The organism is Novosphingobium sp. HNCC26BN242, from assembly GCF_057180525.1.
Genome location: NZ_JBXUGM010000003.1, coordinates 168,056 through 225,726, shown reverse-complemented (window position 1 = coordinate 225,726; position 57,671 = coordinate 168,056). Strand labels below are relative to the sequence as shown.

The 57,671-nt window shown below is 59.6% G+C and carries 46 protein-coding genes (2 of these 46 running past the window's edge); 31 read left to right on the top strand and 15 right to left on the bottom strand.

The genetic code is table 11. The features are described 5' to 3' along the window. Positions 1 to 987, top strand: partial view of a photosynthetic reaction center cytochrome PufC gene (gene pufC, locus AC2A1F_RS13150; RefSeq protein ID WP_484209226.1) — the 3' portion only. It extends 102 nt beyond the left edge of the window; 987 of the gene's 1,089 nt are visible here — the last part of the coding sequence; its start codon lies off the left edge, out of view; the stop codon is at positions 985 to 987. 186 nt (positions 988 to 1,173) lie between these two features. Here the strand turns inward: pufC and AC2A1F_RS13145 are convergent, their stop codons facing one another. From AC2A1F_RS13145 to AC2A1F_RS13115, 7 genes are all read right to left on the bottom strand, one after another. Further along, positions 1,174 to 1,425, bottom strand: a complete 252-nt coding sequence (locus AC2A1F_RS13145) for a hypothetical protein (RefSeq protein WP_484209225.1) — start codon at positions 1,423 to 1,425, stop codon at positions 1,174 to 1,176. 12 nt (positions 1,426 to 1,437) lie between these two features. Beyond that, positions 1,438 to 1,920 carry a TspO/MBR family protein gene (locus AC2A1F_RS13140; protein ID WP_484209224.1) on the bottom strand — a complete coding sequence of 161 codons (483 nt, stop codon included), beginning with the start codon at positions 1,918 to 1,920 and terminating at the stop codon, positions 1,438 to 1,440. Continuing rightward, positions 1,917 to 3,110, bottom strand: coding sequence for a geranylgeranyl diphosphate reductase (locus AC2A1F_RS13135; RefSeq protein WP_484209223.1), 1,194 nt, complete (start codon positions 3,108 to 3,110; stop codon positions 1,917 to 1,919). Before AC2A1F_RS13135 ends, AC2A1F_RS13140 begins: the two co-directional genes overlap by 4 nt. A 2-nt stretch (positions 3,111 to 3,112) precedes the next feature. Further along, positions 3,113 to 4,426, bottom strand: a complete 1,314-nt coding sequence (locus AC2A1F_RS13130) for a BCD family MFS transporter (RefSeq protein WP_484209222.1) — start codon at positions 4,424 to 4,426, stop codon at positions 3,113 to 3,115. Then, positions 4,426 to 5,328: a chlorophyll synthase ChlG gene (chlG, locus tag AC2A1F_RS13125; protein WP_484209221.1), complete on the bottom strand. Its 903-nt coding sequence runs from the start codon at positions 5,326 to 5,328 to the stop codon at positions 4,426 to 4,428. The genes AC2A1F_RS13130 and chlG overlap by 1 nt, the downstream gene beginning before the upstream one ends. Before the next feature lie 49 nt (positions 5,329 to 5,377). Continuing rightward, positions 5,378 to 6,700, bottom strand: coding sequence for a transcriptional regulator PpsR (gene ppsR / locus AC2A1F_RS13120; RefSeq protein WP_484209220.1), 1,323 nt, complete (start codon positions 6,698 to 6,700; stop codon positions 5,378 to 5,380). Between the two features lie 110 nt (positions 6,701 to 6,810). Next, the gene (locus tag AC2A1F_RS13115; protein WP_484209219.1) at positions 6,811 to 7,728 is read right to left on the bottom strand and encodes a cobalamin B12-binding domain-containing protein; all 918 of its coding nucleotides are present in this window, start codon (positions 7,726 to 7,728) and stop codon (positions 6,811 to 6,813) included. A 252-nt stretch (positions 7,729 to 7,980) separates the two neighbouring features. Here AC2A1F_RS13115 and bchF point away from each other — a divergent pair, with 252 nt between their 5' ends. The 14 genes from bchF (at position 7,981) to hemA (ending at position 23,445) form a co-directional block, all read left to right on the top strand. After that, entirely contained in the window at positions 7,981 to 8,469 is a 489-nt protein-coding gene (gene bchF / locus AC2A1F_RS13110) for a 2-vinyl bacteriochlorophyllide hydratase (RefSeq protein WP_484209218.1), read from the top strand. Continuing rightward, positions 8,466 to 9,776, top strand: coding sequence for a ferredoxin:protochlorophyllide reductase (ATP-dependent) subunit N (locus tag AC2A1F_RS13105; RefSeq protein WP_484209217.1), 1,311 nt, complete (start codon positions 8,466 to 8,468; stop codon positions 9,774 to 9,776). Before bchF ends, AC2A1F_RS13105 begins: the two co-directional genes overlap by 4 nt. Positions 9,777 to 9,780: 4 nt before the next feature. Further along, the gene (gene bchB, locus AC2A1F_RS13100) at positions 9,781 to 11,379 is read left to right on the top strand and encodes a ferredoxin:protochlorophyllide reductase (ATP-dependent) subunit B (protein WP_484209216.1); all 1,599 of its coding nucleotides are present in this window, start codon (positions 9,781 to 9,783) and stop codon (positions 11,377 to 11,379) included. Then, complete coding sequence (locus AC2A1F_RS13095; protein ID WP_484209215.1) at positions 11,369 to 14,986, top strand: magnesium chelatase subunit H; 3,618 nt, start codon at positions 11,369 to 11,371, stop codon at positions 14,984 to 14,986. The genes bchB and AC2A1F_RS13095 overlap by 11 nt, the downstream gene beginning before the upstream one ends. A gap of 9 nt (positions 14,987 to 14,995) precedes the next feature. After that, positions 14,996 to 15,892, top strand: a complete 897-nt coding sequence (gene bchL / locus AC2A1F_RS13090) for a ferredoxin:protochlorophyllide reductase (ATP-dependent) iron-sulfur ATP-binding protein (RefSeq protein ID WP_484209214.1) — start codon at positions 14,996 to 14,998, stop codon at positions 15,890 to 15,892. Then, positions 15,892 to 16,611, top strand: coding sequence for a magnesium protoporphyrin IX methyltransferase (gene bchM / locus AC2A1F_RS13085; protein ID WP_484209213.1), 720 nt, complete (start codon positions 15,892 to 15,894; stop codon positions 16,609 to 16,611). Before bchL ends, bchM begins: the two co-directional genes overlap by 1 nt. 38 nt (positions 16,612 to 16,649) lie before the next feature. Further along, a complete protein-coding gene (locus AC2A1F_RS13080; RefSeq protein ID WP_484209212.1) occupies positions 16,650 to 18,050 on the top strand; it encodes a BCD family MFS transporter in 1,401 nt (466 codons plus the stop codon). Between the two features lie 49 nt (positions 18,051 to 18,099). Beyond that, a complete protein-coding gene (gene puhA, locus AC2A1F_RS13075; RefSeq protein ID WP_484209211.1) occupies positions 18,100 to 18,864 on the top strand; it encodes a photosynthetic reaction center subunit H in 765 nt (254 codons plus the stop codon). After that, positions 18,861 to 19,502: a photosynthetic complex putative assembly protein PuhB gene (gene puhB, locus AC2A1F_RS13070; RefSeq protein WP_484209210.1), complete on the top strand. Its 642-nt coding sequence runs from the start codon at positions 18,861 to 18,863 to the stop codon at positions 19,500 to 19,502. The genes puhA and puhB overlap by 4 nt, the downstream gene beginning before the upstream one ends. Next, the gene (gene puhC / locus AC2A1F_RS13065) at positions 19,499 to 20,011 is read left to right on the top strand and encodes a photosynthetic complex assembly protein PuhC (protein ID WP_484209209.1); all 513 of its coding nucleotides are present in this window, start codon (positions 19,499 to 19,501) and stop codon (positions 20,009 to 20,011) included. The genes puhB and puhC overlap by 4 nt, the downstream gene beginning before the upstream one ends. Continuing rightward, positions 20,008 to 20,298, top strand: coding sequence for a hypothetical protein (locus AC2A1F_RS13060; RefSeq protein ID WP_484209208.1), 291 nt, complete (start codon positions 20,008 to 20,010; stop codon positions 20,296 to 20,298). Before puhC ends, AC2A1F_RS13060 begins: the two co-directional genes overlap by 4 nt. Further along, entirely contained in the window at positions 20,295 to 21,389 is a 1,095-nt protein-coding gene (acsF, locus tag AC2A1F_RS13055) for a magnesium-protoporphyrin IX monomethyl ester (oxidative) cyclase (protein ID WP_484209207.1), read from the top strand. Before AC2A1F_RS13060 ends, acsF begins: the two co-directional genes overlap by 4 nt. Continuing rightward, on the top strand, positions 21,383 to 22,162 hold the full coding sequence (gene puhE, locus AC2A1F_RS13050) for a putative photosynthetic complex assembly protein PuhE (protein ID WP_484209206.1): 780 nt from the start codon (positions 21,383 to 21,385) through the stop codon (positions 22,160 to 22,162). The genes acsF and puhE overlap by 7 nt, the downstream gene beginning before the upstream one ends. A gap of 62 nt (positions 22,163 to 22,224) precedes the next feature. After that, positions 22,225 to 23,445, top strand: a complete 1,221-nt coding sequence (hemA, locus tag AC2A1F_RS13045) for a 5-aminolevulinate synthase (RefSeq protein ID WP_484209205.1) — start codon at positions 22,225 to 22,227, stop codon at positions 23,443 to 23,445. Positions 23,446 to 23,531: 86 nt separating this feature from the next. Here the strand turns inward: hemA and AC2A1F_RS13040 are convergent, their stop codons facing one another. Both AC2A1F_RS13040 and AC2A1F_RS13035 read right to left on the bottom strand, forming a co-directional pair. After that, positions 23,532 to 24,020, bottom strand: a complete 489-nt coding sequence (locus AC2A1F_RS13040; RefSeq protein WP_484209204.1) for a c-type cytochrome — start codon at positions 24,018 to 24,020, stop codon at positions 23,532 to 23,534. A gap of 303 nt (positions 24,021 to 24,323) precedes the next feature. Next, on the bottom strand, positions 24,324 to 25,250 hold the full coding sequence (locus tag AC2A1F_RS13035) for a sterol desaturase family protein (RefSeq protein ID WP_484209203.1): 927 nt from the start codon (positions 25,248 to 25,250) through the stop codon (positions 24,324 to 24,326). A 259-nt stretch (positions 25,251 to 25,509) separates the two neighbouring features. Between AC2A1F_RS13035 and AC2A1F_RS13030 the strand changes: the two genes are divergently transcribed. The 11 genes from AC2A1F_RS13030 to AC2A1F_RS12980 all read left to right on the top strand — a co-directional run bounded on the left by AC2A1F_RS13030 (position 25,510) and on the right by AC2A1F_RS12980 (position 40,116). Further along, positions 25,510 to 26,592 (top strand): putative urea ABC transporter substrate-binding protein, encoded by a 1,083-nt coding sequence (locus tag AC2A1F_RS13030; protein WP_484209202.1) that lies wholly within the window; start codon positions 25,510 to 25,512, stop codon positions 26,590 to 26,592. A gap of 52 nt (positions 26,593 to 26,644) precedes the next feature. Continuing rightward, positions 26,645 to 27,460 (top strand): ABC transporter permease, encoded by an 816-nt coding sequence (locus tag AC2A1F_RS13025; protein WP_298291568.1) that lies wholly within the window; start codon positions 26,645 to 26,647, stop codon positions 27,458 to 27,460. After that, entirely contained in the window at positions 27,457 to 28,227 is a 771-nt protein-coding gene (locus tag AC2A1F_RS13020) for an ABC transporter ATP-binding protein (RefSeq protein ID WP_484209201.1), read from the top strand. The genes AC2A1F_RS13025 and AC2A1F_RS13020 overlap by 4 nt, the downstream gene beginning before the upstream one ends. Next, positions 28,224 to 28,703: a CopG family ribbon-helix-helix protein gene (locus AC2A1F_RS13015; protein ID WP_484209200.1), complete on the top strand. Its 480-nt coding sequence runs from the start codon at positions 28,224 to 28,226 to the stop codon at positions 28,701 to 28,703. The genes AC2A1F_RS13020 and AC2A1F_RS13015 overlap by 4 nt, the downstream gene beginning before the upstream one ends. Next, positions 28,700 to 29,524: an urea amidolyase associated protein UAAP1 gene (locus AC2A1F_RS13010; RefSeq protein WP_484209199.1), complete on the top strand. Its 825-nt coding sequence runs from the start codon at positions 28,700 to 28,702 to the stop codon at positions 29,522 to 29,524. The genes AC2A1F_RS13015 and AC2A1F_RS13010 overlap by 4 nt, the downstream gene beginning before the upstream one ends. 13 nt (positions 29,525 to 29,537) lie before the next feature. Then, positions 29,538 to 30,173, top strand: coding sequence for an urea amidolyase associated protein UAAP2 (locus AC2A1F_RS13005; protein ID WP_484209592.1), 636 nt, complete (start codon positions 29,538 to 29,540; stop codon positions 30,171 to 30,173). Between the two features lie 11 nt (positions 30,174 to 30,184). Further along, on the top strand, positions 30,185 to 33,781 hold the full coding sequence (gene uca, locus AC2A1F_RS13000; protein ID WP_484209591.1) for an urea carboxylase: 3,597 nt from the start codon (positions 30,185 to 30,187) through the stop codon (positions 33,779 to 33,781). After that, a complete protein-coding gene (gene atzF, locus AC2A1F_RS12995; protein ID WP_484209198.1) occupies positions 33,778 to 35,550 on the top strand; it encodes an allophanate hydrolase in 1,773 nt (590 codons plus the stop codon). The genes uca and atzF overlap by 4 nt, the downstream gene beginning before the upstream one ends. A gap of 35 nt (positions 35,551 to 35,585) precedes the next feature. Then, complete coding sequence (locus AC2A1F_RS12990) at positions 35,586 to 36,521, top strand: NHL repeat-containing protein (protein WP_484209197.1); 936 nt, start codon at positions 35,586 to 35,588, stop codon at positions 36,519 to 36,521. Between the two features lie 949 nt (positions 36,522 to 37,470). Beyond that, a complete protein-coding gene (locus AC2A1F_RS12985) occupies positions 37,471 to 38,271 on the top strand; it encodes a sugar transferase (protein ID WP_484209196.1) in 801 nt (266 codons plus the stop codon). A 651-nt stretch (positions 38,272 to 38,922) separates the two neighbouring features. Next, the gene (locus tag AC2A1F_RS12980) at positions 38,923 to 40,116 is read left to right on the top strand and encodes a cell wall hydrolase (protein ID WP_484209195.1); all 1,194 of its coding nucleotides are present in this window, start codon (positions 38,923 to 38,925) and stop codon (positions 40,114 to 40,116) included. On the opposite strand, the gene AC2A1F_RS12975 is transcribed toward AC2A1F_RS12980, so the two are convergent. The 3 genes from AC2A1F_RS12975 to AC2A1F_RS12965 form a co-directional block, all read right to left on the bottom strand. After that, entirely contained in the window at positions 40,057 to 41,364 is a 1,308-nt protein-coding gene (locus tag AC2A1F_RS12975) for an O-antigen ligase family protein (RefSeq protein ID WP_484209194.1), read from the bottom strand. The two genes, AC2A1F_RS12980 and AC2A1F_RS12975, sit on opposite strands and share 60 nt — an antisense overlap. Positions 41,365 to 41,385: 21 nt before the next feature. Then, positions 41,386 to 41,952, bottom strand: a complete 567-nt coding sequence (locus AC2A1F_RS12970; protein ID WP_484209193.1) for a polysaccharide biosynthesis/export family protein — start codon at positions 41,950 to 41,952, stop codon at positions 41,386 to 41,388. Between the two features lie 104 nt (positions 41,953 to 42,056). After that, the gene (locus tag AC2A1F_RS12965) at positions 42,057 to 42,896 is read right to left on the bottom strand and encodes a metallophosphoesterase family protein (protein WP_484209192.1); all 840 of its coding nucleotides are present in this window, start codon (positions 42,894 to 42,896) and stop codon (positions 42,057 to 42,059) included. A 42-nt stretch (positions 42,897 to 42,938) separates the two neighbouring features. On the opposite strand from AC2A1F_RS12965, the gene AC2A1F_RS12960 reads away from it, so the two are divergent. Next, positions 42,939 to 45,209, top strand: a complete 2,271-nt coding sequence (locus AC2A1F_RS12960; RefSeq protein WP_484209191.1) for a glycosyltransferase — start codon at positions 42,939 to 42,941, stop codon at positions 45,207 to 45,209. Here the strand turns inward: AC2A1F_RS12960 and AC2A1F_RS12955 are convergent. The 3 genes from AC2A1F_RS12955 to AC2A1F_RS12945 are packed head-to-tail and all read right to left on the bottom strand — an operon-like array spanning position 45,206 to position 48,248. Further along, a complete protein-coding gene (locus AC2A1F_RS12955; protein WP_484209190.1) occupies positions 45,206 to 46,090 on the bottom strand; it encodes a glycoside hydrolase family 16 protein in 885 nt (294 codons plus the stop codon). The two genes, AC2A1F_RS12960 and AC2A1F_RS12955, sit on opposite strands and share 4 nt — an antisense overlap. Before the next feature lie 29 nt (positions 46,091 to 46,119). Next, positions 46,120 to 47,130 (bottom strand): glycosyltransferase family 2 protein, encoded by a 1,011-nt coding sequence (locus AC2A1F_RS12950; protein ID WP_484209189.1) that lies wholly within the window; start codon positions 47,128 to 47,130, stop codon positions 46,120 to 46,122. Between the two features lie 2 nt (positions 47,131 to 47,132). Beyond that, on the bottom strand, positions 47,133 to 48,248 hold the full coding sequence (locus AC2A1F_RS12945; protein WP_484209188.1) for a glycosyltransferase family protein: 1,116 nt from the start codon (positions 48,246 to 48,248) through the stop codon (positions 47,133 to 47,135). Between the two features lie 233 nt (positions 48,249 to 48,481). Here AC2A1F_RS12945 and AC2A1F_RS12940 point away from each other — a divergent pair, with 233 nt between their 5' ends. The 4 genes from AC2A1F_RS12940 to AC2A1F_RS12925 all read left to right on the top strand — a co-directional run. After that, positions 48,482 to 51,562, top strand: a complete 3,081-nt coding sequence (locus AC2A1F_RS12940; RefSeq protein ID WP_484209187.1) for a trifunctional glycosyltransferase/class I SAM-dependent methyltransferase/polysaccharide deacetylase — start codon at positions 48,482 to 48,484, stop codon at positions 51,560 to 51,562. Beyond that, positions 51,559 to 53,376 (top strand): ABC transporter ATP-binding protein, encoded by a 1,818-nt coding sequence (locus AC2A1F_RS12935; protein WP_484209186.1) that lies wholly within the window; start codon positions 51,559 to 51,561, stop codon positions 53,374 to 53,376. The genes AC2A1F_RS12940 and AC2A1F_RS12935 overlap by 4 nt, the downstream gene beginning before the upstream one ends. A 193-nt stretch (positions 53,377 to 53,569) precedes the next feature. Next, complete coding sequence (locus AC2A1F_RS12930; RefSeq protein WP_484209185.1) at positions 53,570 to 56,545, top strand: glycosyltransferase; 2,976 nt, start codon at positions 53,570 to 53,572, stop codon at positions 56,543 to 56,545. 140 nt (positions 56,546 to 56,685) lie between these two features. Further along, positions 56,686 to 57,671, top strand: partial view of a lipopolysaccharide biosynthesis protein gene (locus AC2A1F_RS12925; protein WP_484209184.1) — the 5' portion only. 517 nt of this gene lie beyond the right edge of the window; 986 of the gene's 1,503 nt are visible here — the first part of the coding sequence; its start codon is at positions 56,686 to 56,688; its stop codon lies beyond the right edge, outside the window.

Sequence of the window (57,671 nt, the reverse complement as noted above, 5' to 3'; positions counted from 1 at the left end):
ACGGGCATGGATCAGATCGTCCTGAAAAAAGTCGCCCTGGCCAAGGACGACGTGCCCGCCCCGCCCTACGATCCGCCTTCAACCGAAGGTCCGCGCGCAGGCGCAGCCTACAAAAATGTTCAGGTGCTGGGTGATGTCTCGGAAGAGCAGTTCACCTACACCATGGCCGCGATTACCGCTTGGATCGCGCCTGAACAAGGCTGCAACTACTGCCACAACCCTGAAAACATGGCTTCTGACGAGGTCTACACCAAGGTTGTTGCACGCAAGATGTTGCAGATGACGCGCAACATCAACCAGAACTGGAACAAGCATGTTGGCGCCACCGGCGTCACCTGCTGGACCTGCCACCGTGGCAATGCCGTTCCTGTAAACTACTGGGCTTTGCCTGAGCCGGGCAAAAAGGGTATCACCGGCAACCTGCACGGCCAGAACGACCCCGTCTCCGCCACCGCCTATGCATCGCTGCCAAATGCTTCGCTGGCGATGTATCTGACCGGCGATCCCAAGACCGACAAGAGCATTCGCGTCGTGTCTGAAGGCATGCATCCGACGCCTGCCAACAAGCTGACGACGATGGAAACAGAATCGCAGTATGCGCTGATGATGCACTTGTCGCAGTCGCTTGGTGTGAATTGCACCTACTGCCACAACGCCCAAGCCTTCAAGCCATGGAACATCAGCACGCCCCAACGCGCCACCGCGTGGTATGGTTTGCGCATGGTCCGCAACATCAATGGTGAATACATCAGCCCCCTCAAGGATGCCTTCCCGGCACACCGCAAGGGTCCGATGGGCGATCCATTCAAGGTCAGCTGCGCCACCTGTCACCAAGGCAAGAACAAGCCGATGGGCGGATACAAGATGGCCAAGGATTACCCCGCATTGTGGGGCCCGCCGACCTCCATCCCAGCGGCAGTGCCTGCAATTGCTCCGGCTGAGCCAGCTGCTCCGGTTGCTGCAGCAGTGAGCACCGCAACGCACTGATCCCCCGCAGACATGTGGGTCCTTCAAGGGTTCGCCAGGGCTTGTCCCCGGCGGACCCTTTTTTTGACTGCCCTGCGCCGATTCGTGATCAACACGACGCTGCCCTGCCTGCGCTCCAGCAGAACATGGTCGGCCTCTCCATGTGGCAAGCCAACATCGATAGTGCAGAAGTAAAGTGTTGGGGCGTCAGCGCTTGCGTGAGCGAGCTACGACATCAGCCAGATGCACGGGGAATGACATGGCGATCGGCAGTGATATCCAAGGCCATGCTGCGCCGACAAGTGCCGCCCGCAGGCCCAGCACGATCAATGCTGCCGGCAGCAGCATCAGCAGGAGGGTTCTCAACGGCCAGCCTCGCCAGAACAGCCACAGGCCTTCGGCAATCAGAGCGGCGAGCACGACATCGGCCGCATGGCCGCTGGAGAATAGAGTTTCCATGCGCGGCTGCCTTCAGCCGAAGGGCGCGTTGAGCTTGACGATTTCCCAGTTAAGCACGCCTGCCGCAGTCACCCAGATGATATAAGGCACGAGCAGCGCTGCGGCGAGCCGGGAAAGCCGCGCGCAATAAACGATCAACAACGCGATCGAAAGCCACAGGACAACCAATTCCGCCATAGCCCAATCGGGACGCTGCACGCGGAAAAACAGCAGGCTCCACAAAAGGTTCAAAAACCCGTTGAAGGCGAAAAGGCCAATGATCGTGTCTGAAGTTCGGGCGTCTCTCGATGCGCGCCATGCTGTTACACCAGCCACGGCGGTAAGCCCGAATATGGTGGTCCAGGCAATCGGAAATACCGGGCGCGGCGGATTGAACGATGGTTTGGCGAGCGAATCATACCACGGACCAAGATCAGTGATCGTTCCGCCCACCAGCGCCACGCCAATGGCGGCCAAGGAGGCAACGCCGATCGGTACGAAGGCTGCCCGGCTCATCGCACCGCCGGCTTGAGGCCAAGCAGATGCGCGCAGTCCTTCAAGAAGATGCGCACGTGCGCCATCGGATCAGCCCGAACCAGCTTCTTGTTCATGTACGCCTGCCAAGTCAGCCGCTGCACATCGGTATCTGCACACATATCAACAAAGCGTTCGCGCCGCTTATCGCTGGAATACCAGAAGTATTGCATGATCCCGAGAATCCAGAACACGCGGCCGTGCTCTTTCAGAAAAGCTTTGCGCGCACGCTTTAGCACTGCTGGATTGCCTGTTTTGAGGAATGCCTCTGCCGTTTGCGCAGCAATTCGGCCGCATGCCATGGCATAATAGATGCCTTCGCCCGATGCTGGAGCAACCACGCCCGCAGCATCACCGGCGACGATGACATCGCGCCCATTGTCCCAGCGCTTCAGAGGTTTTAGCGGAATTGGCGCGCCTTCGCGGCGCAGCGTTTCGCACCCATCAAGGCCCAGATCATCGCGCAGGTTCTTTACCGAACCGCGCAGCGAAAAGCCCTTGTTTGCGCTGCCAACGCCGATGCTGGCGGTATCGCCATGCGGGAAGACCCAAGCGTAAAAATCAGGCGACAGACGCCCCTGATACATCACGTCACAGCGCGATCCGTCAAATCCCTCGGGCGTCGATGCGGGCGAACGCACAATTTCGTGATAAGCAAAGACGCAAGGGTTTCGCTCTGCGCCCTTGATATTTTCGCGCGCAACGCCCGAGCGTGCACCGTCGGCACCAATCACCAGCTTGGCACGAACCTTCGTGACATCGCCACCACGACTTTCAGTATAACAAACAATCGCGCCGTCTTCGCCATCACGTTCGATATGTTCGTACGTTCCGGTGCGACGTTCTGCACCCGCAGTGCCAGCCCGTGCCCGCAACCATTCATCAAAGACATCACGGTCCACCATGCCGACATAGCCGATTTCGCCCACGGGCATGTCAACTGCGCGGTTCGACGGTGCGACCATGCGAGCCGAGCGCGCCTTGGCCACCAGCAACGACTGTGGAATGTCGAATTCTTCGAGCATACGTGGTGGAACGGCTCCGCCGCAAGGTTTGATCCGCCCTGCCCGATCAAGCAGGAGCACGCTACGCCCCGCGCGCGCCAGATCCCATGCCGCGATGGCTCCCGATGGACCGCCGCCAATGACAACGACATCGTATTTGCTGATCATGCTCATATGCCTGCAACCTTCAGTTCGGTGCGTGCAACAAGGCGCGACGATACGCGCATTGCCAGCGCTGCCGAGAACAGGAACAGTCCAGCCTCGACCGCAAAAATCAATTGGAAAGCGGTGCCTGCCTGGGCAGTAAAGCCGCGCACCAGATCAACGCCGAGAGCGCCTGACAGCCCACCAAGGCCAAAGGCAATAGCTTGTGCCGTGCCCCAAACGCCCATGCGCACCCCTTCACGCGTTCGCTTACCTTTTCCGGCAAGGCCCATCATCGAGCCAATGGCCGAAACGGCGAACGCCCCGTTGAAGAAACCAAGGGCTGCGACATTGGCGGCAACCGGCCAACCCGGCCCATATCCTGCCGCCATGGCCAAACCGGTCAGCGCTAGCGCGGATCCCAGACAACCCAGCATCGTCCACACGCGCAGTTCCACCGGCATACGTCCGGCAAAGGCGCTGCCGCCAATCCCGGTCACGATCATGCCAATCAGAACGCCGCCGTGTTGCAACCCCGAAAGGCTGGTGGACTGCCCTGGTGTCATACCGAAGACCAGTCCGGCAAACGGCTCAAGTATCAAATCCTGCATGCTGTAGGCCAGCATCGAAACGAAAATGAACAGCGTGAACCGGCGCGCCTCGGGTTCTTGAAAGATTTCCCGCAAGGCATCGCCGAAGTTCGCCGGTGGCTCTGCTGCGTCGTTTCGTTTGGCAAGGCCAACCTTGTTTTCCAGGCCCAACATCGCAACGCAAGTGACCAGCACGGCAACCCCGACAACGCCAGTTGCAACGTTGAACAATCGGGCCTCGGTATATGGATCAAGCAATGCGCCCGCAGTTCCAGCTGAAATGACGATACCCATGACCATCATGATCCACGTCGTTGCAGCAGCGGCTGCCCTTCGTTCAGGTGCCACGCCGGAAGCCAGAATAGCCAGCATCGATGTGCCCGCCGCGCCAACGCCGGCGCCTATGAAAGTGAACGCCAGCACAGCAAGTGCTATTCCGGCACTGCGCGCATCATCGAGCATAGTGGTAGACTTCACCGCCATCAGTGCGCCAAGGCCAAGCATCGCCATGCCGCCAAGCACCCATGGGGTGCGGCGGCGACCCATGTCTGAGCCGTGCCCCCAGATCGGACGCGAGAGTTGCACCACATAATGCCAGGCCACAAGGCCTGCTGGCACGCCGGCGGCAAGGCCATATTCGAGCACCATCAGGCGATTCAGCAGCGACGTGGCAATCATCACCATCGCCCCGATCGAGGCTTGTACTGCGCCGAGCCGGACGATCGACCACCATCCGAAACTGCTTTGCATCACACATAACCTCCAAGGCCGAGTGCCGCCGCCATCATGCCGAAGACATAAAGCGAGACACCGGTCGCATTGTACCAGGGGGCATTTTTGGCCGGGGCTGAAACCAGCTTGGGCATCAGACACAATTGCACTGCCAGCATGATGGAAATGGCGATGGCAGAAATCGAATGCCCCCAAGCCACCATCAACGCGATCACAATTGCTTGCGGTATCGCCATGACCGCACTGGCCAGCAATGCGGCAGGGCGTTCACCCAGAACGACCGGCAACGACCGCAATCCGGTCGCACGGTCACCCTCCACCGCTTTGAAATCGTTAAGAGTCATGATGCCATGGGCACCAAGGCTATAGAGCAGCAGCACAATCAGGATATGAGGTGATGGCAGCGCGCCTGCCATCACAGCAGCGCCCGTAAACCAGCTCAAACCTTCATACGTCAGAGCAACGACCGCAGGACCGATCCAACCGCTGGTCTTGAATCGAAAAGGCGGTGCGCTGTAGCCCCATGCGCAGATCAGCCCGAACACGGTTGCAATCAGCACCCATTTGCCGGTCAACGCAGCAATGCCGAGCGACACCATCGTCCAGATGATCGCTATGGCAAGGCCCCAGCGCCCGCCAATGCGCCCGGAAGGGATCGGCCGGTTCGGCTCGTTGATGGCATCGACATGGCGATCAAACCAGTCATTCACCGCCTGGCTGGTGCCGCAAACCAGGGGGCCTGTCAGCGCTATTCCAGCAAGGATAAAAGTCCATCGCGAAGCAGGTGCAACGCCTGATGACACAATGCCGCAGAGCAGCGCCCACATCGGCGGAAACCAAGTGATTGGCTTGAGCAGTTCAAGGACATCACGTGCCGCCGGAGGCGGCGTTATCCCGGTTGAGATTGCGGATCGCACCATACCAAGACCCTATGCCCCGGGCCGAATAGTGTCAAATCAAATTGACAGTTCAAGTGTCAATGCTGTCGACCAAATTGCCCAAACCATAGCGATGCAGCTTGGAATAAAGGCTCTGGCGGCTCAGCCCCAGAATTTCGGCGGCCGATGCACGGTTGTTCGAAGTATATTCTAGCGCCGCCTCTATGCACAGACGCTCGATCAAGTCGGTTGATTCGCGCACGATATCGCGCAGGGACATGCGGCCCACCAGCTCTGTGAGTTGCTCCACAGACCGTGGTGCATCACTCGATACCGGAAGATCACGCAAGCGCCGGCCGATCGGACGAATAACAAAACCGTAATGAGGATGTTCTCCCGACGTCTTTACAGCAGAAAGCTCTATCGGCTCACCGTCATAGCCATCCCGTGCGCCAACGACGGTCGCCACATTCCGTGCAATGTCATGCTTTGTCAGTTGACCGTCGATCAGATCGAGGTCCACCCCTGGGCGGCCGAGAAAATCACCGAGTGGGCGGTCTCGAATCTGCTCGACGCTGGCCGCCGAAACGAGTTCGACAAAGGCTGCGTTGGCTGCGATGATCTGCATCCGATCATCGGTCAGCACGAAAGCATCGGGCATGGACTCGATAACCTGCAGGGTTGCATTCGAAGATTGTTCAGGCGCGCCGGTGGCAGCAAGCAGGCGGATCAGCAAATACTGTCCACCTCTTTCGCGAAATCCGCTGGCAGACAGCATGACACCAGCACCGCCGTCAGAAGGCTCAACCGGCAACGGTTGCAAAGAATTGCTAACGAGAGCTGACCCGAGGTAGGCAATCAGACTTTCACGCGCAGGCTTTGCAAACATGGATGTGAGCTTGCCGCCTTGCAGCGTGCCAAAACGCGCCCGGAACAGCACATGCGCTGCGTGGTTCGCCTCGCGGATTCTAAATGTATCAGCATCGACGATGAACACCGGCTGCTCAGTTTGCTCAAACAGCATGCGATAGCGTGCTTCGAGTTGCCGCAAACGCAGATAATCACGTTCAAGCGACTGCTGAGCCTGCAAGACACGCTGCTGCAGCGCTGCAGCATCGCGCATATCGCGCCCGAATGCGATGCTGCAGGCACCGGGGCCGATGTTGACGACAACGAAACGCACCGGCACTTCGCTATCCGCCGTGATCTGGTTTACTTGCCGCCAGTGCTGAGTCACGCCTTTGCGGGCATTAGCCAGCATTTCCATGACCTTGGGCTTGCTCTCGATCGTGACCGTATCCAGCCAATCATGACCCAGCCACTGGGTAGCATCGGGAAACTCTTCGGGATCAGCGGCAAGATCGATGATCTTTCCAGCCTCGTCGATAACAAGTGCGATGTCACCGGCAATCATGGCCAGCTTCGCTGCAGCGCCCGGGGCAAGCGCATCGAAGTGGCGTTCGGGACTTCCGAAGGGAATTTTCCCCTGTAAACTGTGTTTGCGAGCTGACATCTTGTGGCCGGCTACGCGTTCGGCAGACAGAGGCGTGCCGATCTTTTCACCAGCCTGTCAGCCAGTGAGAGAAAGGAATTGGCATCCACGGCAGTGCCGTCAGCCCCCACTTCTTCAACCATGCCGAGATTGGCATTCACCATTTGACCACCGATCAATATCTGAACTTTCGGCGCGCGGGAAATGCTGCGGATAGCTGAAATTAGGTCAGCTACAGCGCCCGTAGGACAATCACATGAGATGGTCAACCCGACAAGATCAAACTGCCGCTCTGCAATAATCTGCAGCAATTCCCGTCGCTTAGGGTTAATCAAAACTTCTGTTTGCCACCCCGCCCGCGCGAACACTTCTTCCACCATCAAGGTTCCGAGCGAATGCTCATCCCCAGGAAGAGGAGAAAACAGAGCCGAGCGCCCACGCGGGTCGACCGGCACTTCAGGCGGGTGGCACAGCGCGACCTGCCGCATGACTTCCTGAAGGCGCCACAACCCCATGGTCACGTCCAGAAAATCGCACTCGTCCCCTTCCCAATGCTGGCCCAGCCTTCGCGCCGACGCCGCCAACAGATCGATAAACACCGATTCTACCGACACGCCCTTCGCAATATAACCTTCTGCCAGCTCAAGAAGCTCGTCTGCTTCGAGGCTTAGCGGCAATGACACAAACTTTGCCGCATCTTCAGGAGCAACCGAAAGGATGCCGGGCGCCGTTGTGCGAGCCATGCCAACCGTGTGCGCCTGCAGCAGACGTGGAATGATCTGTTCCTGAATGAGATTGTTGACCGAAGTCGGCGATAGACGAACGACGTCCCGGCCACCGTCTCTTGCCGCGTCTCGCCCGGCTGGGGTGGCCCGCGTCGCATGGACACGCGCCACTCGTCCACCTCGCTGGGTTCGTTTGGTAGATCCCGCACCGTAGACAGTAGCCATAGCAGACCCCTCCGGCCTGGTTTTGGATGCAGAATACATCCGCCCGGACTGCCGCATCGATAATTCGACTCTGTTCGGGACCAAAAGCCTACCCTGAAAAGATTCACCTGACAAACCAAAAGTGTCATAGTTATTTGTCGTCAAGATAGATTGACACTTGTCTGCGGTGAGGCGTATTCTCCAAACTTCAACGGCAAGGACAGTTGGCCGAGTATGAGAGGTAAAGCACTCCAGTTTGATGCTCCTGATCAGATGATCGGCAAGCAAAAAGCGTCCAGTGCGCTTTACACTCCCGAGGAACGGGTCCGCCGCGACTCGACCCGGTGGACCCTGATCCAAGGCCTACTCGCTCCCTTTCAGTTCGTTGTTTTCCTTATCAGCATCGGCCTTGTCCTGCGCAGCCTTACCACTGGCGAGGGCATGTTTGCAGCCGACGTATCGGTGCTGGTAAAGACTCTGACGCTCTACACGATCATGGTGACCGGCTCGATCTGGGAAAAGGTCGTCTTCGGCAAGTGGCTCTTTGCCCCCGCATTCTTCTGGGAAGATGTGGTCTCGATGCTCGTGCTGGCTTTGCACACGGCATACCTCGTCATGCTGTTCGGCAACTACGGCAGCTTTGAACAGCGCATGTATGTCGCGCTGGCAGGGTACGTCGCCTACGTCGTCAATGCCGCGCAGTTCCTGCTAAAACTGCGCGCCGCCCGTCTCCAAGCTGAACATGAAAGGCTTGCCGCATGATCGGCGACACCACCCTGACCGCGCCAGAAACCGGCTGCGCCCCCGCCCGTCAGCCCGAAGTTTTGCGGGCCGGTATCATCAGAGAGCGGGGCCAGCGCGAAGTATTCTGCGGCCTCACTGGCATAATCTGGCTGCACCGCAAGATGCAGGACGCCTTCTTCCTTGTGGTCGGCTCGCGAACGTGCGCTCACCTGCTGCAATCGGCGGCGGGCGTTATGATCTTTGCCGAACCCCGCTTTGCCACCGCGATCATCGAAGAGCGTGATCTTGCTGGCATGGCCGATTGCCAGGACGAGCTGGACCGCATCGTTGACCGCTTGCTGACGCGCCGCCCGGAAATCCGTACACTATTTCTGGTCGGCTCCTGCCCGTCCGAAGTGATCAAACTCGATCTGTCCAAAGCAGCTCAACGTCTTGACGTGAAGTTCTCACCCTCAACCCGCATCCTCAACTATTCGGGCAGCGGGATCGAGACGACCTTTACCGAGGGCGAAGACGCCTGCCTCACCGCAATCGTCCCCGAGATGCCCGCTGCTACCGCCACCGATGCCGCAAACCTGCTGATCGTGGGTGCGCTTCCTGATATCGTAGAAGACCAGTTCGGCCGCCTGTTTGCCGAACTTGGCATCACCAATGTCGGATACCTGCCCGCCCGCCGCATGGCCGATCTGCCGCCAATCGGCCCGAACACCCGCTTCCTGCTGGCCCAGCCTTTCCTCACCGAAACTGCAGGCGCGCTGCAACGGCGCGGCGGCACACGACTCGATGCCCTGTTCCCGTTCGGAGCCGAAGGAACGACAGACTGGTTGCGCGCCGCTGCCGATGCGTTTGCCGTTGATCCGGCGCATTTCAACCGCGTCGTCGCCCCCGGGCGCGAACGGGCGAAGAAGGCCATCGCCCATTGTCGTGAACGTCTTGAAGGCAAGACCATCACGTTCCTGCCCGATTCGCAGTTGGAACTGCCACTGGCGCGGTTCCTCGCGACCGAACTTGGCATGGTCCCGGTCGAAGTGGGCACGCCCTACCTCAACCGTGAACTCAATGCGCGTGAGCTGGCACTCCTTCCCGCAGGCACGCGCCTGAGCGAAGGTCAGGATGTTGATCTTCAGCTTGATCGTGTCCGGCTTGATCGTCCCGATCTTACGGTATGCGGCCTTGGCCTTGCCAATCCGCTCGAAGCCGAAGGGCTTTCCACCAAATGGGCCATCGAACTGGTGTTCTCGCCCATTCATGGTTTCGAACAGGCGGGTGATCTCGCTGAACTTTTTGCTCGCCCGCTGCGTCGGCGCGATGTGTTGAGGGTATAGAGCAATGCAGCTCGCGGTCTGGACATACGAAGGTCCCCCCCATGTCGGCGCGATGCGCGTAGCGACGGCCATGAACGGGGTTCACTACGTTCTCCATGCACCGCAGGGCGATACGTATGCCGACCTGCTGTTCACGATGATCGAACGGCGCGGCAAGCGTCCGCCGGTCACTTACACCACGTTTCAGGCGCGCGATCTCGGCACTGATACCGCCAGCATCTTCCAGAACGCCGTGCGCGATGCCTACGAACGGTTCCAGCCCAAGGCGCTGCTGGTTGGCGCATCGTGCACTGCCGAATTGATCCAGGATGATCCGGCAGGGCTTGCCGAAGCACTTAACCTGCCCTGCCCGGTGATTGAGCTTGAACTGCCCAGTTACCAGCGCAAGGAAAACTGGGGCGCAGCTGAAACCTTCTATCGCATGGCGCGCAAGCTGGTGGACACGACCGTACGTCCCGCCCCGCGTGAAGGCCGCCGCCCGCTGGTTAACCTGCTCGGACCTTGCGCACTTGGCTTTCGCCATCGTGACGATGTTCTCGAAATCCGCCGCCTGCTTGATACACTTGGCATCGATGTAAACTGCGTTGCTCCACTCGGGGCTTCACCTGACGATATCCGCACGCTGGGCCGTGCTGATTTCAATATCGTGCTCTATCCTGAAATCGGCGCCGAAGCTGCGCGCTGGCTGCAGCAGGCACTGGGCCAGGCTTCGGTTTGCACTGTGCCGATCGGCGTTGGCGCAACGCAGGAATTTATCGAGGAAGTCTCGGCGCTGGCCGGTGTCGATCCCTCGCCCGCGTTGGAAGACGCCAACTCTCGCATGCCGTGGTGGAGCCGATCGGTCGATTCGACCTACCTCACGGGCAAGCGCGTTTTCATCTTCGGCGATGCCACCCATGCCATTGCTGCAGCGCGCATCGCGCACGAGGAACTCGGCTTCGAAATCTGCGGTCTCGGTTGCTACAACCGTGAATTCGCACGCGAAATGCGCACCGCGGCCAAGATATACAATATCGAACCGCTGATCACCGACGATCATCTGCTGGTCGAAGACGCAATCCTCAGCGCAGCGCCTGAACTGGTGCTAGGCACGCAAATGGAACGCCACATTGCCAAGCGGTTTGGCATTCCTTGCGCAGTCATCTCCTCGCCGGTCCACGTGCAGGATTTCCCCGCTCGCCACAGCCCGCAGATGGGTTTCGAAGGCGCAAACGTGATCTTCGACACCTGGATTCATCCGCTGGTGATGGGTCTGGAAGAGCATCTGCTCACGATGTTCCGCGATGACTTCGAATTCTCGGACTCTGCTGGCCCCTCGCACCTCCATTCCAAGGCTCATGCCGCACCAACCGAAGCCGCCGCAAAACCAGAGCATCACGTCGATCTGCAGCCCGACCTGAACGTCGGAAATCTCGCTCTGGCCGAACCCCTTGCAGACGTTGCGCTCAGTTGGTCCGCCGAAGCTGAGCGAGAATTGCGGAAAATCCCGTTTTTCGTCCGTGGCAAGGCCCGGCGGAATACCGAAGCGTATGCGACCGCCCAGGGCCGTACCGTGATCGATCTTGTCACTCTATACGACGCAAAGGCGCATTATGCCCGGTAGTCATCCCCAAGTGCGCGTGGCCATCGTCACGCTCGACAATCACCTCAAAGGTGCGGTTGAGCGTGCGAATGCGCAACTTGCGCAAGACAACATCGCGCTGACGCTGCACGCAGCCACCGATTGGGAACGTGCCGGAGGTTCGCTGGAGCGCACGAAATCGGCAATTGCCAACGCCGACATCGTGATCGTCACAATGCTGTTCCTTGATGATCACATCCGCGCCATGCTGCCCACACTCGAAGCGCGACGCGAAAGCTGCGACGCCATGGTCTGCATGATGTCGGCAGGCGAAGTGGTAAAGCTGACTCGCATGGGCGGCTACCGCATGGATGCGCCCGCCAAAGGCCCGCTGGCCATGCTCAAGAAGCTGCGCGGATCGGGCAAGCCCGGCGCCAGCACTGGCGCAGGCCAGATGCGGATGCTGCGCCGCCTGCCCAAGATTCTGCGCTTCATTCCCGGCACCGCACAAGATGTGCGCGCCTATTTCCTGACGCTGCAGTACTGGCTCTCGGGGTCGGACGACAATGTCGTGTCGATGGTTCGCTCGCTGATCGATCGTTACGCTGCAGGCGATCGGCTGACACGCCGCGGCATGACCGCAGCCGCCGCGCCGCGCGAATATCCTGAACTTGGCGTCTATCATCCGCGCACCGAACAGAAGCTTTCGGAAAGCATCCGCCTCCTGCCAACCAAGCCCGGTGCCAAGGGCACGGTCGGCCTGTTGTTGCTGCGCTCGTACCTGATCAGCAAGGATGCAGGCCATTACGATGGCATGATCGCATCGCTCGAAGCGGCCGGTCTGCGGGTCATTCCCGGCTTTGCCAACGGGCTGGACTCGCGCCCGGTGATCGAAAAGTTCTTCGTCAAGGACGGACTGCCGACGGTCGATGCTGTGATTTCGCTGACCGGCTTCTCGCTGGTTGGTGGCCCGGCGTATAATGACGCGCAGGCTGCTGAAGAGGTTCTGGCAGGCCTCAACGTGCCTTACATCGCCGCTCACCCGCTTGAATTCCAGACGCTCGAACAGTGGGGTGCTGGGCGCCAGGGCCTGATGCCGATCGAATCGACGATCATGGTCTCGATCCCGGAACTCGATGGTTCAATCCTGCCAACCGTGTTTGGTGGACGGTCAGATGGCTTGGGCGTGGCCTGCACTGGCTGCACTCGTGCCTGCGTTTTCGGTGATGAAGGTCCAGTCAACGCGATGCGCGCCTGCCCTGAACGCGCTGATGCACTTGCTGCAAAGGTCGCCGCGCTGATCGTGATGGCCCGCTCGGAACGCGCTAACCGCAAGCTGGCGATCACCATCTTCAACTTCCCGCCCAACGCCGGGGCCACCGGCTCTGCGGCATTCCTGGCGGTGTTCGAATCGCTGCACGCCACGCTCACCCGCCTGTCTGCCGAAGGCTACAGCGTGAACGTGCCGGAAAGCGTGGATGCGCTGCGCGAAACAATCCTCAAAGGCAACGCCGAACGCTTTGGCTCGGATGCTAATGTCGCCGCCCGCGTATCTTGCGACGAGCATGTTCGGCGCGAGCCTTATCTGGCCGAGATTGAAGCACAGTGGGGCCCGGCTCCCGGCAAGATCCAGTCTGATGGCTCGCACATTCAGGTCCTCGGTGCTGAATTCGGCAATGTGTTCATCGGCGTCCAGCCTACGTTCGGTTACGAAGGCGATCCGATGCGCCTGCTGTTCGATGGCGATTTTGCCCCGACGCACGCATTCTCAGCCTATTATCGCTGGATTCGTGAGGACTTTGGTGCGCACGCAGTGCTGCACTTCGGCACACACGGCGCGCTGGAATACATGCCAGGCAAACAGGTTGGCCTGACCGGCAAGTGCTGGCCAGAACGCCTTTTGGGCGATCTGCCCAACTTCTATCTCTTCGCATCAAACAACCCTTCGGAAGGCATTCTGGCCAAGCGGCGTTCAGGCGCCACGATGCTCAGCTACCTTACGCCGCCATTGTCGAAAGCCGGTCTCTATCGCGGCTTTGCCGATCTGAAGACGAGCGTGGAACGCTGGCGCTCTTCAACCGATGAGGGCGAACAGGCCCAGCTTGAAGCGATCATCCGCGAAGATTGTGCCAAGCTTGATATCGCGGTGAAAGACATCGCCACGCTTGGTGCCGATCTTTATGAACTGGAACGCACCCTGATCCCGCACGGCCTGCACGTGCTTGGCGCAAGGCTCGAAGGGGCAGAACGCGCCGACATGATCGAGGCGCTGGCCATTGCCGATCCACAAGCGGCGACGGCTTCGCTCGAGGCGGCGCTTGATTCCTGCGATGAACTGGGCGCTGTAATCCGCGCGCTGGATGGCACCTACATCCGCCCTGCCCCGGGTGGTGACGTGATTGCCAACCCGCAGGTCCTGCCTACAGGCCGCAATATCCACGGCTTCGATCCGTTCCGCCTGCCCAGCCGTTTCGCGTGCGAACAGGGCCACGATCAGGCCGAACGCCTGCTCGCCCGCCATGCTGAAACCGGACAGCCCTGCCCCGAAAGCCTCGCGATGGTGCTGTGGGGCACCGACAACATGAAGAGCGAAGGCTCGCAGATTGCGCAAGTCCTCACCCTGCTCGGCGCGCGTCCCCGCATGGACAGCTATGGCCGTCTGGCCGGTGCCGAACTGATCCCGCTGGCTGACCTCGGCCGTCCGCGCATTGATGTGGTGGTCACGCTTTCGGGCATCTTCCGCGATCTGCTGCCGCTGCAAACGCGGATGCTGGCCGAGGCCGCGTTGCTCGCGGCCACGGCGGACGAACCGCTCGAAATGAACTTCGTGCGCAAGCACAGCCTCGCTCATCAGGCAGAGCACCAGTGTGACATGGAAACCGCCGCCCTGCGCGTGTTCTCCAACGCCGAAGGCGCCTATGGCGCAAACGTCAATCAGCTGATCGACGGCGGCGTCTGGGCCGATACCGATGAACTGGCCAACGCCTTCGAAACGCGCAAGGGTTATGCCTATGGCGTGCGCGGCGTGCCGGTGGCGCAGCGCGATTTGCTGCGCAGCGCCCTGCGCAGCGTGGATTTGGTTTACCAGAACCTTGAAAGCGTCGAAACCGGCATCACCGACCTTGACCAATACGTGGACAGCCTTGGCGGCATCAGCCGCTCCATCGCCCGCGCAAAGGGTGCCGAAGCCCCGGTCTACATCGTCGATGCGACGCAAGGGTCGGCCAAAGTCCGCACGCTGGAAGAACAGATCAACCTCGAAACCCGCACCCGCACGCTGAACCCCAAATGGTTCGAAGGCATGCTCAAGCACGGCTTCGAAGGCGTCCGCAATATCGAACAGCACGTAACCAACACCGTGGGCTGGTCTGCCACCACCGGCCAGGTCGCGCCGTGGGTCTACCAACAGATCAGCGAAACCTTCGTGCTCGATCCCGCGATGCGCGAGCGCCTGTCTAAACTGAACCCCACCAGCTCGGCCCGCGTTGCTGGCCGCCTGCTCGAAGCTTGCGAACGCAAGCTGTGGGAGCCTGATGAAGAAACACTCGCCGCCCTGCGCATGGCCAATGACGAACTCGAAGACCGCCTCGAAGGTGTCTTCGTTGGTGCCAGCCAGACCAGTTTACCCGTCGCGATCCCGGCGGAATAGGAGAATACCATGAACCTGCTCGATCCTAGAGCCACCTTCAGCAAACCCGACGGCGATGGTTCCGTACAGGTCCAGCTCGACCCGCAGGACCAGATCAAAGGCGCAAAGGTCTTTGCGGTTTATGGCAAAGGCGGCATCGGCAAGTCGACCACTTCGTCGAACCTCTCCGCCGCCTTCTCCAAGCTCGGCCACCGCGTACTGCAGATCGGCTGCGACCCGAAGCACGACTCCACCTTCACGCTCACCAAGAAGCTGATCCCCACCGTGATCGACGTCCTCGAAGGCGTTGAATTCCACGCCGAGGAACTGCGGCCCGAAGACTACATGTTCGAAGGCTACAACGGCGTGATGTGTGTCGAAGCAGGCGGCCCGCCCGCTGGCACTGGCTGCGGCGGCTATGTCGTTGGCCAGACGGTGAAACTGCTCAAGCAGCACCACCTGCTCGAAGACACCGACGTCGTGATCTTTGACGTGCTGGGCGATGTGGTGTGCGGCGGCTTTGCAGCCCCGCTGCAGCATGCCGAACGCGCCGTCGTCGTTGCCGCAAACGACTTCGACTCGATCTTCGCGATGAACCGCATCGTTGCCGCCATCGGTGCCAAGGCAAAGAACTACAACGTGCGCCTCGCCGGTGTCATCGCCAACCGTTCGCGTGAAACTGACGAGATCGACCGTTTCAGCGCCGCCATCGGCATGAAGCGCCTCGCCCATTTCCAGGATCTCGATGCCATTCGCCGCAGCCGCCTGAAGAAGTGCACGCTGTTCGAAATGGAGCCCTCGCCCGAAGTGATCGGCGCGCAGCTTGAGTACCTCCGCCTTGCGCAACTGCTGTGGGACGGCGTCGATCCGGTCGAAGCCAAACCCATGAAGGACCGCGATATCTTCGACTTTCTGGGGTTCGAATGATGGCCACGCAATACTCTTCAGATCAGGCAGCACCACGTCGTTACGACGACCAGCGCGAGAAGCTGACCGAGTATTTCGACAGCACCGCACGCAAGGCGTGGATCGATCTGACGTCAGATGCCAAAGTCAGCGGCATTCGCGCTACGGTCCGCGCCGGGCGCGATGCCATGCGCGAACAGCTGCTGGGCTGGCTGCCCGAAGACTTGCGCCGCAACAACCTGCTCGATGCTGGTTGCGGCACTGGCAGCCTCAGTGTTGAAGCCGCGCGCCGCGGCGCAGTGGTGACAGCCATCGACGTGGCGCAGGGCTTGGTTGATATCGCCCGCGAACGCGCACCATCGTTCCTTGGCCATGGCCGCATCGATTGGCGCACAGGCGATATGCTCGATCCGGCATTGGGCACGTTCGACCATGTCGTCGCGATGGATTCGCTCATCCACTACACCCTGCCCGATATGGTCTGGGCGCTGGCAGCACTCACGCGCCGCTGCACCGGCTCGATCGTGTTTACGTTTGCACCGTACACCCCGCTGCTGGGCGCCATGAACAACGTCGGCAAACTGTTTCCGCGTTCGGATCGCTCGCCAGCCATCGTGCCCATCGCTGAGGATGCGCTGCGCGCCGAACTCGCCGGTTTTGATGGCTGGGAAGTCCGCCGCAGCGGCCGCATCTCAAGCGGTTTCTACAAATCGCACGGTATGGAACTGGTAAAGCGCTGATGCAGCAAAGGCGGGCCTTTTACGCAAACTGGAGCCGGGTGGCAGTCACCTGGCTGCCCTTTGCCGATGCTGCTACGGCTCAGGTTCCCCTTTCGCGTCTGCTGCGCCTGTCGCTGTTTCAGGTCAGTGTCGGCATGGCCATGGTGCTTCTCAACGGCACACTAAACCGCGTCATGATCGTCGAGCTGGGCATTCCAGCGTGGCTGGTCTCGCTAATGATCGCCATTCCGCTGCTGGCTGCTCCATTTCGCGCGCTGATCGGCCACCGGTCGGATGTGCATCGGTCGGTGTTGGGGTGGAAGCGCGTACCGTTCATCTGGTTCGGCACGCTGATGCAATTTGGTGGCCTGGCTATCATGCCCTTCGCACTGCTGCTGATGAGCGACCCTGCCTTGTTCGGCGTGGGGGTTGCCACCAGTGCGCTTGCCTTCCTGCTGGCTGGGTTCGGTATGCACACCACACAAACGGCAGGCCTCGCTCTCGTTGGTGACTTGACCGATGACGAGCACCGCCCGCGCGCGGTCTCGCTGCTCTATCTGTCCTTGCTGGCCGGTATGATGCTGTCATCGCTGGTGATCGGCGGTCTGCTGGTAGAGTTCAGCCCAACCCGTCTGGTGCAAGTCATTCAGGGCGCAGCCGTGCTAACTTTCGTGCTGAACCTTGTCGCCCTGTGGAAACAAGAAGCCCGCAGCGCTGCCACAGTTTCGATTGACACCTATCGCCCGGCTTTTTCCGAAGTCTGGCAGTCCTTTACCGCGCAACCCGTAACAATGCGTCTGCTCACTGCCGTGGGCCTTGGTGCAACGGCCTTTGCGATGCAGGATGCGCTTCTCGAACCCTATGGCGGTGAAATCCTCGGGCTCTCTGTCGGGGCCACCACCGCACTAACCGGCGCATGGGCGCTGGGTGCTCTGATTGCTTTCACGCTGTCGGCCCGCTGGCTCGGCCGCGGCACTGACAGCTTGCGGATCGCAGGCTATGGCGTGGTTGTTGGCATTGCCGCCTTCATGCTGGTGATCTTTGCTGCCCCGATGGCCAGCCCGGTCGCGCTCGGGCTTGGGTCCATGCTGATCGGTGCAGGCGCAGGCCTGTTTCTGGTCGGGACGCTGACCACTGCCATGGCGCTGTCCGATACCAAAACCGCAGGCCTTGCGCTTGGCGCATGGGGCGCTGTGCAGACCACTTTTGCAGGCGTTGCCATAGCTTTGGGCGGGGTGTTGCGCGATGTCGTCTCCAGCCTCGCTGTCGCCGATGGCCTCGGCCACACGCTGGCGCACCGCAGCACCGGCTATGCCACCATCTACATCATCGAAATCTGCCTCTTGCTTGCCACGCTTGTCGTGCTTGGCCCGCTGGTAGGTCAGACCCCGGCTGCCGCCCGGACAACCGGCATCAACTCCAGTGGCAATCGCTTCGGATTGACGGAGTTTCCCACATGAGGCCGGGACAAGTGAGAGCGGGCCAGCTGAGAACCGGAAGGACACTGACATGAACACGGGCAATATCGTTGGCACAATAGATGCCGCACAGATCGCAATGATAACATTCATCGGCTTTTTCATCGCGCTGGTCTTCTGGCTGCGCCGCGAAGACCGCCGTGAAGGCTATCCCCTCGAAGACGCGCTGACCGGCCGTCTCGATCCCGAAGGCGGGCCGCTCTCAACAGCAGCACCCAAAACCTTCATCCTGCCATTCGGCAAGGGCACGATCTCGTTCCCTAATGGCAGCCGCGATCCGTTCGAGATCAATGCCAAGCGCCGCGAAAACTTTGGCGGTGCGCCTTTCACCCCGGTAGGTGATGTGTTTGCCGCAGGCGTTGGCCCCGGTTCTTACGCTGATCGCGCCAAGTGGGCCGATATCGATGCCCACGGCAATCCGCGCATCGTGCCCATGGGCGTCGTGCCGGAAATCACCGTCGCCACGGCTAGCACCGATCCGCGCGGCCTGCCCGTTTATGGCGCCGATGGCCTCAAGGCCGGTGTCGTAACCGATCTGTGGGTTGATCGCGCAGAACACATGGTGCGCTACCTTGCTGTCGATACCGGCACCAATACCGTGCTGGCACCGATGCCGATGGCAGTGGTCCGCAAGAATGCGGTGATCATCGATGCCATCAATGCCGCCGATTTCGCAGGTGCGCCGTTCCCGGCCAACCCGCAGGAAATCACCCGCTATGAAGAAGAGCGGACCGTTGCTTACTACGGCACTGGCTATCTCTATGCCAACGCCGACCGTCTGGAGCCACTGGTGTGACCGAATACGATCATGAACCCGTCCGTGGCCTTCCGGGCGAACTTCCTGCCGGTGAACACATCATCTGGCAGGGGGCGCCCGAATGGCGGACTTTCGCTCGCAGCGCGCTGCATACCCGCTGGGTCAGCGCCTATTTCGCAGCCCTTGCCGTGCTGGGCCTTGCCAGCGGCAAGCTGATCGGTGCAGCAGCAGCGGTCATCGGCGGCGCGATCACCTTGGGATTGCTGGCGCTGTTTGCGGTGCTGGTGGCACGGACTACGGTCTATACCATCACCAACCGTCGCGTGGTGCTGCGTGTAGGCATTGCGCTTAACAAGTGCATCAACCTGCCGCTGTCCCTCATAGGTGCAGCAAACATGCGCGAACTTGGCGCAGGTCATGGTGAAATCGCCCTGGTCCTGACCGGCAGCCACCGCCTTGGCCTTGCCACGATCTGGCCACATGCCCGTCCGTGGCACCTGTCAAAGCCGCAGCCGATGCTGCGCGCCCTGCCGGATGCTCAGGCTGTTGCCAAAGTGCTGGCCCAGGCTTGCGCTGCAGTCGTGCCAAACGCGGCACCCGCCAAACAGCGCACCAATGCTGCACCGGCGCGCGATAACGGCATGCAGGACAACGGTATGCAGGGAGCCATGGCATGAGCCTCGTCCACGATCACCAGAACACCGTTCCGCGTCCAGCGTTGTTGCTGGCCGGTGGGCTAATCGCTACAACGCTGGCATTGACCACGCTGGTGCAGACCGGTGTGCTCAACCGCGAAGCCGTCCCTTCAGTGGCGCGGGCCAGTGCCGGTGTCGTTGCCGTCGAAGTGCGCCATCTGGCGTTCGATGACCGCGCCGATGGAGCGGTCGTGGTCAAGGACACCGACAGCGGCGAAACGCTTGCCGTGCTCAAGGGCGAGAATGACGGCGGCGGCTTTGTTCGCGGCGTGATGCGCGGCATGGCCCGCGAACGCAAGATGAACGGGATCGGACAGGCAACCCCCTTCGAATTGTCGCTTTGGGGCAACGGCTCGCTCTCGCTGCTTGATCCGGCCACGGGCCGCTCGGTTGAACTCGGTTCGTTCGGCCCGGACAATCGGGCCGCTTTCGTTCAATTCCTGAAGAGCCAGACCTCTGCGAAGAGTCAAACTGGGGCGAACCCGACATGAACGGCCCGCGCGCCTTTGACGTGCCCTGCCGCATTGCGGTTGAGCAAAGCGAGGCGCACTTTCACGCCCATGTCGAACTGGCCGACAATATCACCGTTGAACCCGGTGATCGGGTACATGTCCACGGCGACCCCATCCGCATTCCTTTCGGCCAGAGCATGGTGATCGAACGGATGGCGACCGTGGAACGCGCAGGACCCATCCTGCGCAGCTGGACGCGGCTCGTGGCCTATCTTGGCCTTACTGAACTTTACGAAGTCAGCTTCAATCCTGGGAGCATGAAATGAACGCCCACACCGTTATCGCCCGGCCTTATGAAAGCGCCGCAGCCCTCCCGGAAAAGCCTGATGTTCACGCGATGGTCCAACACGAAACCGTGCTCAGCCCGCGCTTCTACACCACCGATTTTGCCGCACTCGATTCGATCGACGTCTCGCTGGTGCGCAAGGAATGGGATGCGCTGATGGCCGAAATGGTCAGCGATCCCAACAAGCTGCACTTCAAACGCGAAGGCAGCTTTGCCGGGATCATCGAAGGGCTTGAGCCTGAACTGCGCGCCGAATTCATCGATTTCCTTGTCAGCTCGCTGACTTCGGAGTTTTCGGGCTGCATCCTCTATGCCGAAATGGCCAAACGGACCAAGAACCCGGACATGAAGCAGCTGTTCAAACTGCTCGCCCGCGATGAAAGCCGCCACGCTGGCTTCATCAATGAAGCGCTGAAGGACGCCGGTATCGGCATCGATCTGGGCTTCCTGACCAAGGCCAAGAAGTATCATTACTTCAAGCCGAAGTTCATTTTCTACTCGGTCTACCTGTCTGAAAAGATTGGCTATGCCCGCTATATCGCGATCTATCGTCAGCTCGCCAAACATCCCGAACTGCGCTTCCACCCGATCTTCAACTGGTTCGAATCGTGGTGCAATGACGAGTTCCGTCATGGCGAGGCTTTTGCCCTGCTGCTGCGCGCCGATCCGAAACTGCTGACCGGCATGAACAAGCTGTGGGTGCGGTTCTTCCTGCTGGCGGTCTATTCCACCATGTATGTGCGCGATCACGCGCGCCCGGTTTTCCACAAGGCTCTCGGCCTTGATCCCAAGACATATGACTACAATGTCTTTGCGATCACCACGGCCATCAGCCGTCAGGTTTTCCCGGTAGAGCTGGATACCGAAGATCCGCGCTTCCGCCGCGCGATGGACCGTCTGCTGGTGGCAAGCCAGAAGATCGAAGCGGGCAAGAAGCAGGGCGGCCTCTCCGGCGCTCTCCTGCGCGCATCGGGCACTGTCGTGGCTGGCCTGAACTTTGCCCGCATGTACCTGCTGCGCCCCCGCACCAACGAACTGCCTGCCACTGTGCGGATGCAGCCCGCATGGTAAGCTGGACCGGCCATGTCCTGCCGGTCGTTGCCACGATCGCGGTCTGGTTCCTGGCAACAGGACTGATCGCGTGGGCCGATAACCGTGAACGCCGCACTTTCCCGCTCAGCCTGCTGCTGGCAGGCGCAGCGGGCGTGGGCGGACTGGTCATGGTCGCCCAGACGATGAAATCTGCCTCACTGTGGGGCGTCTATGCCTCGTTTGCCGGGGCCATCCTGATCTGGTCGTGGCACGAGATCACGTTCCTAACCGGTGCCATCACCGGCCCCCGGCGTGAGCCTTGCCCTGCTGATGCGCGCGGGGCCAAGCGCTTCGTCCACGCTGTAGGGGCGATTGCCTGGCATGAAATCGCGCTCGCGCTCAGCGCGCTTGGCCTGATCTCGCTCAGCTGGGATGCGCCTAATCAGCTCGGCGCGATGACCTTTACGCTGCTGCTGGTCATGCGGCTGTCGACCAAGATGGTGATCTTCTTCGGCGTGCCCAACATGAGCACCGAGATCTTCCCGCCGCACCTTGCCTATCTGAAAACCTACTTCGGCCCGCGCCGTCTGGGCATCGAACTGGTGCTGGCGATTGCTGGCACATCAGGCCTCGCAATCTGGCTCGGTTTGATCGCGCTCAATGCGCCCGAGGGCAGTGCCAGTGCAGCAGGGGCCAGCCTGCTCTTCGCACTCGCCGCGCTGGGTGCGCTTGAACACCTGTTTCTGGCCCTGCCGGTGCGCGATGGCGCGCTATGGGGCTGGGCTTTGCCTACACGACGGCCAGCTAACTGATTTTGGCTAAATAAATTCGCAATTACGTACTCGAACGAGAACACACGAAGAGGACCGACGACATGGATTACGAAGCCTACTTCCAGGGCGAACTTGACGCGGTCCGTAACGAAGGACGCTATCGGATCTTTACCGAGATCGAGCGTCGCTGCGGCAACTATCCGCACGCCACCCGCTATGTCGAAGACCGCACCGAACAGGTCACCGTGTGGTGCTCGAACGATTACCTTGGCATGGGCCAGCACCCAGCCGTGCTTGATGCGATGCACAAGACATTGGACGAATGCGGCGCGGGCGCTGGTGGCACGCGCAACATCTCGGGCACCAACCACCACCACGTGCTGCTTGAAAACGAGCTGGCCGATCTGCACGGCAAAGAAGCCGCGCTGCTGTTCACCAGCGGATATGTTTCAAACTGGGCGGGCCTTGGCACACTGTGTGCCAAGCTGCCGGGCTGCGTGGTGTTTTCCGATGCGCTGAACCATGCTTCGATGATCGAAGGCATCCGCCACTCGCGCGCCACGTGCCGCGTATGGCGGCACAACGATGTGGAGCATCTGGATCAGCTGCTGTCCGAATACGGACCCGACGTGCCCAAGCTGGTGGCCTTTGAAAGCGTCTATTCAATGGACGGCGATATCGGCCCCCTCGCCGAGATTCTGGACGTGTGTGAAAAGCATGGCGCGATGAGTTATATCGACGAAGTTCACGGCGTTGGCCTTTATGGCCCGCGCGGCGGCGGTGTGGCCGAACGTGAAGGCCTGATGGACCGGATCACGGTGATCGAAGGCACGCTGGGCAAGGCGTTTGGCGTGATGGGTGGCTACATCGCCGCATCGGCCGCACTGTGCGATTTCGTGCGCACTTTTGCCAGCGGGTTCATCTTCACGACTGCGCTTCCGCCAGCCCTGGCTGCAGGCGCTGCGGCCAGCATCCGCCACCTGAAGGCCAGCGAGATCGAACGCGCCCGGCACAAGGAGCGCGTGGCCACCGTGCGGCGCAAGCTCGACGCGATGGGCATCCCCCACCTGCCCAATCCCAGCCACATCATCCCGGTCATGGTGGGCGATCCGCACAAGTGCAAGCGCATCAGCGACTGGCTTATGGACAACCACGGCATCTATGTGCAGCCGATCAACTATCCCACCGTGCCGCGCGGGACAGAACGCCTGCGCATCACGCCATCGCCCGTCCACAGCGATGCCGATGTAGAAAAGCTGATCAACGCTTTGAGCGACATCTGGTCGCAGTGCGAACTGGCGCGGCGTTCCGCCGCCGCCTGAGCTATCGGGCCGGAATACGAAAAAGGGCGCGGAACCAATGGTTCCGCGCCCTTCATCTTTGGGTAAACCCGATTGTGCCTAATGGCTCAGTTCGGGGCCTTGAGATAGGCAATCACGTCTGCACGGTCCTGCGCCTTCGAAAGGCCTGCAAAGGCCATCTTGGTGCCCGGGACAACGCGTGCCGGCTTTTCAAGGTACTGGAACATCTTTTCAGGCGTCCAGGTGATGCCGCTGTTCTTGTTGGCGTTCGAGTAGCTGTAGCCAGCCACCGACCCAGCGGCGCGACCGACGATGCCGGCGAGCGACGGGCCGACCATGTTCTTGCCTTCTTCAACAGCGTGGCAAGCCTTGCACTGTGCAAAGATCGTCTTGCCGTGCGCAACGTCAGGCGTCAGCGAAGCGAGCGTCGTACCATCGAGTGTGTCGGTGGAGTCCGGCGTCGGAGCCGCTGCGCTGGTCGCAGCCGCTGGTCCGGCAGCAGCAGGAGCTGCAGCTGTAGTGGTTTCTTCGGTCTTGGCTGCCGAACCTTCGGCTGCCTTGTCCGCGCCGCCGCCACCGCAAGATGCGAGGAGCATTGTCGCAGTTGTAAGCGCAATAAACTGTAAAGATTGCCGCATTTGCATCCACCCATAGTCCGAGATGATGAGCACCTCAATTGATCCGCATCATCAGATAAACACGAGAGCGCACGAGGCGCAACATGGTATTTTGGGCTTGGAAACCCTTCGAGTCTCTTGAGCCCAGATCGTCTTATTCAAGATCGAACAGCCCGTTGACTACCGTGGGCCAACCCATCTTGCAACACCATCAAAACGCTTGCGCCTTAAGCAAGTTCCACCGATCCGACTATCAGTGGCCAACGATTTGCGCCAAGGTGTTCAGCCTGCGGCCTTCGAGCCGTCTGCCAATGCAGTTTTGAATTTTGCGATCAGTGGCATGAACGGAAACAGCCATTGTTCCTTGATCGAGAGCCGCCGCCGATCATCCTGGCCCACCAGCGATGCTTCACCTTCCTTGTAGGTGCCGAAAATTCGGTCAAGCAGGATCAACGAATTGCCGTAATTGCACCGCGTGTCTTCATAGGGGACCGAATGGTGCAGACTGTGATGGCGGATCGTGGTGAACACATAGGAATAGAACAGCGGCGGGTTTGACCGCACATTGGCATGCGCAAACGTGGAAACCACGCCCATCACGCTGTATCCTGCCAATGCGGCCGACTGCTGAAGATCGAACAGGATCACGACGCTGAGGCTGATCAGCCACAATTCGATGGGGTTGCCCACCGCGCCCTTCATGGCGTTCAATTGCGTGATGTGGTGATGCGGGGCGTGTGTCATCCAGAATGGCGTGGAATTGTGCATCAGCCGGTGCATCCAGTACTGCCCGAATTCCACAAGGAACACGACAAACGCCACCTGCAGCAGCCACGGCATCTGTTCCGCCCACGGCGTTGCGATGCCGAGTGATTCTTTTACCGATTCCAGGGGCCGATCTGCGAGGAAATTAGTGGCTTTCGAGATTACTGTGGCGCTGAGTACGACATAGAACAGATCGGTGAAGAATTCGCGCCGGTTCATCCGCCAGCCTTCATGCCGTTCCAGCGGGATTTCCAGCAGCAACACGATGAGTGTGATCGCGGAACTGACCCCGATGACCACCCATGTGTTCTGCACCCACGCATCGGGTGCAAAAGCCCAGAAGGATACGGCAATCGCCACCATGATCGGCGGCAAGAGATTGACGAGGCGCTGCGCGATGCCCCCGGTTGTGTCACTGGCCTTGGTCATGCTTGAAGCGGACATGCGCGAACACCTCTCCAAAATCCGGGCACATTTGTGCGAGGTTGGTATGCAGCGTTTGGCCAAGCTTAGCATACGTCGAATGACGTAATACAGCCCTGATTCAGCGCGTTGACGCCCGCCCATGCGCGGGCCAAACCGGTATGACCCCACGGCATCGCGGCCCGGTAAGATTATTACCATACGCAAAAAGCGTAATACGCAGACCGGTCACTTTCCCCCATGTGTAATGGCGTTCCGGCAAGAAAAAGGGAAATCACGCATGTTCAGGCTGATCGGCAAGTCCGGAAAAGCACTCCTGATTGCCGCCACGTTGCTGGCGGCATCGTGCTCTCCATCGGCAGATGCGCCTGCGCCAAAGCGCAGCGAATTCAGCATCGGCTGGTCGATCTATGCCGGATGGATGCCCTGGCCCTATGCCCAGCAGGCTGGCATCGTGAAGAAGTGGGCCGACAAATATGGCCTGAAAATCAACATCGTGCAGGTCAACGATTATGTCGAATCGGTGAACCAGTACACCGCCGGCAAGTTTGACGGCGTGACCGTGGCCAACATGGACGCGCTGACCATCCCGGCCGCAGGTGGCAAGGACACCAGCGCGATCATCGTCGGCGATTACTCCAACGGCAATGATGGCGTGCTGCTCAAGGGCGGCAACAGCGTGGCCGCGCTGAAGGGCCAGTCGATCTATCTCGTCGAACTGTCGGTCTCGCACTACCTGCTGGCCCGTGCGCTCAACAGCAATGGCATGTCGCTGACCGATGTGAAGACGATCAACACCGGCGACGCTGATATCGTTGGCGCTTTCAGCAGCCCCGATGCCAAGGCGGCTGTTGCGTGGAACCCGCAGCTGTCGGTGATGCGCGGTCAGGCAGGTGCAACCCAAGTGTTCAGTTCGGCGGACATTCCCGGCGAAATCCTTGATCTGCTGGTGGTCGATACCGCCACACTGAAAGCCAACCCCGATCTGGGCAAGGCTCTGGCGGGAATCTGGTATGAAACCGTCAGCCTGATGATGCGTGATGATGCGCAGGGCAAGGAAGCGCGCGCAGCGATGGCCAAGCTGGCCGGGACCACGCCCGATGTGTTCGACGCCCAATTGAAGACCACGCGCCTTTACATCGATGCCAAGGAAGCCGTGGCCGCAACCACCTCGCCCGAACTGATCTCGACCATGACCAAAGTGCGCGATTTCAGCTTCTCCAAGGGCCTGTTCCAGGGCGCGACTTCTGCCGATGCGGTGGGCATGGGCTTTCCCGGCGGCGTCACACTGGGTGATCCGGCGCGGGTAACACTGCGCTTCGATGAAAGCTTCATGAAGCTGGCCGCCGACAACAAGCTGTGATCACCACGCAGGCTCAACGGTCCGGCCACCACGTTTTCAAGGAGGCGCACAGATGCGCTGGGTAAACCGACACATCGGGCGCAGACAGGCTTTCGGGCTGGGTGCGATTCCGATTGGCTTGCTGACCATCGGCTATCTGGTGGCATCGGCCCAGCGCCACGCCGCAAATCCTGCCGACAAGATCCTGCCGCTCCCCTCTGCCATGGGGACAGCGATCTGGAAGATGATGCAGCAGCCCGATGTGCTGAGCGGCAATCTGGTGTTCTGGGCCGATACGCTGGCCAGCTTGCAGCGCTTGGGGCTTGGCCTTGGCATTGCCACGCTGATGGCGCTTCTGGTGGGCCTGCTGCTGGGCGTTCTGCCGCCAGTCCGCGCCATGTTTGGCCCACTGGTCACCGGCATCGCCGTAATCCCGCCAATCGCGCTGCTACCCATCCTGTTCATTGCGCTGGGCCTTGGTGAAACCGCCAAAGTGGCGCTGATCGTGATCGGCATTGCCCCGGTGATGGTGCGCGATGTGGCAGGGCATGTAGGCGCCTTGCCGCGCGAGCAGATCGTCAAGGCGCAGACACTGGGCGCGGGCAGCTGGCAGATCATGCTGCGCGTGGCTTTGCCGCAAGCCTTGCCCCGGCTGCTGGTGGCACTGAAACTGGCGCTTGGCCCGGCATGGGTGTTTCTGATCTCGGCCGAGGCCATCGCGTCTGATGTGGGCCTTGGCTACCGCATCTTCCTCGTCCGCCGTTATCTCGCGATGGACGTGATCATCCCATACGTCGCATGGATCGCATTGCTGGCCATCGTGATGGACGTGGCGCTGTCAAAGCTCAGCACAAAGGCCTTCCCCTGGGCCCATGGAGCAGCACATTGAGCGCGCTGCTGACATTGAAGGACGTGTGGGTCGAATATGGCGACCGCATCGTCCTCGAAAAGGTCAATCTCGATGTGGCCGCAGGTTCGTTCGTCTCGGTCGTCGGGCCATCGGGCGCAGGCAAGAGCACGTTCCTGCGCGTGATCTTGGGGCAAGAGCAGGCAACGCGCGGGACGATCACGCTCGACGGTGCGCCGCTGCCTCCCGAATGCGGGCCGGACCGGGGCGTGGTGTTTCAGAAATACTCGGTCTTTCCGCACCTGACCGTGCTGGGCAATGTGGTATTCGGGCTGGAGTGCACACAAGCGCCGCTGCTGGCCCGCCTGTTTGGTGCCCGGCGCAAGGCGGCTGAGGCTGAGGCGGCAGACATGCTGGAAGCTGTGGGCCTGAAGGACAGCATGCACCTCTATCCGGCGCAAATGTCGGGCGGGATGCAACAACGCCTCGCCATTGCGCAGGCCCTGATCAAGCGCCCGCGCATCCTGCTGCTGGATGAACCCTTCGGCGCGCTCGATCCGGGCATTCGGGCCGATATGCATACGCTGATAACCCGGCTGTGGCGGCAGTATGACCTGACCGTGATCATGGTGACCCACGACATCCGCGAGGCGTTTTCGCTCGGCACGCGCGTACTGGCGCTCGACAAGCGTCGCCATGATCCGCACGCGCCGCACCGCTATGGCGCAACGGCGGTCTATGACTTGCCGCTGGTCAAGCCTGCGCCTGTGGAAGCAGACGCGAAGGTTGCCGAAGGGACTGCGGCATGACGCCCACGCCCGAACCCCTTGCGCGGCTGAGCATGAGCCTGCCCGCCAGCCTGTTCCGCAAGCTGGACATGATGGTGGAGGAACGCCGCCTGCCATCGCGATCCCAGCTGATTTCCGAACTGATCCGCCACGCGTTGGCCGCGCACGAGGCCTATACCCGGCCTGAGGAGACGCTCGCGGGCACGGTCACCGTGGTCTATCGCGGCGACAGGGGCCGGGTGCGGCACCAGCTGGCGCAGACTCAGGCCGATTACCTCAAGGAGGTGATCTCGTCGCAGCATGTCTTTTTGCAGGACGATCAATCGCTTGAAGTGCTGCTGGTCCAGGGCGCGGCGGAGCGGCTGAAAGAGCTTTCCGATGCACTGCGCCGTGTGCGCGGCGTGCAGCAGCTTGAACTCGTAACGACAACCGCCCTTCTCCCGCCGCTCTATGAGCAAGACGGAAGCGAAGGCGAAACCGATGGAGCGGTGACATGACCGAAACTCTCGCAAACCCAATGGCCGCGCGCGACCATGCGCGCAGCATGGGGGGCACCGTGGTGGAAGCTATGCCAGTGCTGCCACCGGTGGTCAGTGATCTGCCCGAGGGCGTTTCCGCCGAAGATGTCGTGTGGGAAGAGACAATCGCTGCGGGCGGCTATGCCACGCGGCGTCTGGCACGCGGCAGCCGGCTGCGGCTGATTGATCTGAAGGGCGATGCCTGCGCCGGGCTGCAAGTGTTCAACGCTGAAATGCCCACCGAGCGCCTGAATGTGGCCGATACGGTCAAGGTCCAGTGGAACGCCTATCTTGAGGCAGGCAAGCTGCTGCTGTCCGACATGGGCCGCGTGTTGATGAGCATCGAGGCGGACGATGCGCAAACGCACGATTGCTTCAGCGGCACATCAAATGCGGCCACCAATCTGGCGAAGTATGGCGAGGGCCGCAACAGCGGGGCCTATCCCAACGGGCGGGACCGCTTCCTGCTGGGCGCGGCCAAGCATGGGCTGGGGCGGCGCGATGTGCATCCGTGCGTGAACCTGTTCAAGGGCACGAAGATCGAGCTGGACGGCACGATCACGCCCGTGGTCGGCCCGTTTGCGCCAGGGCGCGAAGTGATTTTGCGCGCGGAAATGGAGGTGATCGTGGTGATCGCCAATTGCCCGCACGTGCTTGATCCGCGCGCCGAATACGCGGTCACACCGCTGCGCGCCACCGCTTGGCTCGGGGCCGTGACCGCTGCTGAAGACACGATCCGCAATGCGACGCCCGAAGGCCTGCGCGCCTTCCTGAACGTCGAAGACTACTACCGTCGCTGAAGCGAGGAACCATCTGATGAGCGATCCCCACCTCTCCGGCCTGCCTGCCACCATCGTGCATGACGAGATCGTGCCCTCCCGCGCGCCGTGGCTTTATCACGTGGCCAAGGGCCAGACGCTGCGCATAGTCGACCTTGAAGGCAATCAGGCAGTCGATTTCCTGCTCTACAGCACGGCTGACGATGCCGAGCGCTACAGCGCGCAGGATACCGTGGCCGCGCAGGGCAACCTGTTCCTGCGCACCGGCACAAAGCTGATGTCAAACGAAGGCCGCCCGATGATGACCATCGCCGCCTCTGCCGTGGAATATCACGATACGATCGGCGGGGCGTGTTCGTGCGAATCCAATACCTTGCGCTACGGTCATCACACTAAGTCTCAACATGCCTGCGTCGAGAATTTCCTTGAGGCCAACCTGCTCGAAGGGCGCGGCAAACGCGATATCGTGCCGAACATCAACTTCTTCATGAACGTGCCGGTCGAGGCTGACGGGACGCTCGGGATCGTGGATGGCATCTCCGCACCGGGGCTGACTGTGGACCTTTATGCCGAGATGGACGTGACTGTGGTCGTCTCAAACTGCCCGCAGATCAACAACCCGTGCAACGCCTTCAACCCCACCCCTGTCCGCATGATCGTGGCAGCATGACCGGCAAACCCATGACCTTCGATACTGTCCTGATCGCCAACCGTGGTGCGATTGCCACCCGGATCATCCGCACGCTGCGCGCCATGGGGCTGCGCTCCGTAGCGGTCTATTCGGAGGCAGATGAAGGCTCGCTGCATGTGGCAGAGGCCGACGAGGCGGTCTGCATCGGCGGTGCGCGGCCGAGTGAGAGCTACCTCGATATCGCCAAGATCATTGCAGCGGCAAAGGCCACCGGCGCAGGCGCGATCCATCCGGGCTATGGGTTCCTTTCGGAAAACACTGAATTTGCGGCGGCTTGCGCCGAAGCTGGGATCGAATTCATCGGGCCGACGGCTGACAACATCCGCACCTTCGGCCTGAAGCACAGCGCGCGCGAACTGGCAGCAGCCCACGGCCTTCCGCTGGCGCCGGGGACCGACCTCCTGACCGATGAGGCAGCGGCCATTGCTGCGGTGCAGGCCATCGGCTTTCCGGTGATGTTGAAAGCCACCGCAGGCGGCGGCGGCATCGGCATGCGGGTGTGCGAGAGCGAGGCCGACGTGCGCGAAGGCTTTGCCGCCGTGGCACGCCTCGGGCAAAGCAACTTCGGCGATGCCGGCGTGTTCCTCGAACGCTTCGTGCGGCGCGCGCGCCATGTCGAAGTGCAGATCTTCGGCGACGGCGCAGGCCGCGTGGTGGCGCTGGGCGAGCGTGACTGCTCGCTGCAGCGGCGCAACCAGAAAGTGGTCGAAGAAGCCCCCGCCCCGCTCCTGCCCGAAACCGTACGTCAGGCCCTCTTCGCCGCCGCAATCCGGCTTGGTGAGGCGGCGCAGTATCGCAGCGCAGGCACCGTAGAGTTCCTCTACGACGCCGACCGCGAGGAGTTCTTCTTCCTCGAAATGAACACCCGCCTGCAGGTGGAACACGGCGTGACCGAAATGGTCTTCGGTGTGGATCTGGTTGAGTGGATGATCCGCGGCGCTGCGGGCGACTATAGCTTCCTCGATAGCGCGCCGACCACACCCAAGGGCCATTCGGTGCAAGTCCGGCTCTATGCCGAAGACCCCGCGCTGGATTACCGGCCAACTTCAGGCACGCTGACCTCCGTCCAGTTCCCGGAAGGCGTCCGAGCCGAAACGTGGATCATGGCGGGCAGCGAAGTCAGCGCCTTCTACGATCCGATGCTCGCCAAACTGATCGTCCATGCCGACACGCGCGAGGCCGCTGTGGCCGCCATGCAGGAGGCACTGGCCGCCAGCCGCATCGACGGGATCGAAACCAACCTGCGCTGGCTGCGCGATGTCGTGGCCTGCCCCGCCTTCACCAGCGGCGAGGTCTCCACCCGCGCGCTGGAAAGCGTGACTTACACCCCGCAAAGCTTCCGCGTGATCAGCGGGGGCACGGCTACGACCGTACAGGACTGGCCCGGTCGGCAAAAGCTGTGGGCCGTTGGCGTGCCACCTTCAGGCCCGATGGACGACCAGTCATTCCGCATCGGCAACCGCCTGCTCGGCAATCCTGAAGGCATGGCCGGGCTGGAAATGACCGTCACCGGCCCGACGCTGGCCTTCTCGTCTGCGGCTCGCGTGTGCCTGACCGGCGCGGATTTCGGCGCGACGCTGGATGGCCAACCCGTGCCGCTGGGCACCGCTTTCGAGATCGCAGCCGGACAGACGCTTAGCTTGGGCCGTGCTTCGGGCGGCGGAATGCGGGGTTATCTGCTGATCGCAGGCGGGCTAGACATTGCCCCCTATCTTGGCAGCTGCAGCACGTTCGAGCTCGGCCAGTTCGGCGGCCATGCCGCGCGGCGTCTGGTGGCGGGCGATGTCCTGCATCTGGCAGGCGCGCCCACCAGCGGCGCAACTCCGGCAATCCCCCTGCCCGCCCTACCGACCGAATGGTCCCTGCGCGTACTGTATGGCCCGCACGGTTCGCCTGATTTCTTCACCGACGACGATATCGACATGATCGTCGCAGCGGACTGGCAAGTGCATTACAACTCCAACCGCACCGGCGTGCGCCTTGTCGGCCCCAAGCCCGAATGGGCACGGCGCGATGGCGGCGAAGCGGGGCTGCATCCGTCGAACATCCACGATAACCCTTATGCCATCGGCGCGGTGGACTTTACCGGCGACATGCCGATAATCCTCGGCCCCGATGGCCCCTCGCTGGGCGGGTTTGTGTGCCCCTTCGTAGTGATTGCGGCAGACTTGTGGAAAGTCGGCCAGCTTTCGGCAGGCGACAAGGTGCGCTTCGTGCCGGTGACGATGGCAGAAGCCACCGCCGCTTCGTCGGCACAAAAAGCGCTGCTCCTGAACGGCACCAAGACGCCACCTAGCCGCACCTGCGCGGTAGCAACGCAGACTCCGGTGCTGGCTGACCTGCCCGAAGGCCCCAGCCGTCCGCGCACCGTCTATCGCCAGCAGGGTGATCGCAACATCCTCGTCGAATACGGCCCGATCGTGCTCGACATCGAACTGCGCATCCGCGTCCACGCGCTGATGACAGAGCTTGAGCGCATGGCCCTGCCCGGCGTGATCGACATCGTACCGGGCATCCGTTCGCTGCAACTGCACTTCGATGGCGCAGCGCTGGATCAGGCAGCTGCACTGGCCGCTCTGATTGCGGCAGAGGAGCGCTTGGGCGATCTTGAGGACTTTGCGATCCCATCGCGCATCGTCCACCTGCCGCTGAGCTGGCGCGATCCCGCCACCATCGAGACTATCGAAAAGTACATGGGCGCGGTGCGCGATGATGCGCCGTGGTGCCCGGACAACATCGAATTCATCCGCCGCATCAATGGCCTGCCCGATGTGGCGGCGGTGGAGAACCTGATCTTCGAGGCCAGCTATCTGGTGATGGGCCTTGGCGACGTATACCTCGGCGCGCCGGTCGCCACCCCGGTCGATCCTCGACACAGGCTGGTGACTACGAAATACAACCCGGCGCGCACCTGGACGCCGCCCAACGTGGTCGGCATCGGCGGGGCCTACATGTGCATCTATGGCATGGAAGGCCCGGGCGGTTACCAGCTGTTCGGGCGCACCATTCAGGTCTGGAACACGCACCGGCAGACGGCGGACTTCATCGAAGGCAAGCCGTGGCTGCTGCGCTTTTTTGACCAGATCCGCTTCTATCCGGTGAGCGCCGAGGACCTCTCCGAATGGCGGCGAGATTTCCCGAGCGGGCGACGCTCCATCACCATCGAACCGTCCGAATTCCGCCTTTCGGATTACCGCAAGTATCTGGCCGACAATGCCGAAGCGATCAGCGCCTTCGAAGCGCAGCGCAAGGCTGCCTTCGATGCCGAGCGTGCCGACTGGCAGGCCAAGGGCGAGTTCGATCGCGTCTCTGCGCTCAGCGATTCGGACATCCCGGCTGAATCCGCAATCACTGTGCCCGATGGCGCGGATGTCGTCGAAGCCCCATTCGGCGGCAGCGTGTGGAAGCTTCTGGTCGCCACCGGCGATCAGGTGCAGGCGGGCGATACGATTGCCGTGCTGGAATCGATGAAGATGGAATGCCCGGTGCTCAGCCCCAATTCGGGCAAGGTCGTGGCAATGTATTGTTCCGAAAAGCAATCGTTGCAGCCCGGCGCGCCGATGTTTGCGCTGGAGAAAGCGGCATGAGCGCGTCTTTCCGCCAGAGCACGACGGACATCGCCGGGGCTGTAGGGTCTGGCACGACAAGCGCGGTGACCGTAATGGAAGCCACGCTGGAACGCATTGCCGCCTATGATGCCATACAGCCGCAAGTGTGGATCAGCCGGGCCTCTGCCGATGAACTGCTGGCGCAAGCGCGCGCGGTGGATGCCCGCGTGGCCGCAGGAGAACATCTGCCGCTAGCCGGTGTGCCCTATGCCGCCAAGGACAACATCGATGTGGCAAGCCTCGAAACGACAGCTGCCTGTCCGGCCTTTGCCTACATGCCCCAAGCCAGCGCAACCGTCATCGAACGTCTGACCGCCGCAGGTGCTATCTGCGTTGGCAAGACCAATCTCGATCAATTCGCCACCGGCCTTGTCGGCACGCGCAGCCCTTATGGCATTCCACGCAATGCTTCGAACCTGGCCTATGTCAGCGGAGGATCGAGTTCCGGCTCTGCGGTGGCCGTGGCAGCCGGGCTTGTGCCCTTTGCGCTGGGCACTGATACCGCCGGGTCTGGCCGCGTGCCTGCCGCGTTCAACCACCTGATCGGGTTCAAACCCACCAAGGGCCGCTGGTCCACCCATGGCCTCGTCCCCGCCTGCCGCAGCATCGATTGCATCACGGTGTTCACCGATGACACCGCAGGCGCTCGGCTGGTAGACGATGTGATCGCAGGGTTTGATCCAGCCGATCCATGGTCAAAACCGCTGGCCGATCACAATCTCGCCGCCAAAGTCATCGGCGTGCCCCGGCGCGACCAGCGTTTGTGGTTTGGCGATCTGGAATCCGAATACCTTTATGATCAGGCGCTGGCCAAGCTGGCGGAACTGGCAACAGTCGTCGAAATTGACATGGCCCCGCTGCAGGAAGCCGCGCTGCTCCTGTACAACGGGCCATGGGTGGCTGAACGCACCGCGGCCATGGCCAAGCTGTTGTCCGACAATCCCGATGCGGTCGACCCTACGGTGCGCACCGTAGTGCAGGCCGGATGGAACAAGAGCGCTGTAGAGCTTTGGAACGGCATCTACCGCATGGCCGAACTGAAGCGCCATGCTGACCAACTGCTGCAGCAAGTGGACATGCTAGTCCTCCCCACCACCGGCACAACCTATCGCGTGGACGAGTTGCTGGCCGCCCCCGTGGCGCTCAACAGCAATCTGGGCGCCTATACCAACTTCGTGAACCTGCTCGACATGGCCGCCGTGGCCGTGCCTGCAGGCCAGCGCGCGAACGGCACCGGGTTCGGCATCACGCTGATCGGCCCGGCGAATACGGACCGCGCCCTGATAACGGCCGCCGAGGCTTGGCTGTCCGCCGCCCAATTACCACCCCCACCCCCGCTCGATCTGGAGGGCAGAATGCAGACCGTGAAATTGGCCGTTGTTGGTGCTCATCTGGAAGGAATGCCGCTGCATTGGCAGCTGACATCGCGCAACGCCACCTTCGTGGGCGCATTCGAAACCGCGCCAACCTACAAGCTCTTTGCCATTGCCGACAGTGTTCCGCCCAAGCCCGCGCTGGTATTCAGCGAAGAGGGCGGCGCGGCCATCAAGCTTGAGGTCTACGAGCTTGGCGTGGCCGAATTCGGCAGCTTCGTGGTGGACGTGCCCCCGCCGCTGGCCATTGGCACAGTGACGCTGGCCGATGGCAGCAGCGTGAAAGGCTTCGTGTCAGAACCGCGCGCGCTGACCGGCGCCGAAGACATCACGCATCTAGGCGGATGGCGCGCCTATATCGCCAGCAAACCCTGATCCTCCCGCATTTCTTGCCGCGAAAGGCCTCTCCCATGCTCCGCAAGTCGCTTGCCGTTGCCGCCGCTACTGCTCTGTCAACCACCGCAGCCCAGGCGCAAGTGGTGGAACGGGCCCAAACCGTGCCCGGATTCGCCGATTTCCTTGCCGTGGATGGCGATTCAGTGTGGGCCACCAATCGCGGCCGCGTGGAAAAGTGGTCGCGCATCGGCAAAGTGGCCGAAGTCGCCATCGCCAAGCCTTGCGGCGCGATGACGGTGGAATTCGGATCGCTGTGGGTGGCCGATTGTGCCGCGCGCACGCTGGTGCGGATCGATCTGGAAACCGCCAAGATCGTGGCCACCATCCCCACCGGCATCGCCAACCAGAAGCAGGGTGAACTGATCGTGGCCACCGGCGCAGGCTCGGTCTGGATCGCCAGCAAACCCGAAGGCGCAGTGGCTCGCGTAGACCCCGCGACCAACACCATCGTCGCCAGCATCCCCGTAGATGCCGACACCTGGTACGTCACCTACGGCTATGACTCGGTCTGGGCCGTCAGCGCCACGCAGCAGACGTTGCAAAAGATCGATCCCAAGACCAACACCGTTGTCGCCCGCGCGGCCCTTGGCAAGATGCCAGGCTTCCTGGCCGCAGGCGAAGGCGGCGTATGGGTGCAGGAACAGGGCGAAGGCACACTGGTACGCGCCGATCCCGCCACCGGGCAAGTCGTGGGCCGCGTCAAAGTGGGCGAAAACCTGAAATACGGCGATATCGATGTGGGCGGCGGCAAAGTGTGGCTGCGCACAACCTTTGACCAGACCATGGCCGAAATCGACCCGAAGACGATGACGGTAACCGGCCGCTATGGCAAAGCCGAAGGCAGCGGCGCACTGCGCTACACCCCCAAAGGCGTGTGGACCAGCGCACATGACGTGCACACGCTGACCTTCTGGCCGATGACGGGGCTGTTGAGCGCGAAGAAACCCTGAACGGACAAATCGTTGCACTAAGTCAGTGTGTCGAACGGCACGATCAAAGCGCTCCAAGCTACCTGGACCTTCGGGTTCTGAACGTCGATGCCGCTTCCAGTCAGTAAACAAAGCGACCCTTTAACAAGGATTTTCGCCAAACATTCTTTATTGCAATTATAGACCCTGTTGGTTGAGCCAGACGACATGAGAATGTCATCTGGCCTTAGCCTTATTGCATCTTACAAAAAAACTTCTTGTTAAATCAGTACATTGCCGTGATCCAGTTGCCAGTAGGCAGTATCATGGCGGCCAGGCTGGTCATTTTGTGTATATAGCTTTGAATGACTGCGCGCTCAGCTTCGGCGGATAAACTGGGTGTTAACATAGCGCCGTCAGCCTTCGAGACAGTCACCGAAACACACCCCCGAATGCAGCGCACCTGCCGGTATTTTTTCAAGGATACTTGTTGATTGCGATCTGAAGTCCAGAAGCCTGCCCGGATCAGGGACCTGATGCAGCCCCCACATAATGAAAGCGCTGCGATGTGCTTAGGGTCAGGAATTGGTAATTGCGCCTTCGAGGTTTGAGGCAAAATGGCCCAGAACAAGGCGGATGGGCGAAGGAATAGTGGTTCTATTTCATGGCCATCCAACGCGGTGATAGGCCATTTTGGCCAAATCCCTTTGGGACGCTGGAACGCCCCCCTCCTTCTTTCCGCATTGCCTGCAAACTTCGGCCGAAACCCATCCTCAAAGGGGGTCGTTAGTGCTGGAGTTTGCAAATAGTAACGTAACGGCAAGGTTGCGGACTGGCACGCGTCATCCTGCAACTCCAGCGACCAAAAACTAACTTTCGTTCAAAACTCTCAGTCCTCATTGATCAGATTAACCATCATTTTCGTCTCATTTTGCTCCACTTGGCTCATATTAGTCCATTTTGAAGTATTAATATTGCAGATTTATTGGTTTTGGTTGTTCTCCTTGTAAAGGTAGATTGCCATATTAACGAAGTCCGGTTAACGCTGCACTGCAACAAGAACTGCAAGCTGCCCGAGTCTCTTATCGGTTCAGGCACTTGTGTATTGTGGGGTAATGGCGCCATGGCGAGTTTGGCTTATGCAAGCCAGCGCAGCAAAGTGCAGCAGTCGTGCGGCCCGCGCGATTTTGTTCTGCGCGCGTGCGATATTGCCTTGGCAGCCTTTGCGCTGATTTTCTTTTTGCCACTTATGGCGATAATTGCCTGCACCGTACTGTTTGCAGGAGGATCGGGACCAGTTCTTTTTGCTCACCGTCGGATCGGCAAGGACGGACAATACTTTTATTGTCTGAAGTTCCGTTCAATGGTGCAGGACGCAGACATCAGGTTACAGCAGCTTTTGCATTCATGCCCCGAAGCTCGCCTACTATGGGAGCGGGACCAGAAACTGCGCAACGATCCACGTATAACGCCGATTGGAAAATTTCTTCGGAAGACCAGTCTTGATGAGCTACCGCAGTTCTGGAACGTTCTTGTGGGTGACATGAGCATCGTTGGGCCCCGCCCCATAATCGACAACGAGCGCGCTCGCTACGGTCGCTACCTGCCCTATTACATCGGGGTAAAACCGGGCATCACAGGGCTGTGGCAGATCAGCGGCAGGAATGAGGTAAGCTATCGTCGTCGTGTCGCAATGGATGTGGCTTATGCACGCTCTCAATCCATCTCGCTGTACCTCAGGATCCTGATAATGACCGTACCTGCGGTGCTTCTCACGCGTGGATCGTCATAATCCGAATGCGAGGGTGAAACGCTTGGTACATGAAAATACGCCGCAAAAGCGCAGGCATCCCGAAATGCAGCGCTTCTTGAGGTTGAAAATCAAGACAAGCAGCCTTGCGAACGATTTATCCGCCCGTCAGTAAAGCCGGAAGCCTCAGCCTCCAACTTCAGGCAAGCATCCAACGTCAGGCCAGATTGCTAACCTGTCGTCGCAAGCCATACGAGCATGGCCCACATGCTAGCCGAAACGACCACTGCCACTAGCATATGCTCACTGTGGCGGAGAAAAGGTGTGGTAGAATTTCTACCGTTTGCGAATTTGAGTTTTGTCAGCCTGATCGATTTGACCGAGCTTTGCACTATGCGTGTTGTGACGACAACCTTGCCCATTGCGACCCTCTCTTTGACCCAGCCGTCTTCGCGGCTTCTCATTTTTCCGATGTAGCGTATCACAGCAAAATCGATGATGCCAGATTGTCGTTACGTTGCATGCTCAAGAAGTGCTCCCACTTAGGATCAATCGACCGTGCAGAAGCTAAGGGCTGAAGATGCGCCTGACAATCAATGCCCTGTCGACGCATCAGATAACGCCATCATGAACGATATGCGGGTGTACTCTCAGTCGCGCCGAAGATCGCGGCCAGGTCCTATAGTGGCAATATTGGCGATCATTGCCGTCACTGGCGCTATTCTGGCGGTAGCTTACCTGCTTCTTGCATCGCAACCTTCTGCCAAAGCGGACAGCCTTCCAAGGTTTGCAAACGACCGCGCCTCAGGCTTGGTCAATCCGCAAGTTCCGCTTCCCCGGGTTGATGATCTCGTCCTGATGACAATTGCGCCTGACGATGCGCGCGCTACCAACGCGAAGGTTCCGTTTTCGAATGAGCCGAACCCGCCAGCAGCGCCATACTTTTTTCCTACGACCGGATCAGGCTATGAACGTGCCGTAGACTGTCTGGCTGCAGCCGCCTGGTATGAGGCGGGGGATGATCTGATCGGCCAACAATCGGTCACGCAGGTCGTTATAAATCGCGCACGCCATCCAGCATTCAAGCCATCCATCTGCTCGGTAGTTTTTCAAGGCGCAGAACGGCAAACCGGTTGCCAGTTTACTTTCACATGCGATGGCTCGATGGTACGCCGCAAGCCTTCGCCAATTGCCTGGCAGCGCGCCCGCACCGTCGCCCGCCTTGCGCTGGCAGGTTACGTCTTTCGTAGCGTCGGCCATGCAACGCACTACCATACCAACTGGGTAGTGCCTTACTGGAGCGCCAGCCTCGACAAGATCGTCGCGGTTGGTGATCACCTCTTTTTCCGATGGGATGGCTGGTGGGGAACGCCAAGTGCGTTTTCGGTTCGACCATCAGGCAGCGAAGCGCCAATTTCCCGGTTGGCGAGCTTGTCACCAGTACACGCCGAAACTTCCGAAAATCCTGAAGGAATAGCACTGGCCGCAAACAGCGTTGGTACCGCCCTGCCGAATGGCGTCACTTGCGATAATGGCTGCACTGATGATGCAGGCTTGTTGGCCGAGAGAATCAGTGGTGATTCCAACATCATACTTGCCCGCATTACCGGAAAATATGACGGCTCCCGGTTGCCAATTCTGGCAGCAGCGCTTTGCGGTGTCCGGCCGCGTTGCGTTGTTATGGGATGGACCGACCGTGAGCGTATTCCGTTATCCCTCCCCGCAACTACGACACAATTGCAGAGCATGGACTTTCATTATGTTCGTGATCCGGCCTTGGGCGAAGCTCGTGCACGCTGGAACTGCGTCAGGTTCGCTGCAGGTGCTTCAGGACAATGCCTCAGTCATCAAGGCTTTGCCGGGGTTGCGACGCAGCCCATAAGCTAGGCAAGCAGATATCAGGGCGGTGGAATGGAGAAACGGGACAAGTCCGAACGATTCAACAGGTGCGCGCGCACCGACAAAGCACAAGTATGAAACGGCAAAGGTGCCGAACTCTGTCGGCCGCAAAGTTACGCGGAAGAGCAAATTCAGCGCCAGTGCAGCAGCAATCGCGCCAAACAGCACGGCCCCCGCGTATCCAAAATGGACAAGAACCTCCATCAGCGAGTTATGAAAATTGAAGCCACGCTTTCCCGAGATGCCGGCGAAATTCCAAATGATTTCCGCTTCAGGGTTGCCGGGATACCAGAATGCATTGTACCCCAAGCCAAGCGCAGGATGTGCTTGGATAACCGTCCACGCACGTGCCCAGATATATGTGCGCCCCGTCAGGGTCGCGTCCTTGCCGGCACTTGTCATCACGGTTTCCATCAGTGGCTGGAACCAAAGGTCCTGCAGCGCAAAAGCAATTGCGCAACCGCTCAGAATTGTCAGAAGCAGGATCATTCTTGCCGACAAGGGCAACACCCGCCCGGGCTGCATGCAAACCATGCCTGCAGTTGCAATGACAGCAGCAACAAGCGCCCCGGTCGAATCCGCTTTCAGCACCATCCAGATATCGACAGCCAGAATTGCCACGGCAGACAACACAAGCAGTGGTTGCCGGTTGCGCAGACCACCGACGATTGCGGCTCCTGAAACAAGGATGCCTACGCCAGAGGCATCGGCGGCAATGTTCTTGCTGGCCATGATGCCAACGAATGCCTGCTCCACAACCGTGGATCCCGCCCTGCCCACATCGACATAATTGCCGATCACAAGCGAAGCGATAGCATGCGCGGCAAAAGCAAAGAACAATCCAACGATGGCCTGATCCCGGCTCAAGGCCACTCCGAGGATTACGCCGACGATGATGGTTAAAAGATATTCGATGCCGTAATAGATCGTAAGTCCAGGAACATTGGACCACAAAGCTGAAAATAAAGCCCATAGCGGCAATATGCCAAGCAAAGCCAATGCAGGTGCCATTTGGCCAAGACGGTCGCGGCGGAAATAAAGGAAGGCAGGCACGGACGCTACGATGATCAGGGCGCTGACCGAACCAAGTAGCTGGACGAACAGCATCGCCGTCATCACGGTGGCAATCCAGGCCCCATCAAACCAGGCCAGCATGTCGCGAGCCCGGCCCACCGAGCCCAATGGGCGGGCGACCGTCCCATTGTCTGCAAATTCAATGCCATTTGCGCGCATCATATTGCCTTGCTTGCAGCAGTATCAGAAATAGCGTTCACCAATGCGGATAGTGTCGCCAGGGTTGATCCACACTGGCCGTCCTTTTTCGAGTTTCAGTTCGACTTCGGCACCGCCCGCCCGACGAATGAACACCTTCGACTTGCTTGCACGGTAAGTATATCCCCCTGCCGTTGCGATGGCCTGATCGACAGACAGGGCATTGGCATAGGGATACTGCCCGGGTCGGCTGACTTCTCCGAGAATATAATAGGGCCGATAACTGAGTACTTCGATCGTCACGCGCGGATCGATCAGATAACCTGCGGCGAGCTTGGCAACGATAGCCTGGCGAAGCTCCTCAACGGTCTGCTGTTTTGCCACGACGCTGCCGATGAGCGGAAAGGCAATGTCGCCTTCCGGGCCTATCGCATATTCTCCGTTTACCGATTGTTCACCGTAGACCGTGACACGAACCTTGTCACCCGCATCAAGACGGTAAACCGGCGGCGCAACGGCCGAAGCAACATCTGACGCGACACCCGACTGTGCCGCGCAACCAGAACACACCACCAGCGAAACCGCCACTGCCAGAACCAACCGAAAACTCATAGCATGCTCCCTCGGGGGTCGCCCCCAAACTCATTCACCCAAACCGATCCCGGCGCTTGGTCCCAGGCTGTGCCGCATCGTCAGACTGTGTATCCTCTGGCATTTCAGGACCAGTTGGTTGCCGTCTGCAAAAGAACGATCTGATCACAGTCCAGAATCACGGCCGAAAGAATGCCTGATTTATAGGCTCCTGTGTCAATACTGATGCGATTGGCGTGGACTTCTACATCGTTTACCACGTTATGGCCATGGATGATGATCGCGCCATGATCGACCGGGCTTTCCATGAACTCCCGACGGATCCACAACATGTCCTGCTGATCCTGCTTGTGCAAAGAAACGCCCGGACGGACGCCTGCATGGCAAAAGAAATACGGCGGTTCGTATAGCCGAACCGGCAAATCCATCATCCATTCAAGGGCATCGATCCCAATGCCGTCGCGCAGTCTTGCCGCGAAGGAAAAGCTGCCTTCTCCTTCGTGCGGTGGCGCCACACCCATGCTCTGGAGCATCGCATGGCCACCATGCGCCAACCAGAGTTTCTGTGCATTCTCATCGCCATGGGTGGCTGCAATGAAAGACTCTTCGTGGTTTCCTCTCAGCACCACGAAGTTCGGATAGCGGCGGCTCGCCTTACGCAACAGTTCGATTACTTGCGCACTACCCGGGCCGCGATCGATAAAGTCGCCGAGCACGATCAGCTTCGCCTGCTTTTCTGAAAGCTGTGAGATTTTTGCGTTGATTGCCGGAATGAGCGCTGACAGCAGATCCCAGCGGCCGTGTATGTCCCCGATCGCAACCAAGCGTTTTGACGGCGGCAAGCTGCTGGGCAAGATACCCCAGGCTTTGCGCATCAATGGCGGGAATACCCTTTCGACAACGCGTATACCCGCCCGATGGAACACGGGTGTCGGTTCTCGTTCTTCCGTCACCGCCAAGGTCATAGCTGATACTGGAGCACCGCAGCCAGAGGTAAATATCGTGGAATGTTGCAATGCAAAAAGCTAACATGTCTTGAGCCCTGTTGCAAAGGTCGCTGCATGATAAGCTTTCTGATTGCGAACTATAATGGAACGAAATTTCTTCGTTCGGCAGTAGATTCGGCCTTGAATCAGCGTTCCGTGGCAGTTGAAGTGATCATAGCCGACGATTGTTCGACTGACGACAGTGCCGATATTGCCTCCACTTTGGCGCGGAATGATTCCCGGGTTCGATTTGTCGCACTCGAATCAAATGGTGGCCCTGCTGCAGCGCGAAACGCCGCCCTCGAAATTGCACGCGGCGAATGGGTTGCGGTACTCGACAACGATGATCTGTTGCATCCTGATCGCTCTGCCCGCCTGATTGCCGAAGCCGAAGCATCCGCCGCTGACATGATCGCAGATGACCTCGTGCTGTTTGACGATGATGGCGTTCTGGCGCCCCATCGGTTTCTCGACCGTCGCAGGACCGAAACCAGCCAGTGGATCGGTTTGGTTGACTATCTCGAACAGACAAAAATGCATGGCCGCGCGCCAAATCTCGGTTTCCTCAAACCAGTCTGGCGGCGTTCCTGGTTGATTGACCAGAAGTTGCGGTACGACCAAAAGCTGCGCATTGCCGAGGATGATGACTTGTGCCTGCGCGCCTTGCTAGCGGGTGCGCGCTACCGGCTCTTGCCCGAGCCACTGTACTTCTATCGCAAGCATGGCGCTTCGATCTCGCACCGTCTGTCGCCTGACCATGCAGACCGGATGGTCGCGGCAATTGAGCAGCTTGCACCGCAATTCGTCGATCAATCACCAGATGTGCGCAAAGCGTGGTCCACGCGTAGCCGATCAATCCAGGCGGCTTGCGCCTTCTCGCACATGATCGATGCCATCAAGCAGCGCCAGCCAGGCCGATTGGTGCGCCATGCTCTGACCAAACCGATGGCGCTTGCGCTGTTCCGGCAGCCCATTGGCGCGCAACTGGCCCGCTTGTTTCCGCAGCACAAACCTTCAGCGGTGGCTTCGCTGAACAGCAAGGATGTGATCATAATCAGCCGCCAGCGAATTACTGGCCCAAACAACGGCAGTTCGGCTTACTTGCTCGCTTTGGCCGGAGCCGTGCGCGATGCTGGTCGCGTTCCGCATCTCCTTCAGCCATCTCCTGCACTGTTCGGTCGCACGCCATTCCATAGCCTTTCCCCGGAAATGGCGGTATTTGCATCCATCCGTACGCGCAGCACGGTAAGGATAGGTGACTGGCAAGTTGCGCTGTCGGCCGGGATCTGGCTGCGCGCAATCCATGGCATGGCGACACGGATCGCGGGAACATTTGGTCTGGCGCGGGGATTGCTCGCGGAACGCAAGGCACCATATGCCATTTCCACACCGTGGACTGTGCCGGATAAACTGTTTGTTGCGCGCCATGCCCGTGCGCGTGGTTATCGCCCGGTCGTGCTGCTGGACTATCTTTTTCAGACCGAGGCCCTGCCTTTCCTGATGGCTCCCGATGCACAGAGCGCTATCGTCATGCACGATCGTTTCAGCGCGCGCGCCGCCCAGTTCGATGCCAATGCGCAAGACAGCGTTGCGCTGCTCGATGAGGCTCAGGAAATTGCGTTGTTGGGTAAAGCTAGTGCGGTTATTGCCATCCAGCAGGATGAGGCAGACTTCATTCGCACACGCCTTCCCTCAACCCGGGCAATTCTGGCACCGATGGCCGCAGACGTGGCCCCCTCCGCCACCCCCGGTGACAGCCGCACACTCCTGTTCGTCGGCAGCAATACGGCACCGAATGTGCATGGATTGAACTGGTTCCTTGCAGAAGTATGGCCACTGGTGCTGCAAACCTGCCCCGATGCCTTGCTGCAGGTTGCCGGTAAGGTTGCTGACGCAATTCATGCAAAGCCGGCTGGTGTTGCGATGCTGGGGCTGGTTCCCGATCTGGCACCACTCTACGTCAACGCAGGTGTCGTCATCTCCCCTCTCCGCCAAGGATCGGGTCTCAAGATCAAGTTGGTCGAGGCAATCGCCCATGGCAAAGCCTGCGTGGTGACCAGCGTAACTCTGCAAGGTGTCGCCGATCTTCTGGGCGATGCTGTTATCTGTGCAGATGAAGCCAAGCCCTATGCCGAAGCAATCATCACGCTTCTGAACGCCCCTGCAGCACGGGCCGGACTGGCAGAGCGGGCACGACTGGCTGCCGAGGCCCACTTCGGTAAGAATGTTGCGTTCTCGGAATTTCGGGAGTGGCTGGTTTCTGCCAGCAATCAGGGTGCCGATCAGGTTTAATCTGATTTCGGCGTAACCGACCAAGCCCGGATGTAATCGATCTCCATTTGAGCGGGGAAACGGGTTTCTGTGTCAGGGTCACCCGGCCATTTTCCTCCGATCGCGAGGTTCGCAACGACATACATCGGCTGATGCATGTCCGCAGGCGTCGGCTCGCTAGCCGTCAACCTGTCATCAATGAAAAAGCTGATGCGGTCTGCTTGCCAAAGCATACCATAGTTGTGGAATTGCCGATCATCGGCTGGCCCGCTTATTGTGTGTGTTCCTTCCGAGCCGAACTTGGAATGCAGCGTCTGATAGCTGACGCCCGGTTTATCGCCATGCGCCTCGATAACGTCGATCTCTGGCGGCCAACCGCCCTTGGCCGGAAGCAGCCAGAATGCTGGCCAGACACCCTTCCCCCCGCTCCAGCGGGCGCGGATCTCGAAGTAGCCGTAAGTCTGGCTGAAAGCCCTGCGCGACGATATCAGGCCCGAGCTATATGCAACGTTGCGCAATTCGGTACGCGCTATTTCGGGCGGCTGAAGTGCCACATCGGTGACCACGATCGCCTTTTGAGCCGCTGACAGTGGCCTCGCCTCGATAGTCAAGATGCCGTTGGCGATTTTGAAGGGATCAATACCCAGCCCAAGAAAATCGCGGTCAAAGTACACTTGCCGCTCATGATTGTTCCACAAATTGCGCTTGGCAATTGTGGGTTCTTCCTTTTCGGGCCGGGCAAAAGTGAAGACCCATTTGCTGTCATCCACCGCCCTGCCTTCAAACTCGTCATCGAAAGTGGGGCTTGCACCAACTCCAGCCGGAGGGCCGGACGCAGGCTTGTCTGGTTGCGAAGGCAGGCCAACGACAAGGGCTGCCACCAGAATTGCCAGCGGGACCATGTATAACCATCTCCTTCGTAGCATCGAGATCAGGCCGGTCCGGCCAGCGGTTCAGTTGTGTGGCGGGGAAGCTTGCCAAACAGGACTTGGCCGATGAACCCGGCACCCCATGCCAGATGCATGATCGCTGCGGCCGCTCCGCTAAGCGCTGCACACCACGACCGAGCTCGCAAACCGATCATGGCACCGGTACAAAAGCATAGACCAAGCCAGCCAACCAGCGGCAAGGCCAGCACCAACCCAAGCAGGCCGCCGAACACCAGCGCCAGACATGCACATGCGCAGGCCATTGGCGCAAGCAGCGGCACCATCTGGCGCAGTTTTGGACGCATTCGGTGAAGCGCCAAAGTCTGCGCCCGTCCTTTGCCATAATTGCGGTATTGCTTCCACAAAGCTGCTGGCGTTCGCCGAGGATAGTATTCGATCATGCATTCCGGCTCCAACCAGATCCGGCCACGGCGTCCCAGCCGGTGATCGAGCTCGGCGTCTTCATTGTGCGACATCGCCTGATTGTAGCCGCCGGCGGCCATAAACGCCTGCACACTCATCAAGGCATGGTGCCCATGATCGACAAATCTACCCTTTGAATCGGCCGATCGATGGGCCGATCCACCTGTGCCAAGCACAGAGTTTTGCGCCGCAGCTGCCGCCTGTTGAAAGCACCCTTTGCCGATGGTGCGCATCGGAACCACAACCGATACCGCCCCTGAAGCTTCAACCGCGCGGCGCAAGTCTGTGACATATGTTTTCGGATATTTGCAATGCGCGTCGATCCGCACGAACCATGTGTGACCATGGCCGTATGTGGCGACCGCCCGGTTGATCCCCGCGCTCTGTATACGGTCTGGGTTGTGCATCAGGATAACGTGCGCGTCACGTTGTGCAATCTGCTCCACATGTTCGCGGGTACCATCCGTACTGCCGCCATCTGCCACAACAATCGTTGCGTCGGCACATTCATCGCGCAATTGCCGAAGCAATTCGGGAAGATGAACGATTTCGTCCAAGGTAGGGATGATCAGCAGCATCGGCGCGTTCATTCCTAATCGCCAACTCGCGATGATCCGGCAAGCGCGTCGATCAAGTCCACGCAATCTGTTTGGTTCGCGATCAAGGCCGACGAGGGAACCGCTGTTACGTCGGCGTGAAGTTGGTCGAACCGATCCTTGGTCATTGCCATTATTTCCCCAAGAACCGCTTCCTCAGCGTTATCGACGATCAAACCGACAGTGTGATCAGACATCCACTTGCCGATTTCGACCGTCCGAAGGCCGATCGGAACGGCACCATGCGCCAGCGCTTCATACAACCGGTTTGGCAACAGCCATTCCGAATTCAGCCCCTCCTCGAAGAAATCTATCGCCCACGCAAAATGGCACTCACTGTACAGGCCGGGCAAATCAGCGGCCGTGTAGGGGCCAAGATAGCTAAAGTCCGGCACGCCAGCCACCATCGCTTCAAAGTCTTCGAAAACCGCAGGCGATGGCCGCCCGGCGATCAAAATACGCACCTGCCCTTCAGACTGCCGGGCAAGACGCGCCAGAATGTCGAAGGTTTTGCGGCACCGCAGCATGCCGAACCACCCAATCACCCACGGCGGCCCCAAAGGCGCAACAGGTGATTGTGGCCTTATTTCGTGCGCGATTGGTTCGCCAAGCTTGAGCACTTTGTTTTCGACGAGGTGCACTGGCGGAAGATTGGTGATTCGCTGGCTAAAGTATTCGCGTATGAAGGCAGGCGACGAAGTCAGGACAAGATCTGTCTTCACCAGCAAGGCCTTCTGCATTTTCTGAAGAGTTTGTGCCGGAATGGATGATTCTATCAACAAACGATGGATATCAAGACATTCATACACAAGTCTTGCCCGAGGCGCCGCTGTGCGCGCCTTCGCCGCCAATGCGAAAGCCTCAAGATTTCGCCCGACCAACACATCTGCACCCGCCGCCACCTGCCGGATCGTGCCGGGGCGAAGCCATTGCCATAACACGGCAAGAGCCCGCTGCATCATCCGCGCATCGCCCGTTTGCCCCAGATCGACCACAGGAAAACCGTGCAACTCGGTCAGTTTTTCATGCCTCCGCCGGAAACCGGCAACAATTACGTCGGCTCCTCCCGCGCGGAACATCTGCAACCGGCGATCAACAGCGGCATCGTGCAAATCGTGGACGAAGTAAGCGATCCTCATATGCCCCCAAGGCCAGCGCGGTGAAGATACGGATGCCAGATTGCATGCTGCAATGCAAAAACGTATCGTCGAGGTAAAGCTGTGGCAACACCCTCTAGCGTATCAGCTTGGCTCAATTTGGCCCATTTCTCTAATCCAAGGATAGTATCGGACGCCAGACAGTTGTGCGATACCCGCCGCCACTTATGCAAACAGCGCAAGGATCTATGCCCAGAATTTCCATCGTCATGCCAGCCTACGAAGCGGAAGCGTCATTAGGCGCCGCTGTTCGTAGCGTCATCGCGCAGTCCTTTGCCGATTGGGAACTGTTGATTGTCGATGATGGATCAACGGACGGTACTCTAGCAATTGCCCGCGATTTTGCGGTGCAGGATTCACGTATCCGTGTGCTCACTCAGCAAAATCGCGGAGCATCGGCGGCACGCAACGTGGGCCTGCGCGAAGCACGCGGCGAATGGATCGGGTTTCTCGATTCGGACGATTGGTTCGATCCAAAATTCCTGCAATCCCTGCTTGGTATCAACGTAACACATCCCGATGCTGGCGTGCTCTACTGCGATTTCGCGTTGGTCGATGCCAAGGGCACTATTCAGGAAGAACAACGGGTTCCCGATCTGTCCGATCCGTTCGGCGTGCTGGCCAGGCACTGCGCTTTGTCGGTCCATTGTGCGCTGACGCGTGCAGACATCATGCGCAAAGCCGGAGAGTTTGACGAAGAAATCGTTATCAACGAAGATTGGGACCTGTGGCAGCGGATCGCACGGACTGGCACGGAATTCAAAGGCATCCGCGAAATTCTGGCATTTTATGTTACGCGGCCCAACTCGCTGTCGCGGCGCAAGGTGCAAGCCCTCGCCACAGACGGCATTATCGTGATCGAACGCATGTTTCGCCCCGATCCGCGTGTTCCGTCGGCAAATCCGCGATATCGCAACGGCTTGCCAGCCGAAGATCGTCTGCCGCTGTTGCTTGACTGGATCGTGATGTGTGCGGGGAATGCCGTCGCATTTGATATGGACGCTGTCGCCTTTCTTGATCTGGTCCCGGACATCGGTGATGCTTTCTTGTTCCCTCAAGACGCTGCCGGGTCGTTCATCGGCGCACTTGCATTTGCCAGGTGTTTGGATGTTTCTGGCCTAGCTGCCATATGGGATGATTTTGAACCGGGCGCAGACACCTTCTGGAAAGCCGTCGGCGTCAGGCTTGGCCACCAGCGCCCTGTCGACATGGCCCGCGCATTCCAACTCCGGCTTGTTTTCGGGCCAGTCGCCTGGGTTTCCAGATACCGTGGCCTTACAGTCCATGCTGTTGTGGTGGACATTGCAAAACCGCTTCCCGCTATAGATCCGGGTTCAGCCGACATTGTGCTGGTCGAACTTGTCGAGGGCGGCATCGCACTGGGATTGGTCACAACTCCTGCTGTCGGCACGCTTTCTGCGCAGATGCTGGCGCAGGCGATCAGCCGTAACGCGGCCTACTTCATCGACCGCCGAAAAACGATCAAGTCGCTACCAGCTTTGAAAAAGGCAGAACTTCTGGCGCACGCTACGCAAGATCTGCTCCGCAATCGCGGCTGGGGTATCAGGCGCCTGATCAGCAATGGTAGAACCCGTGCCGCTTCAGTGAAGCAGCGCGCAAGGGCGTCAGTTGTCCACGGGTTCGGGCAACTGCTTACGAGCAATTTGCGAGGGCCCGAAGCCTCACTGACGCAGGACGACAGCGTACTTGCCAGGCTTACAGCCGAAGCAATCGAAACCTGCGCGCATATCCCCGCAGCAAAGATGCCGGTCGCCCCAGCCGAAGCGCAATGGGATACCAGTGTGGAGGTCAACTCCGTGGCATACTGGGATCAGGTCTTCGCCACCGAGAACCCGTGGGCCTATGACAGTCCATATGAACAGCGTAAATACGAGCAGACACTCGAACTGATCCCCCGCGATCGCCCGCTGCGCGGGATCGAACTGGCCTGTGCCGAAGGGCACTTCACGGCCCAGCTTGCGCCACTGATCGACGATCTGCTTGCCACCGACATTTCACACACAGCCATCGGGCGGGCCGCGGCAAGGTGCAGAGCAGGAGGACAACCGCATGTCCGCTTCGATCAGCTCGACTTCTTCAACAACCCTTTGCCGGGCATGTTCGATCTTATCGTCTGCAGCGAAGTTCTTTATGAAGCCGGCACCCGAGAGAAGCTGAACCAGATTGCGCAGAACATCGCCACGCATCTCAATCCAGATGGTGTGCTGGTAACGGCCCATATCATCGAGGTAACCGAGGAGCGTGACAGGTCTGGTTTCGATTGGGGCGGTGTCTTTGGTGCAAAGTCCATAACCGAAGCGCTGCTTGCTACAGGTGAGCTCCAGCTTGAGGCCCAGATCGAGTGTGAACTCTATCGCGTTCAGCGCTATCGCCGAACCGCAAAAGGCATACCCTGCCAATCACGCAGCGAAGACATGGGCGCTCCACCCGAACGTGAATATGCATACCACGTCGTTTGGGGTGGCACCCAGTCCACGTGGAAGGAGGTTGAACACGAGCGCGCCCTCGCAGTCCCCGTTCTGATGTATCACCGCATTGCCGAAGCTGATGATGGACCGGAAAGTCTTGCGCAGTACAGGGTGTCGCCTGCCATGTTCGAGGCGCAGATGCGCTGGCTGCGCAGTAATGGATATCACGGCATAACGCCTCAGGAATGGTTGACAGCAGTGCAGGAGCGCCGCGCCATCAGCGGGCGCCCGTTCATGCTAACATTCGATGATGGCTATCGGGATTTCGCGACGACAGCGTGGCCGATTCTCGGTCGTTTCGGTATTCCTGCCACGGTCGCTGTGGTCACAGATCTGGTCGGCAAATCCGCCGAATGGGACCGCCGGTTCGGCAACACTGCTCCGTTGATGAGTTGGGAAGAGATTGCCTCGGTCGCAACAGAAGGTGCCATTATCGCCAGCCACAGCGCAAGCCACGCTCCGATGACGGCACTGTCCGGCACCGAACTGGTCAAGGAGGCCCTACGGTCCCGCGAGGCGATCCGCAAAGCCATCGGCAGCGCACCCGAAACAGTTGTCTGGCCATATGGAATAGAGGATCTTGCAGCAGTCCAGGCATTTGCAAATGCTGGCTACACCACTGGCTTCGGCACGCGAAATGCTTCGGCAACCATGCTTGACGATGTAATGCGGCTCCCTCGTATCGACGTGAATGGCTTCGATGATCTTGAGACATTTGCGTTGAACATTCGGCAGATGGATCAACAGACCGGGCGCCTGCACCGATCGAGCAAAGCATGACTTTGAAGGAAGCCGGTGTCGAACTGGACTCGGATGGTGGCACTGCCAAAAGAGTTACAGTCGAAGCACTGGAAGCATTTGACGAATTCGACGATCAGGGCACGGCCACGATCGATATGTTTGGACTGGCTTCCGTTGTGCGCGATGTGATGCCTTTCTGGTCAGGCATGATGTGGGCAGTTCCCGCAGTCATAGTTCTTGGCCTGATTGCCTCTGCCGCAGAGGGTGCGGGAATTGGCGTCGTGCTGTTGCTGCTTTCAAGCTTGTTAAACGGCGAAACCACCACTTCCCTTTTCGATGAGGGCATTCTCGATCAATTTGCGGCTTCGGTCATCGCAGTGACTGGTGGCCAAATCTGGGTGCTGGCCACGTTGACTGCTGGCATAATGGCTCTGCGCATCGCGGTCAGTGTCACCAACGATATCGTGACGACATTCCTTGAAGGTCGCATATCTGACCGCGTCCGCGTATCACTCTTTCAAAGTCTGGTCGCCATGCCGATGGAAACGGCACACGCGCGCCCAGCGGGTGATGCGCTGGTGGTCGTAAATCACCACAGTTGGCGGATTGCAGAGGCAACTGACGCAATTTCAAACATGGTTCTCAACGGCGTGATCGTGATAACGCTTGGGGGAGTAATCGTTATGCTCACTCCACAGATCGGTGCAGTTGCTGTCGCCGGCACACTCGCCTTTTCGTTCGCGCTCAGGCCATTGGCGCGCGCTTCTGAACGTGCGGGTGAGCAGGTGGCCGAAGAATCGCGCCAGTTGAGCATGATCGCACTGCGCACCTTGCAATCGATGAGGGCAATAAAGGCCTTCAGCGGTTCGAAGCGCCAGTTGCAGGCTTTTGCCGAACATTCCCGCCGTCTTCATGTGGCTGCCAATACCAGCGACCTGCTGTCGAGCATTGGCGGTTCGGCAAGCCAGGTAACCTCTCTCCTCCTTCTTGTGCTCATGACTTTGGTTGCACTTTGGCAGGGCCTGACATTGTCGCTGCTGCTGGCATCCGTCGGCTTGCTTTATCGGATGCAGCCCTATGTTTCTGCGTTTGACACTCACCGCCTCAGGCTCGCGGTTCTCGTTGCTCCAGTCCATGCTGTAGCCGAAATCTGTCGCGCCGCACCTGAGAGCATGACCCGGAGCGGGACCAGTGCCCCCTTTACCGGAATGAGCACGGGGATAAGGCTTGATAGCACCAGCTTCTGCTATCCCGGTCGGTCAACTCCTGCATTGAAACCCCTGTCCGCTGAGATACCGGCAGGAAAATGGACCTTGATCGATGGTCCCAGTGGGAGTGGCAAATCCACGCTCGTCAATATCCTGTTGGGCTTTCTCAATCCGCAACAGGGCAGCGTGAGTGTCGATGGCAGATTGCTGCAGGAGATCGACATCGACGAATGGCGGGCTACGCTTGCAGTCAGCGGCCAGGATGTGGAGCTCATCGATGGGACACTGGCGGAGAACATTCTACTCGGACGGCCAGATGCCGACCATGCCAGTCTGATCGAAGTGATGCAGGTTACCGGGCTTGATAGTGTCGTTAAAGCCCTGCCCGATGGACATGACGCACGCGTGGGCGATCGCGGCCTTACACTCTCGGGCGGGCAAAGGCAGCGCGTAGGCCTTGCGCGTGCGCTGATCACCGATCCGCAGATCCTGATCCTGGATGAGGCTACGAGCGCTCTCGACATCGCTTCAAGCGAAGCAATCATGGCTGCCATCGCCGACCGCATGAAAGGCCGGACAGTCATCCTGATAGGCCACAGAATTGACGAAGCGATCCCTGCCGCGCACCGGATCGATCTGGCATGACCGCCCCGGTCATCACCCGCATGGCGAGTTCGCAAAGCGAAACCTCAATAAGGTTCGGCGCGCACGCTGGGCAGTTCGATACACTCAAAACTTTCGCAGGCTCTTGGGTCTTTGCCCATTTTTCATGCCGCGGGCGTGAAAAGCCTATCAAAGCATCTGCAACGCCCCTTCCGCTATCCGCCAACGCTCATACGTGGCATCACGCCGGCGGCGGTTGCTTCATGGTACCGCGCTGGACAATCATCCGCCAAAGATGTTGCCAACTGTGACATTGGTCTCGGTCATCATCCCGGCATACCGCAACGTGACCACGCTTTCGCGTACGCTATCAAGTCTGCTGTCCCAGAAGCACAAGACTTGGCAGGCGATTGTTGCTTGCGACGGGGCTACCGATGGAACGCTGGACATTGCCCGTAAGGCGGCCGAATACGACCGGCGTATCATGGCGCTCGATCTGCCTCATCGCGGCCCTTCGGCCGCGCGAAATGCCGGCATCGAAAAGGCCAGTGGTGAATGGCTCCTCTTTCTCGATGCGGACGATACAGTTTCGTCTCGTTTCATGACCCACATGCTTCAAGTTGCCGCACGCAACCCCAGCGCTGACATAATTGCTTGCGGATATGATCGCTTCGATGAACTTGGCCGCAATTGTGGAAGTTTTCCGCCGCTTCCGCTGGACCTAGATGGACTTGGCATCTGCGCCGCCGGCCCACCGGGCGCGATCCACAGTTTTCTAGTACGCAAAGTAGCAGCAACGCGTGCGGGCGGTTTTGACGAAAGCCTCCAGACCAATGAGGACTGGGACTTCTGGCTCAGGCTCGCCATCAACGGCAGCCGCTTCGCCACAACGCCCCTCAGGCTTTCCCATTACTGGTCCACGCCCAATTCCCTTACCCGCAACATGCAGCAGATGGTGTGCGATTCACGCCAGATGATAGAACGTATTCGCAACCTGAAAATCCACCCCCGCGAGGGCCTTGAACAGTTCGATACCAGCGCCTTCCCAGTCGATGATCTGGTTTTGCGCAGTTGGATGTGGAGTGCTGGTGTCGCCATCGGTCAAGGTCGCGAACCACCGCCTGAATTTGACGATCTAACGCACGAAGTCGATTGTCGTTACCAGAAGCATGAGCTTGTGCTGCGTCTCTACAACGGCCTGGCCATAGGCAGCGGAACGGGCTTTGTCGCACTTGCGCAACGCTGGACAGGTCTTCGCGTCGGGGTCGAAAGGCTTTTGGCAACCCTCAGCGATCATACTCGTGCGCGTGAAACGACACGCCCCATTGCCTACGCATTGCAGAACCTGATTGCTCGCAATGGTCATGTTAAAGGGCAAATGGACTTTGGCTTGGTGATCGCTGTCCCATTGCGGCTGAAGACTATGATTTGGGGCTACCGGCCGCAGACCAACGCCGATCAGATCGTCTTTCAACTGCCGTTTCGCCCCGTCAGCTGGTTCAGTTTCGATGGCCCACTGACCGGGCCTTTGACCGGTCGCGATGTGCGACACATCATCGGGCGCAGCATCACGACCCGGATAGAGCAGCGGCTGGTGAAACGCCCCGTACTGTCCGCGCCAACTCGCGCAAGGCTGGCGCGAACACTAGCGCTTATCCGCAGACTCCTGCCAAAAAGGGCAAGGCCCAATGCTGCAACCCGGATTCCAGACAGCGCAAGGCCGATAGTACAAAAGGTCGAAGCCGAAATCAGCAGCGCACGCTCTGTCGCAAACCACGCATCATTGGCCAGCGCTGCTCAGCACCCGGATCATACCTCTACCGCTGCTGACTGGGACCGCTTTTTTGAAACTGACAATCCATGGCGCTATGACAGTGACTATGAGCAGGCAAAGTATGCACGCACGCTATCGTTGATCCGCCCGAAGGCAGACGGTCACGCGCTAGAGATCGCTTGCGCCGAAGGGCACTTCACCGCGCAATTAGCCCCCCTGTTCGACAAGCTGACTGCGCGAGACATATCCGCCCGTGCCATATCACGGGCCCGCGCCCGCACCGCTGCGTGCAACAACATCACTTTCGAACAGGCCGACGTCTTTCGAACCGGAATTTCGGGCAGCTTCGATCTGATCACCTGCTCGGAAATGCTCTATTTCGCCCCATCGGTCGAGGCAGTCGCGCAACTGGCCACGCAGATCGCAGCAGCCTTGCCTGTTGGCGGGCAGTTCGTCCACGCCCATGCGTTCCTTATCGATGAAAGACCTGATCGCACCGGCTTCGATTGGGATGGCACCGCAGGAGGGGATCGCATCTTCAGCATCCTGTCCAACACCCTCGGCCTGCACCACGTTCGCTCCATCGTCACCGATCTTTATCGTATAGACCTTTTCGAAAAGGCCGACCCGGCACAGCTGCTGCTGCCCGCGCCCGTTATCCAGGAGTTACCGCTGGAATGTGACCTGCAAGACCGCGTCGCCGCCGATGTCATCTGGAATGGTGCCGTCATCACCCGGCGCGCCGCCTTGCAGAAGCTCACCAACCGTCACGTTCCCGTCCTGTTGTTCCACGGCGTGCGCGGGATCAGGACCGATCTTGCCGAAGAATCATTCCGCCTGACATCCAAAGAATTAAACCACTGCTTGCGCCAGCTTCGGCGCCACGGCTATCGCTCGCTCGACATGGCCGAATGGGATCGCGCCGCGCGTTACAGCGGCAGGCTGCGTGGCAAACCGCTGTTGATCACCTTCGACTTCCTCGATCGCGCACTGATTGAACACAGCTGGCGAACCGTACTGCGCAACGGCTTTGCAGCTCACGTCTTAACTACGCCTGATGAGCTGCTGGCCGTTGCCGGCAACGAAGCGACCGTGCATCGCTGGATCGCCAGCGGCCTGACCTTTGGCAGCCGCCTTGATGGCCGCGCGCCCGATACTTTGCCCTCCACCGAATTGCTTGAAGTCGCCGCTACATCCCGCCTGCGTCTGGAGGCAATAACCGGCACGCCGATCACGACTGTGGCCCCCCCCATGGGCATGGCCGATAGTCGCATCACCGAACTTTTGCGGATCGCAGGCTACACCCGCTGCTTTATGGACGACGGCGGCCCAGCTCCGCTTGCCGGACTGGAAATGCAGACGCCAAGAATTGACATGGCAGCAGATCGATTTGCCGTTGAGTTACAAAACATTCTTGAAAATGCCCGCGAAGATTGACGCGTGTTGATCACGAGGATTTGTCCCATTCTGGATGCACTGACCCTTTGAATGCTGCACTGCACTATACAAGACTATGGTACTGAATTATCGTCAACCCAGAAGCAGGTAAGCCAGAATTACAGGGTATTTTCGAGGTCATGAGCAGCATTACTGATCGCGTGCTGCGTGGCACCTTGTGGGTATCGCTTGCCCGGTTTGCGGTGAATATTCTTGCGATCATGAGCACGTTCGTGCTCGCCTGGTTTCTTGGCCCCGAAGATTTCGGTATCGTCGCCATCGCCAGCACAGTCATTTTCATCGTTTCGGTGTCGACCGAATTGTCACTTTCATCTGCGCTCGTTCGGCATGCGGCACCAGAAGAATCCCACCTAAGTGCAGCATGGACACTGAACGCAGTACGCAGTCTCGCTATCGGACTTCTGACCTGTGCGATATCTTGGCCGATTGCGAATGTTTTCGATGACCAGCGTCTTGTCCCGTTGCTATGCGTTTTCGGGGGTAGTCTGTTCATTTCCGGTTTGGCAAACCCGCGGATAGCCATCGCTCAGCGCGATCTGCAATTCTGGCAGGAGTCTGTCATCCAGATAGGCCAGAAGCTGGCCGGTCTGGTCGCATCTTTCAGCTGGGCCTATGCTTTCCGCGATTACTGGGCTCTGGTTGTCGGATCTGTCGCCTCGCAGGTCACCTACTTGATCCTTTCCTATGTGGTCATCCCGTTCCGCCCCCGTATATTGTTTCGTCACTTCAAAGAGTTCTTCGGCTTTTCAGGTTGGCTCCTCGCCAGTCAGATCGTCAACACGCTGAATTGGCGCTTCGACCAGTTTCTAGTCGGCAAAATGTTCGGGGCAGAGACCCTTGGCACCTACAACATGGGCAGCACTCTTGCACAGATTGCGACCCGCGAAGCGATCCTGCCGCTGACCAAGCCACTCTTTCCGGCTTTCGTCGCGATACGATCAGATACCGCGAGGTTAGCTGGAGCATATCTGCGCGTACAGTCAATCGTGACGGCTGTTGCGCTTCCTGTCGGGGTGGGCCTGTCATTGGTTGCCGAGCCACTGGTCCGGCTCTTCCTTGGCTCGAAATGGATTGGAAGTGTTCCCTCGCTTCAGGCCATTTCGAT

Coding starts and splice junctions, on each gene's coding strand:
- AC2A1F_RS13145 (WP_484209225.1), bottom strand. CDS start 1,425: ATGGAAACTCTATTCTCCAGCGGCCATGCGGCCGATGTCGTGCTCGCC.
- AC2A1F_RS13140 (WP_484209224.1), bottom strand. CDS start 1,920: ATGAGCCGGGCAGCCTTCGTACCGATCGGCGTTGCCTCCTTGGCCGCC.
- AC2A1F_RS13135 (WP_484209223.1), bottom strand. CDS start 3,110: ATGATCAGCAAATACGATGTCGTTGTCATTGGCGGCGGTCCATCGGGA.
- AC2A1F_RS13130 (WP_484209222.1), bottom strand. CDS start 4,426: ATGCAAAGCAGTTTCGGATGGTGGTCGATCGTCCGGCTCGGCGCAGTA.
- chlG (WP_484209221.1), bottom strand. CDS start 5,328: ATGGTGCGATCCGCAATCTCAACCGGGATAACGCCGCCTCCGGCGGCA.
- ppsR (WP_484209220.1), bottom strand. CDS start 6,700: ATGATTGCCGGTGACATCGCACTTGTTATCGACGAGGCTGGAAAGATC.
- AC2A1F_RS13115 (WP_484209219.1), bottom strand. CDS start 7,728: ATGGCTACTGTCTACGGTGCGGGATCTACCAAACGAACCCAGCGAGGT.
- bchF (WP_484209218.1), top strand. CDS start 7,981: ATGATCGGCAAGCAAAAAGCGTCCAGTGCGCTTTACACTCCCGAGGAA.
- AC2A1F_RS13105 (WP_484209217.1), top strand. CDS start 8,466: ATGATCGGCGACACCACCCTGACCGCGCCAGAAACCGGCTGCGCCCCC.
- bchB (WP_484209216.1), top strand. CDS start 9,781: ATGCAGCTCGCGGTCTGGACATACGAAGGTCCCCCCCATGTCGGCGCG.
- AC2A1F_RS13095 (WP_484209215.1), top strand. CDS start 11,369: ATGCCCGGTAGTCATCCCCAAGTGCGCGTGGCCATCGTCACGCTCGAC.
- bchL (WP_484209214.1), top strand. CDS start 14,996: ATGAACCTGCTCGATCCTAGAGCCACCTTCAGCAAACCCGACGGCGAT.
- bchM (WP_484209213.1), top strand. CDS start 15,892: ATGGCCACGCAATACTCTTCAGATCAGGCAGCACCACGTCGTTACGAC.
- puhA (WP_484209211.1), top strand. CDS start 18,100: ATGAACACGGGCAATATCGTTGGCACAATAGATGCCGCACAGATCGCA.
- puhC (WP_484209209.1), top strand. CDS start 19,499: ATGAGCCTCGTCCACGATCACCAGAACACCGTTCCGCGTCCAGCGTTG.
- AC2A1F_RS13060 (WP_484209208.1), top strand. CDS start 20,008: ATGAACGGCCCGCGCGCCTTTGACGTGCCCTGCCGCATTGCGGTTGAG.
- acsF (WP_484209207.1), top strand. CDS start 20,295: ATGAACGCCCACACCGTTATCGCCCGGCCTTATGAAAGCGCCGCAGCC.
- puhE (WP_484209206.1), top strand. CDS start 21,383: ATGGTAAGCTGGACCGGCCATGTCCTGCCGGTCGTTGCCACGATCGCG.
- hemA (WP_484209205.1), top strand. CDS start 22,225: ATGGATTACGAAGCCTACTTCCAGGGCGAACTTGACGCGGTCCGTAAC.
- AC2A1F_RS13040 (WP_484209204.1), bottom strand. CDS start 24,020: ATGCTCCTCGCATCTTGCGGTGGCGGCGGCGCGGACAAGGCAGCCGAA.
- AC2A1F_RS13035 (WP_484209203.1), bottom strand. CDS start 25,250: ATGTCCGCTTCAAGCATGACCAAGGCCAGTGACACAACCGGGGGCATC.
- AC2A1F_RS13030 (WP_484209202.1), top strand. CDS start 25,510: ATGTTCAGGCTGATCGGCAAGTCCGGAAAAGCACTCCTGATTGCCGCC.
- AC2A1F_RS13025 (WP_298291568.1), top strand. CDS start 26,645: ATGCGCTGGGTAAACCGACACATCGGGCGCAGACAGGCTTTCGGGCTG.
- AC2A1F_RS13015 (WP_484209200.1), top strand. CDS start 28,224: ATGACGCCCACGCCCGAACCCCTTGCGCGGCTGAGCATGAGCCTGCCC.
- AC2A1F_RS13010 (WP_484209199.1), top strand. CDS start 28,700: ATGACCGAAACTCTCGCAAACCCAATGGCCGCGCGCGACCATGCGCGC.
- uca (WP_484209591.1), top strand. CDS start 30,185: ATGACCTTCGATACTGTCCTGATCGCCAACCGTGGTGCGATTGCCACC.
- atzF (WP_484209198.1), top strand. CDS start 33,778: ATGAGCGCGTCTTTCCGCCAGAGCACGACGGACATCGCCGGGGCTGTA.
- AC2A1F_RS12990 (WP_484209197.1), top strand. CDS start 35,586: ATGCTCCGCAAGTCGCTTGCCGTTGCCGCCGCTACTGCTCTGTCAACC.
- AC2A1F_RS12975 (WP_484209194.1), bottom strand. CDS start 41,364: ATGATGCGCGCAAATGGCATTGAATTTGCAGACAATGGGACGGTCGCC.
- AC2A1F_RS12970 (WP_484209193.1), bottom strand. CDS start 41,952: ATGAGTTTTCGGTTGGTTCTGGCAGTGGCGGTTTCGCTGGTGGTGTGT.
- AC2A1F_RS12965 (WP_484209192.1), bottom strand. CDS start 42,896: ATGACCTTGGCGGTGACGGAAGAACGAGAACCGACACCCGTGTTCCAT.
- AC2A1F_RS12960 (WP_484209191.1), top strand. CDS start 42,939: ATGTTGCAATGCAAAAAGCTAACATGTCTTGAGCCCTGTTGCAAAGGT.
- AC2A1F_RS12955 (WP_484209190.1), bottom strand. CDS start 46,090: ATGGTCCCGCTGGCAATTCTGGTGGCAGCCCTTGTCGTTGGCCTGCCT.
- AC2A1F_RS12950 (WP_484209189.1), bottom strand. CDS start 47,130: ATGAACGCGCCGATGCTGCTGATCATCCCTACCTTGGACGAAATCGTT.
- AC2A1F_RS12940 (WP_484209187.1), top strand. CDS start 48,482: ATGCCCAGAATTTCCATCGTCATGCCAGCCTACGAAGCGGAAGCGTCA.
- AC2A1F_RS12935 (WP_484209186.1), top strand. CDS start 51,559: ATGACTTTGAAGGAAGCCGGTGTCGAACTGGACTCGGATGGTGGCACT.